This is a genomic window from Micromonospora yongxingensis (assembly GCF_052601155.1).
The window spans coordinates 1-57,671 of record NZ_JBQXEO010000015.1 but is presented as its reverse complement, the minus strand read 5'-3'; the positions used below and the strand labels follow the sequence as shown (position 1 = coordinate 57,671).

Annotated in this window: 44 protein-coding genes and 8 pseudogenes (1 of these 52 running past the window's edge); 26 read left to right on the top strand and 26 right to left on the bottom strand. The window is 68.5% G+C overall.

Translation table 11 applies throughout. The features are described 5' to 3' along the window. A protein-coding gene (locus ACTWLT_RS19190) for a sensor histidine kinase (RefSeq protein WP_445319576.1) crosses the window boundary here: on the bottom strand, window positions 1-1,180 show its 5' portion. Its footprint begins 488 nt before the window's first position; the window shows 1,180 of its 1,668 coding nt (coding positions 1-1,180); its start codon is at window positions 1,178-1,180; the stop codon falls past the left edge of the window. Window positions 1,181-1,279: 99 nt separating this feature from the next. Here ACTWLT_RS19190 and ACTWLT_RS19185 point away from each other — a divergent pair, with 99 nt between their 5' ends. From ACTWLT_RS19185 to rraA, 5 genes are all read left to right on the top strand, one after another. Then, entirely contained in the window at window positions 1,280-2,287 is a 1,008-nt protein-coding gene (locus ACTWLT_RS19185) for a Bug family tripartite tricarboxylate transporter substrate binding protein (RefSeq protein WP_445319575.1), read from the top strand. Window positions 2,288-2,292: 5 nt separating this feature from the next. Further along, window positions 2,293-3,018: a tripartite tricarboxylate transporter TctB family protein gene (locus ACTWLT_RS19180; protein ID WP_445319574.1), complete on the top strand. Its 726-nt coding sequence runs from the start codon at window positions 2,293-2,295 to the stop codon at window positions 3,016-3,018. Further along, window positions 3,018-4,520, top strand: a complete 1,503-nt coding sequence (locus tag ACTWLT_RS19175) for a tripartite tricarboxylate transporter permease (protein WP_445319573.1) — start codon at window positions 3,018-3,020, stop codon at window positions 4,518-4,520. Before ACTWLT_RS19180 ends, ACTWLT_RS19175 begins: the two co-directional genes overlap by 1 nt. After that, window positions 4,517-4,909, top strand: coding sequence for a universal stress protein (locus ACTWLT_RS19170; protein WP_445319572.1), 393 nt, complete (start codon window positions 4,517-4,519; stop codon window positions 4,907-4,909). The genes ACTWLT_RS19175 and ACTWLT_RS19170 overlap by 4 nt, the downstream gene beginning before the upstream one ends. 166 nt (window positions 4,910-5,075) lie before the next feature. Next, entirely contained in the window at window positions 5,076-5,558 is a 483-nt protein-coding gene (gene rraA, locus ACTWLT_RS19165) for a ribonuclease E activity regulator RraA (RefSeq protein ID WP_445319571.1), read from the top strand. A gap of 265 nt (window positions 5,559-5,823) precedes the next feature. On the opposite strand, the pseudogene ACTWLT_RS19160 reads toward rraA, so the two are convergent. Then, window positions 5,824-6,879 (bottom strand): annotated as a pseudogene (locus ACTWLT_RS19160) (transposase); the annotation flags it as partial. Between the two features lie 50 nt (window positions 6,880-6,929). On the opposite strand from ACTWLT_RS19160, the pseudogene ACTWLT_RS19155 reads away from it, so the two are divergent. Beyond that, window positions 6,930-7,779: pseudogene (locus ACTWLT_RS19155) on the top strand (IS5 family transposase). 603 nt (window positions 7,780-8,382) lie between these two features. Here ACTWLT_RS19155 and ACTWLT_RS19150 read toward each other — a convergent pair. Then, on the bottom strand, window positions 8,383-8,847 hold the full coding sequence (locus tag ACTWLT_RS19150; protein WP_445319570.1) for a RusA family crossover junction endodeoxyribonuclease: 465 nt from the start codon (window positions 8,845-8,847) through the stop codon (window positions 8,383-8,385). Window positions 8,848-9,084: 237 nt separating this feature from the next. Then, the gene (locus ACTWLT_RS19145) at window positions 9,085-10,833 is read right to left on the bottom strand and encodes a hypothetical protein (RefSeq protein WP_445319569.1); all 1,749 of its coding nucleotides are present in this window, start codon (window positions 10,831-10,833) and stop codon (window positions 9,085-9,087) included. Between the two features lie 24 nt (window positions 10,834-10,857). On the opposite strand from ACTWLT_RS19145, the gene ACTWLT_RS19140 reads away from it, so the two are divergent. After that, window positions 10,858-10,998, top strand: a complete 141-nt coding sequence (locus tag ACTWLT_RS19140; RefSeq protein ID WP_445319568.1) for a hypothetical protein — start codon at window positions 10,858-10,860, stop codon at window positions 10,996-10,998. A gap of 547 nt (window positions 10,999-11,545) precedes the next feature. After that, window positions 11,546-11,749 carry a helix-hairpin-helix domain-containing protein gene (locus ACTWLT_RS19135; protein ID WP_445319567.1) on the top strand — a complete coding sequence of 68 codons (204 nt, stop codon included), beginning with the start codon at window positions 11,546-11,548 and terminating at the stop codon, window positions 11,747-11,749. Here ACTWLT_RS19135 and ACTWLT_RS19130 read toward each other — a convergent pair. After that, window positions 11,746-13,050, bottom strand: a complete 1,305-nt coding sequence (locus tag ACTWLT_RS19130; RefSeq protein ID WP_445319640.1) for an IS701 family transposase — start codon at window positions 13,048-13,050, stop codon at window positions 11,746-11,748. The two genes, ACTWLT_RS19135 and ACTWLT_RS19130, sit on opposite strands and share 4 nt — an antisense overlap. A 298-nt stretch (window positions 13,051-13,348) precedes the next feature. On the opposite strand from ACTWLT_RS19130, the gene ACTWLT_RS19125 reads away from it, so the two are divergent. The 5 genes and pseudogenes from ACTWLT_RS19125 to ACTWLT_RS19105 all read left to right on the top strand — a co-directional run. Beyond that, on the top strand, window positions 13,349-13,915 hold the full coding sequence (locus tag ACTWLT_RS19125; protein WP_445319566.1) for a hypothetical protein: 567 nt from the start codon (window positions 13,349-13,351) through the stop codon (window positions 13,913-13,915). Between the two features lie 602 nt (window positions 13,916-14,517). Next, window positions 14,518-14,997, top strand: coding sequence for a YcxB family protein (locus tag ACTWLT_RS19120; RefSeq protein ID WP_445319565.1), 480 nt, complete (start codon window positions 14,518-14,520; stop codon window positions 14,995-14,997). A gap of 231 nt (window positions 14,998-15,228) precedes the next feature. Continuing rightward, window positions 15,229-15,759, top strand: a complete 531-nt coding sequence (locus ACTWLT_RS19115) for a DUF2199 domain-containing protein (RefSeq protein WP_445319564.1) — start codon at window positions 15,229-15,231, stop codon at window positions 15,757-15,759. A 186-nt stretch (window positions 15,760-15,945) separates the two neighbouring features. Continuing rightward, a pseudogene (locus ACTWLT_RS19110) lies at window positions 15,946-16,788 on the top strand (IS110 family RNA-guided transposase); the annotation flags it as partial. 65 nt (window positions 16,789-16,853) lie between these two features. After that, a pseudogene (locus ACTWLT_RS19105) lies at window positions 16,854-17,195 on the top strand (IS110 family RNA-guided transposase); the annotation flags it as partial. A 222-nt stretch (window positions 17,196-17,417) separates the two neighbouring features. Here the strand turns inward: ACTWLT_RS19105 and ACTWLT_RS19100 are convergent. The 6 genes and pseudogenes from ACTWLT_RS19100 to ACTWLT_RS19075 all read right to left on the bottom strand — a co-directional run bounded on the left by ACTWLT_RS19100 (window position 17,418) and on the right by ACTWLT_RS19075 (window position 25,100). Then, a complete protein-coding gene (locus ACTWLT_RS19100) occupies window positions 17,418-17,846 on the bottom strand; it encodes a hypothetical protein (RefSeq protein WP_445319563.1) in 429 nt (142 codons plus the stop codon). A 194-nt stretch (window positions 17,847-18,040) separates the two neighbouring features. Beyond that, window positions 18,041-18,421 carry a hypothetical protein gene (locus tag ACTWLT_RS19095; RefSeq protein ID WP_445319562.1) on the bottom strand — a complete coding sequence of 127 codons (381 nt, stop codon included), beginning with the start codon at window positions 18,419-18,421 and terminating at the stop codon, window positions 18,041-18,043. A gap of 64 nt (window positions 18,422-18,485) precedes the next feature. Then, window positions 18,486-19,733: pseudogene (locus ACTWLT_RS19090) on the bottom strand (IS3 family transposase). A 318-nt stretch (window positions 19,734-20,051) separates the two neighbouring features. Continuing rightward, window positions 20,052-22,808 (bottom strand): alkaline phosphatase family protein, encoded by a 2,757-nt coding sequence (locus ACTWLT_RS19085; RefSeq protein ID WP_445319561.1) that lies wholly within the window; start codon window positions 22,806-22,808, stop codon window positions 20,052-20,054. Window positions 22,809-22,812: 4 nt separating this feature from the next. Continuing rightward, window positions 22,813-24,168: an ABC-2 transporter permease family protein gene (locus tag ACTWLT_RS19080; protein ID WP_445319560.1), complete on the bottom strand. Its 1,356-nt coding sequence runs from the start codon at window positions 24,166-24,168 to the stop codon at window positions 22,813-22,815. Continuing rightward, complete coding sequence (locus ACTWLT_RS19075) at window positions 24,165-25,100, bottom strand: ABC transporter ATP-binding protein (protein WP_445319559.1); 936 nt, start codon at window positions 25,098-25,100, stop codon at window positions 24,165-24,167. Before ACTWLT_RS19075 ends, ACTWLT_RS19080 begins: the two co-directional genes overlap by 4 nt. A 664-nt stretch (window positions 25,101-25,764) precedes the next feature. Here ACTWLT_RS19075 and ACTWLT_RS19070 point away from each other — a divergent pair. From ACTWLT_RS19070 to ACTWLT_RS19055, 4 genes and pseudogenes are all read left to right on the top strand, one after another. After that, a complete protein-coding gene (locus tag ACTWLT_RS19070; protein WP_445319558.1) occupies window positions 25,765-27,312 on the top strand; it encodes an alkaline phosphatase D family protein in 1,548 nt (515 codons plus the stop codon). Between the two features lie 87 nt (window positions 27,313-27,399). After that, window positions 27,400-27,523, top strand: a pseudogene (locus tag ACTWLT_RS19065) (IS110 family transposase); the annotation flags it as partial. 226 nt (window positions 27,524-27,749) lie between these two features. Continuing rightward, a complete protein-coding gene (locus tag ACTWLT_RS19060; RefSeq protein WP_445319557.1) occupies window positions 27,750-28,805 on the top strand; it encodes a CapA family protein in 1,056 nt (351 codons plus the stop codon). A 300-nt stretch (window positions 28,806-29,105) separates the two neighbouring features. Next, window positions 29,106-29,279, top strand: a pseudogene (locus ACTWLT_RS19055) (multicopper oxidase domain-containing protein); the annotation flags it as partial. Between the two features lie 60 nt (window positions 29,280-29,339). Here the strand turns inward: ACTWLT_RS19055 and ACTWLT_RS19050 are convergent. The 5 genes from ACTWLT_RS19050 to ACTWLT_RS19030 are packed head-to-tail and all read right to left on the bottom strand — an operon-like array spanning window position 29,340 to window position 33,212. Next, complete coding sequence (locus ACTWLT_RS19050; RefSeq protein ID WP_445319556.1) at window positions 29,340-30,248, bottom strand: ATP-binding cassette domain-containing protein; 909 nt, start codon at window positions 30,246-30,248, stop codon at window positions 29,340-29,342. Between the two features lie 33 nt (window positions 30,249-30,281). Continuing rightward, the gene (locus ACTWLT_RS19045) at window positions 30,282-31,097 is read right to left on the bottom strand and encodes an ABC transporter permease (protein WP_445319555.1); all 816 of its coding nucleotides are present in this window, start codon (window positions 31,095-31,097) and stop codon (window positions 30,282-30,284) included. Continuing rightward, window positions 31,094-31,789, bottom strand: coding sequence for a hypothetical protein (locus ACTWLT_RS19040; RefSeq protein WP_445319554.1), 696 nt, complete (start codon window positions 31,787-31,789; stop codon window positions 31,094-31,096). The genes ACTWLT_RS19045 and ACTWLT_RS19040 overlap by 4 nt, the downstream gene beginning before the upstream one ends. Further along, complete coding sequence (locus ACTWLT_RS19035; RefSeq protein WP_445319553.1) at window positions 31,786-32,664, bottom strand: zf-HC2 domain-containing protein; 879 nt, start codon at window positions 32,662-32,664, stop codon at window positions 31,786-31,788. Before ACTWLT_RS19035 ends, ACTWLT_RS19040 begins: the two co-directional genes overlap by 4 nt. Beyond that, window positions 32,661-33,212: an RNA polymerase sigma factor gene (locus tag ACTWLT_RS19030; protein WP_445319552.1), complete on the bottom strand. Its 552-nt coding sequence runs from the start codon at window positions 33,210-33,212 to the stop codon at window positions 32,661-32,663. Before ACTWLT_RS19030 ends, ACTWLT_RS19035 begins: the two co-directional genes overlap by 4 nt. A gap of 670 nt (window positions 33,213-33,882) precedes the next feature. Here ACTWLT_RS19030 and ACTWLT_RS19025 point away from each other — a divergent pair. Continuing rightward, a complete protein-coding gene (locus ACTWLT_RS19025; protein WP_445319551.1) occupies window positions 33,883-34,182 on the top strand; it encodes an alpha-L-rhamnosidase C-terminal domain-containing protein in 300 nt (99 codons plus the stop codon). Between the two features lie 73 nt (window positions 34,183-34,255). Here ACTWLT_RS19025 and ACTWLT_RS19020 read toward each other — a convergent pair whose 3' ends face one another. After that, on the bottom strand, window positions 34,256-35,227 hold the full coding sequence (locus tag ACTWLT_RS19020) for a GlxA family transcriptional regulator (protein ID WP_445319550.1): 972 nt from the start codon (window positions 35,225-35,227) through the stop codon (window positions 34,256-34,258). A 146-nt stretch (window positions 35,228-35,373) separates the two neighbouring features. Between ACTWLT_RS19020 and ACTWLT_RS19015 the strand changes: the two genes are divergently transcribed. After that, complete coding sequence (locus tag ACTWLT_RS19015; protein WP_445319549.1) at window positions 35,374-36,012, top strand: HD domain-containing protein; 639 nt, start codon at window positions 35,374-35,376, stop codon at window positions 36,010-36,012. A gap of 220 nt (window positions 36,013-36,232) precedes the next feature. Here ACTWLT_RS19015 and ACTWLT_RS19010 read toward each other — a convergent pair whose 3' ends face one another. Next, on the bottom strand, window positions 36,233-36,496 hold the full coding sequence (locus ACTWLT_RS19010) for an extracellular solute-binding protein (RefSeq protein WP_445319548.1): 264 nt from the start codon (window positions 36,494-36,496) through the stop codon (window positions 36,233-36,235). 630 nt (window positions 36,497-37,126) lie between these two features. On the opposite strand from ACTWLT_RS19010, the gene ACTWLT_RS31560 reads away from it, so the two are divergent. The 4 genes and pseudogenes from ACTWLT_RS31560 to ACTWLT_RS18995 all read left to right on the top strand — a co-directional run. Next, window positions 37,127-37,489: a DUF8847 domain-containing protein gene (locus tag ACTWLT_RS31560; protein WP_510182488.1), complete on the top strand. Its 363-nt coding sequence runs from the start codon at window positions 37,127-37,129 to the stop codon at window positions 37,487-37,489. A 24-nt stretch (window positions 37,490-37,513) separates the two neighbouring features. Continuing rightward, window positions 37,514-39,286 (top strand): hypothetical protein, encoded by a 1,773-nt coding sequence (locus ACTWLT_RS19005; RefSeq protein WP_445319547.1) that lies wholly within the window; start codon window positions 37,514-37,516, stop codon window positions 39,284-39,286. Between the two features lie 498 nt (window positions 39,287-39,784). After that, the gene (locus tag ACTWLT_RS19000) at window positions 39,785-41,755 is read left to right on the top strand and encodes a potassium transporter Kup (protein WP_445319546.1); all 1,971 of its coding nucleotides are present in this window, start codon (window positions 39,785-39,787) and stop codon (window positions 41,753-41,755) included. A gap of 91 nt (window positions 41,756-41,846) precedes the next feature. Next, a pseudogene (locus tag ACTWLT_RS18995) lies at window positions 41,847-42,516 on the top strand (lipid II flippase MurJ); the annotation flags it as partial. 951 nt (window positions 42,517-43,467) lie between these two features. Here the strand turns inward: ACTWLT_RS18995 and ACTWLT_RS18990 are convergent. From ACTWLT_RS18990 to ACTWLT_RS18975, 4 genes are all read right to left on the bottom strand, one after another. After that, on the bottom strand, window positions 43,468-43,920 hold the full coding sequence (locus ACTWLT_RS18990; RefSeq protein WP_445319545.1) for a hypothetical protein: 453 nt from the start codon (window positions 43,918-43,920) through the stop codon (window positions 43,468-43,470). 202 nt (window positions 43,921-44,122) lie between these two features. After that, complete coding sequence (locus tag ACTWLT_RS18985; RefSeq protein ID WP_445319544.1) at window positions 44,123-44,443, bottom strand: immunity protein CdiI family protein; 321 nt, start codon at window positions 44,441-44,443, stop codon at window positions 44,123-44,125. A gap of 150 nt (window positions 44,444-44,593) precedes the next feature. Next, the gene (locus tag ACTWLT_RS18980) at window positions 44,594-45,109 is read right to left on the bottom strand and encodes an SRPBCC family protein (RefSeq protein WP_445319543.1); all 516 of its coding nucleotides are present in this window, start codon (window positions 45,107-45,109) and stop codon (window positions 44,594-44,596) included. A gap of 172 nt (window positions 45,110-45,281) precedes the next feature. Further along, on the bottom strand, window positions 45,282-45,635 hold the full coding sequence (locus ACTWLT_RS18975) for a hypothetical protein (protein ID WP_445319542.1): 354 nt from the start codon (window positions 45,633-45,635) through the stop codon (window positions 45,282-45,284). Between the two features lie 486 nt (window positions 45,636-46,121). Between ACTWLT_RS18975 and ACTWLT_RS18970 the strand changes: the two genes are divergently transcribed. Then, entirely contained in the window at window positions 46,122-47,090 is a 969-nt protein-coding gene (locus ACTWLT_RS18970) for a DUF6183 family protein (RefSeq protein WP_445319541.1), read from the top strand. Between the two features lie 303 nt (window positions 47,091-47,393). Continuing rightward, a complete protein-coding gene (locus tag ACTWLT_RS18965) occupies window positions 47,394-47,981 on the top strand; it encodes a DinB family protein (RefSeq protein ID WP_445319540.1) in 588 nt (195 codons plus the stop codon). Window positions 47,982-48,287: 306 nt separating this feature from the next. Here the strand turns inward: ACTWLT_RS18965 and ACTWLT_RS18960 are convergent, their stop codons facing one another. From ACTWLT_RS18960 to ACTWLT_RS18945, 4 genes are all read right to left on the bottom strand, one after another. Next, window positions 48,288-50,423: an MMPL family transporter gene (locus ACTWLT_RS18960; protein WP_445319539.1), complete on the bottom strand. Its 2,136-nt coding sequence runs from the start codon at window positions 50,421-50,423 to the stop codon at window positions 48,288-48,290. Window positions 50,424-50,998: 575 nt separating this feature from the next. Continuing rightward, window positions 50,999-51,778: a MerR family transcriptional regulator gene (locus ACTWLT_RS18955; protein WP_445319538.1), complete on the bottom strand. Its 780-nt coding sequence runs from the start codon at window positions 51,776-51,778 to the stop codon at window positions 50,999-51,001. A 44-nt stretch (window positions 51,779-51,822) separates the two neighbouring features. Further along, complete coding sequence (locus tag ACTWLT_RS18950) at window positions 51,823-52,584, bottom strand: ABC transporter permease (RefSeq protein WP_445319537.1); 762 nt, start codon at window positions 52,582-52,584, stop codon at window positions 51,823-51,825. Continuing rightward, window positions 52,581-53,378 (bottom strand): ABC transporter ATP-binding protein, encoded by a 798-nt coding sequence (locus ACTWLT_RS18945; protein ID WP_445319536.1) that lies wholly within the window; start codon window positions 53,376-53,378, stop codon window positions 52,581-52,583. The genes ACTWLT_RS18950 and ACTWLT_RS18945 overlap by 4 nt, the downstream gene beginning before the upstream one ends. A 640-nt stretch (window positions 53,379-54,018) precedes the next feature. Here ACTWLT_RS18945 and ACTWLT_RS18940 point away from each other — a divergent pair. Continuing rightward, complete coding sequence (locus tag ACTWLT_RS18940; protein WP_445319535.1) at window positions 54,019-56,433, top strand: low temperature requirement protein A; 2,415 nt, start codon at window positions 54,019-54,021, stop codon at window positions 56,431-56,433. The last annotated feature ends 1,238 nt before the right edge of the window (window positions 56,434-57,671 follow it).

Sequence of the window (57,671 nt, the reverse complement as noted above, 5' to 3'; positions counted from 1 at the left end):
CGATCGCGGTGTCGTGGATCCGCCTGGTCACCGTCAGGTCGAGCGACGCCCGGTGCCGGCTCAGCGCGTCCACGTACCGGACCACCTCGTCGTGTTCGCCGATCTGGATCAGCCCGGAGATGGTGTGCAGCTGATTGGCGAACTCGTGAGTCTGCGCGCGGAGCAGCTCCGCGGTGCTGCGAAATGACCCGATCTCCCGTTCCAGCCGGGCCAGCTCGGTGCGGTCCCGCAGCGTGGTCACCGAACCGAGCCGGCGACCGTCCTTGTTGACCGTCATCCGGTTCATGACCAGCACTCGGCCGGCACGGACGACAACCTTGTCACGGGCCTCCGGACCCTCGCCGGCGCCGGCCAGCACGTCCCGCAGCCGGCCGGAGATGCGCAGGTCGGCGAGGCTGAGCCCGAGGCAGTGCTCGGGCAGGTCGAGCAGCCGGCGCCCGACGGCGTTCACCAGGGTGACCCGCAGTTGCGGGTCCAGCGCGATGACGCCTTCGGCGATGCCGTGCAGCAGCGCCTCCCGGTGCTCGGCCAGCCCGGCAATCTCCCGCGGCTCCAGGCCCAGGGTCTGCCGCTTGATCCGCCGGGCCAGCAGCCAGGACCCAACCACCCCAAGAGCGCTGGCGATGCCGAGATAGGTGAGGAGGTACGAGGAGGCGCCGACCATACGCTGCGACCACGTCGGCGAGGCCTCACCGATCATCACGGCACCGAGATAGCGGCCGAGGTTTTCCTTGCGGTCGCCGAGAACCGGAACCTGGGCCACCAGTTCCCGCGATCCGCCGACCTCCAGCTCGCCGAACCAGCTACGGCCGTCGGTCACTCGGGGATCGCCCAGCACTACGGCGGCGCCCACCAGGGTGGGGTTAGTGGAGCTGACCACCCGGCCGCGGGCGTCGGCGACGCTGACCGTGGTCACGCCGGCCTGGGTCAGCACGTTCTGCACCAGCGGCGCGATCGTCTCTCCCGGGGCCGGCTGGGTGAGGCGGTCGCGCAGCAGCCGGTTGCCGGCGAGCTGCTCGCCGAGGGCTGCGACGCGGCGGCCCTCCACCCGGTTGAAGGTCGCCGCCGACTGAGCCAGGGACACGGCGGCCACGGCCAGCAGCACCACGACGATGATCGCGAGCTGGAGGACCAGCAGCTGCCCGGCCAGGGTGCGGCGGCGGGAAGTGATCGCGACCACAAAGACCTCAATTTCCACTGGTGACAGAAGGCAGACACGGAGTTCACCCGGAAGCCATCATCTTGCCGCCGGACTCCTTCGAAACGGAAGAGAAACATGATGGCAACTCGGAGAAACGTGCTGGTCATGGGCGTCGCCGCCGCGACGGCGCTGGCGCTGGGCGCCTGCGGCGCCACCGCCGGACAGAACGAGGGCGGGGCCGGCGACGACGGCAAGCCGGTCGCCGGCCTGCGGATCATGGTGCCGAACACCCCCGGCGGCGGGTACGACACCACAGCCCGCACCGCCGCCAAGGTGATGGAGGACGCGAAGATCGCCACCGGCGTGCAGGTGTTCAACCTGCCCGGCGCGGGCGGCACCGTTGGCCTCCAGCGGATGGTGAACGAGAAGGGCAACGGCAAGCTCGCCATGCAGATGGGGTTAGGCGTGGTCGGTGCCTCCTACACCTCCAAGTCGTCTGCGACGCTCACCCAGACGACCCCGCTGGCCAAGATGATCGAGGAAGCCGGTGCCATCGTGGTGCCGAAGGATTCGCCGTACAAGACGATCGGCGATCTGGTCGCCGCCTGGAAGAAGGACCCGAAGAAGATCGCCGTCGGCGGCGGCTCCTCGCCAGGCGGCCCGGACCACCTGCTGCCCATGCAGCTCGCCAAGACGGTCGGCATCGACCCGCGCCAGGTCAACTTCGTCTCCTACGACGGCGGCGGCGAACTGCTGCCGGCGGTACTCGGCGGCAAGGTGGCCTTCGGCGCCAGCGGCTTCGGCGAGTTCCTCGACCAGGTCGAGGCGGGACAGCTCCGGGTCCTCGCGGTGACCAGCGAGCAGCCCATCGAGGCGCTCAAGGATGTGCCGACCCTCAAGGCATCCGGGATCGACCTGGTCTTCACGAACTGGCGCGGCATCGTCGCCCCGCCCGGCATCAGTGACGGCGACAAGAAGGTCTGGATCGACGCGCTGACGAAGATGCACGAATCCGAGGAGTGGAAGGCCGAGCTCGCCAAGCGGGGCTGGAGCGACGCCTTCGTGACCGGTGACGCCTTCGCTACCTTCCTCGCCGAGCAGGACACGTCCGTGGCCGACCTGCTCAAGCAGCTTGGGCTGGCGTGACCGGCATGACGACCCGACCGGACCGGGGCGGCGACCCGCCGCACCGCCCGGCGGCGCCGGAGGCGAGCGCTCCCGTCGTACCACCGATCCCGGCACAGCCGACCGCGGGGGCCCATCCGGTGCCCCCCACGACGGAAGCCGAGACGACCGCGGAGCGTACGCCGGACCTATCCACGGTGGCGCGACCAACAGCGGCCGACGACCGGCCGTCGGTTGCGGACGCCCTCGCCGGCGTGACCCGGACCGCGAAGCCGGACCGGGCGCAATACGGCGTCTGTGCGTTCCTCGCCGTGGTCGGCGCACTGGTCATCGTCGACGCGATGCGGATCGGGCACGCGATCAACAGCGCCGACCCGATCGGGCCGAAGCCAGTGCCGATCCTGCTCGGTGCGCTGTTGCTGGTGGTCGCCGCGATCTACGCAGTGGACGTGGCCCGCGGCGGCGCGGGTGAGCCGGAGGCCGGCGAGGACGTCGACCTGAGCAGCCCGATCGACTGGCGGACGGTTCTCCTGCTGATCGGGGCTTTTCTGGTCAACGCGGTGCTGATCGACCGACTCGGCTGGGTGATCAGCGGCACCCTGCTGTTCTGGGGTTCGGCGTTCGCGCTGGGCAACCGGCATCACATCCGCAACCTGCTGATCGCCGTCGCCCTGTCGCTGATCACCTTCTACACGTTCGCCATCGGGCTGGGCGTCAACCTGCCCGCCGGCGTCCTGCAAGGAATCCTCTGATGGACAATTTCGGCCACCTGCTCGACGGGTTCGCCAATGTGCTGACCCCGATGAACCTGCTGATCGCGCTGCTCGGCGTGACCATCGGCACCGCCGTCGGTGTGCTGCCCGGCATCGGCCCGGCGATGACGGTGGCGCTGCTGCTGCCGGTCACCTACGGGATGGAGCCGACGCAGGCGTTCATCATGTTCGCCGGCATCTTCTACGGCGGCATGTACGGCGGCTCGACCACCTCGATCCTGCTGAACACCCCCGGTGAGTCGTCCTCCGTGGTGACCGCGATCGAGGGCAACAAGATGGCGAAGGCGGGTCGGGCCGCGCAGGCGCTGGCCACCGCCGCGATCGGCTCCTTCGTAGCCGGCACCATCGCCACCCTCCTGCTGGTCGTGGTCACCCCGCCCGTGGTGGCATTCGCGATCAGTCTCGGCGCGCCGGACTATTTCGCGCTGATGCTGCTCTCATTCGTGGCGGTGACCGCGGTGCTCGGCGCCTCCCGGGTGCGCGGCTTCGCCTCGCTGCTGATCGGCCTGGCCATCGGCGTGATCGGGATCGACCAAACCGGCCAGCAGCGGCTCACCTTCGGCATCCCGCAACTCGCCGACGGCATCGACGTGGTGGTGGTCGCGGTGGGCATCTTCGCCGTCGGCGAGGCACTCTGGATCGCCGCGCACCTGCGGCGCAAGGCCGCAGAGGTGATCCCAGTGGGCCAACCCTGGATGGGCCGGCAGGACTGGAAGCGGTCCTGGAAGCCCTGGCTGCGCGGCACCGCGTACGGGTTCCCGTTCGGGGCGCTGCCGGCGGGCGGGGCGGAGATCCCGACCTTCCTGTCGTACGCGACCGAAAAGAAGCTGTCGAAGCACCCGGAGGAGTTCGGCAAGGGCGCGATCGAGGGTGTCGCCGGGCCGGAGGCGGCCAACAACGCCTCCGCTGCCGGGACGCTGGTACCCATGCTGGCGATCGGCCTGCCGACCAACGCCACCGCCGCGGTCATGCTGGCTGCCTTCCAGCAGTACGGCATCCAGCCCGGCCCGCTGCTCTTCGAGCGGGAGTCCGCAATGGTCTGGACGCTGATCGCCAGCCTCTTCGTCGGCAACCTGCTGCTGCTCGTGCTCAACCTGCCCCTCGCGCCCGCCTGGGCCCGGCTGCTGCGGATCCCGCGCCCGTACCTCTACGCCGGGATCATCTTCTTCGCCTCGATGGGCGCGTACGCCGTCAACGCCCAGCCGTTCGACCTTTTCCTGTTGCTCACCCTCGGCCTGATCGGGTTCGGGATGCGGCGCTTCGGGCTGCCGATCCTGCCGCTGATCGTCGGGGTGATCCTTGGCCCTCGGGCGGAACTTCAGGGCCGGCGGGCGCTGCAGCTCGCCGGTGGCGACCTCTCCGGTTTGCTCGGTGGCTGGGTGTCCTGGCTGATCTACGCCACCGTGCTGGTCGTGCTGCTCTGGCCGCTGCTCAGCCGGTTCCTCGTACGACCGCTTCGGGAAAGGTTGGTGACCGGATGACCGTGCTGGTGGGGTACGTGCCGTCGGCGTTGGGCGAGGCGGTCCTGTGCGCGGCGGTTGAGCAGGCCCGGTTCCGCGATGAGCCGGTGTTCGTTGTCAACACCTCGCGCGGAGACGCGCACGTCGACCCGCGGTTCGCTCAGGACCACGACCTCGAACGTGTCCGCCGGGAGCTGACCGGGCTGGGTGTGCGGCACACCGTCCGGCAGTTGGTGCGGGGCCGTGGCGCGGCCGAGGAGATCGTCGAGTTGGCCGAGTCCGAGGACGTGTCGCTGGTGGTGATCGGGATCCGGCACCGGACGCCGGTGGGCAAGCTCATCATGGGCTCCACCGCGCAGGAGATCCTGCTCGGCGCCCGCTGCCCGGTGCTCGCCGTCAAGATCAACTGAGTGTGACGTTTCCTGCCGTCCCCAGGGGCGCACCTTCCTGAACCAGCCGGAGCGGAAGGGAGTCCCCGTGCCAGCCTGCGAACCGCACCCAGCGGCCGTCGCCGCCACCGGCCTACACCCGTCACCGCCTCTGGATCCGACACCCTAAGTGAGAGAAGGACGAACCATGCAGACGCCCACTGCGGACCTTTACGACCGGTACATGGACGAACTCGGCTCGTGCGACACGCAGCTGCGCCAGTTCGGCAGGGTCCACACCTTCGGCGGACCGGCGGTCACCGTGCGGTGCTTTGAGGACAACGCCCTGCTGAAGTTGGTCGTCTCCGCACCGGGCGAGGGGCAGGTGCTGGTGGTGGATGGTGGCGGGTCTGTGGACACGGCTTTGATGGGCGACGTGATCGCCGGTATGGCGGCGGAGAACGGCTGGGCGGGTGTGGTGATCAACGGCGCCGTCCGCGATGTCGCCGCCCTGCGCGCCCTTCCGATGGGCATCAAGGCGCTCGGCGCCAATCCGCGCAAGAGCGCCAAGACCGGGGCCGGCGAGCGGAACGTGCCGGTGGCATTCGGAAACTGCACCTTCGAACCCGGCGCCCAGGTTCACAGTGACGACGACGGTATCGTCGTCCTGCCCCTGGGTCGGCGGGCGTAGGCCTGGACGGAACAGGTTCCCATCGGCAACTGGACGGCAAGCTTGTCGGCCGTCAGCGGGAAGGGGTTGCCGTCGTCGTCGTAGAGGATCAGCGCGGCAACGCCTTTCGTGTGATCGATCCCGCCGTGACCGGTGTACTGGAGGACGTGCGGCCGGACGCGCAGCAGGCTCTCCCGTAAGTCGCGTTCGGTGGCGTCCTCGATGGTCGTCGCCGACGCCCAGCCCTTGAACCGGAGGGTTACGAGACGTCCCTTTAGCTTGATCTTTAACCTGTGCGGCGCGGGCGGGGACTGCTGGATGTCTTCGGTTTCTTCCTTGCGCTCGCGCTGATGTGCACGTCGTGTCGTTGGCCGGGTTGCTTGTTGGGTCGGCCTGGTGGTCGCCCTGGGCCTGGGCGGGAGGGTTTTGGCGCGCTGGCCAGGCAGGCGGTCTTCGCGCGGAGGTGCCGGAACCCTCGGCGGACGCGGGCGGGTGAGAGGCGTTCGGGCGGTGTCGGTTTTTCCCAGGGACGGCGTAGGTCACCGGTGAGGTCGCGTGCTAGGCGCAGCTGCGCGTAGACGGCCAGGATGAGCCAGGTCCACCGGTCAGCGGCTTGTGGAGTGCGGATCTTCGGGCAGGTCCAGCCGAGGGTTTGTTTGAGCAGCCGGAAGGTGTGTTCGATGTCGAAGCGGCGCAGGAACGCCTGCCAGAGCCGGTCGACGTCGGCGCAAGTGGCGTCAACGTCGGACCACCACAGCCATACGGGCTTCGGGATCGCGCCGCTGGGCAGGTGATTCACCTCCAGCCGGATCACGGTGCCTTCGATGAGTGGCAGGTCGCCGGTCTGGTCGATCCAGGCGTTGCGGTGCGTCAGCCGAGGGTGCAGCCGGTTCCAGCTGCGGGCCGTGGCAGCGCCGTAGAGGCGGGTGTCGGTCACCGTGGTCACGTCGGGTGCGCCCCAGCTGGCGGGGTCACCGAAGATGAACTCGCCGCCGTGGCGGGGTGGCCGACCGTTCGTGCCCGGCCGTCGGGGCGGGGCCGCACGGCGCAGCACTCGATCGGAGCGCATCCGGCCCAGCACCTGCACCGGCAGGCCGCGCAGCAGGTATGCCAGTCGGGGCGTGTCGTAGCCGGCGTCGGCGACGATGAGGTTGTCGGGGTCCTCGGGGCGCCACTGCCCAGCGGTGATGAGCCGCTGCACGAGGTGGCGCAGCTGCCCGGCGGTGACGGCGGCGGCATCACCGCTTGGCGCGAGGCGCTGAACAACCAGCGGCGCAGTCCAGCAACTGCGACCGGGCTCCAACGCCGTGACGAAAGAGTACGGCCAGCTAGGGATCATCACATCTCGCTAGGCGGTGTCTTCAAAGATCATGGTGTCGGATGATGTAGTGCGTGGGTCGTCGCTACGAGTTGTCTGACGTCGAGTGGGATGCGTTGTCGAGGTATTTGCCATCGGTGGTGACCGGTGGTCGGCCTCGGGTCGATGACCGGCGGGTGCTCAACGGGATCGTGTGGAAGATCCGGGCCGGGCGGCGTGGCGTGATGTGCCCGCCCGTTACGGGTCGTGGCAGTCGATCTATACCCGTTTCCTCAGGTGGGCCCTTGATGGCACGTTCGAGCGGATGCTCGCCGGGGTCCAGGCCGACGCGGACGCTGCCGGGGACATCGACTGGCTGGTGTCGGTGGACTCGACGATCGTGCGAGCTCACCAGCACGCCGCGGGCGCTAAAGGGGGCGCCGAGAATCGGACGAACCACAAGATCACGCCCTCGGTCGAAGTCGAGGTGGACTGACCACCAAGATTCACCTCGTCTGCGACGGCCTCGGGCGGACTCTGGCGTTCGTGCTCACCGGCGGCAACGTCAACGACTGCACCCGCTTCACCCACGTCATGACCGCGATCCGGGTCGAACGGTCGGGACCCGGACGGCCTCGCGTGCGACCGGAGCACGTCATCGCCGACAAGGGCTACAGCTCCAAGGCCATCCGGGAGCACCTGCGCCGACGCGGCATCGGGCACACCATCGCTGAGCGCGCCGACCAGCAGGCCAACCGCCGCAGACGCGGCAGCCGAGGCGGCCGGCCACCGGCGTTCGACAAGCAGCTCTACAAACGGCGCAACGTCGTCGAACGCTGCTTCAACCGGCTCAAGCAGTGCCGCAGCGTCGCCACCCGCTACGACAGAACCGCGACCTCGTACCAGGCCACCGTCACCATCGCCGCGCTACTCCAATGGTTGTGAACCTTTGAAGACACGGCCTAGGGCGATGCCCCTGTGCGCCCGGCGGAGATCGTTCCGCCAGCGTCCTGGTGGGAACGTCTCTTCGCACGACGAAGAACAAGGGTGCTCATCAAGGCAAGCGTGCCGGAGGCGATGGTCCCGAAGAGAAGATAGTTGTCCCAGTCTCGCCAGATTTGCGATACCCCAGACAAGCCAACTACTCCAAGCAGCCACGACGAACGCTCGCCACGCTAGGAGCCGCCAACCCATGTGGCAGAGTCAAGCAGATCTCCATCAGAGTGTCGACGTCATGTGTACAAGGGCATTCCCGAGTAGTAGCCGAGCCAATGGGCACAAGCTGGCAACCGATGGCAGCAGACGATGCGCCTCGCCGACGTACGGAACGAAGCGTTCTAGCCCTCCGACACGTCGCCCCTCGTCGGCGGAACGGCTGTCGACAGCAACGTTGACAGCAACGCCACCGGACGTTGGCACACGGACGAGCGCTGGCACGGACGGGACTCCGAGCGTGCAGCCCTTGTCGGACGCACGCGGATGCGAGGCCACAGAGCTTGTAAACGAGACGTCGGCGGTTCGCTTGAGGGGCTGGGGTGCCGAGCTCGATCATTGTCCAGCCACCGGTCCGGGGGCCGCGCCGACCGCTAACGGACGTATGCGTACTGTGTAAGACGGCTGCTCGGCCCATTCCTCCGTGTACCGGATCTGCCTGACCTGGCGGTCGTCGAGGTAGAGGGCCACCTGCCTGAGCGCGCCCAGGTGGGCCAAGTCGAGGTTGACGGTGGCCTTGACTTGCAGCACGTCGCCAACGCCGCCGAGGTAGTTCGTCGCATCCGAGGGTGCTTGTTTAGGCCCGTGTACCACCAGGTCAAGCGCGATCCGGCCGGCCAACGGGGACCACGCCAGTCGTGCCGCTGCTTGCCCGGCGGCGTTCAACAGCGCGCGGACCCGCGCGGCGTGGCTGTGACCCGCCGACAGCAGCGAAGTGGCCTCGTTCTTGGTTGGCGGCCATCCCGGCACATCAAACGCGATCTCCGCGGTTCCCTCTGTGCCATTGGGGAGGTCAGTCATGTCGTCGATTGAATCAGGGTGCGTCGGATTTCTTGGCCGCGTGGACAGCCCGAATTTGGGCGGCGATCGATGGACTGGATAGATCATCTGGCACAAGCCGGGCACAACTGACGCCGACAAGGGCCGTCAACCGTTGTAAGGCAGCGGAAGAACCCGCCGAGGTCAGGGGCCCGATCTGCCCGATTGGAGCTGATCAGAAGCACGCCGGAGGGGTTCAGGGTTCAAGTCCGTCCCTGCCTACGGCACTGACAGTACGTAGCCACCCGACGACAACATGGCGACCTTCTGACGGACATCGAGCACGAGTGCCAGTACTGGCGTCCTCGCGTCGTTGGCGGCTAGCTCCGCTTCGCACTTGGCGATCAGCGTTGGCCATAGCAGCCTGGCTAGTTCCGGCTTGTCCTCGCGGACGTGCATGCGGCCCATCGGCACCTTGATGTCGTCGTGCTTCGCGCGCGCAGCCTGAAGTTCGGCCCGCAGGTCCTGCTCCCATGTGGGCGAGGTGACGTCAGGGTTGGCCTGCATCCTCGCGAGTTGGGTGACTGCGGGCACCAGTTCGTCATCAGTGAAATTCGCCAGCTCATACTTGTCGTCGCCCCACACCCGTACCTCGACTAGGTAGTCAAGGTCGGCTTGACCAATCTCGCCGCCCTGGAACGCCACCTCCGCTCGGATGGCGTTCTGCAGCTTGCGCCGTTCGTCAGCGCACTTGGCAGGGCTCTCAAACTTGTTTTCGGCATCCATGGCGATGATCAGCGCCGTCGGCGTGCGGTCGAGAAGCTGGACGTTCTCGCCCGGCCTGACGTTCTTGATCTTCCTGCCAAGGCGGGGTGTTATCTCGTAGCGCGCAATAAGATGCGCGTTGACCTTCGAGCCCTCGCACTGCTGGACTCTGGCCTGCTCTGGCTTGGTTAGGCCGAACTCGGCGAGCAGCCTGGGCACGTGGTCGAGTTCGGTCGGACCTTCCACCAGCAGCAAGACGCGCGGGTGCGGCGATAAGCCCAGTTTCCCAAGAGCCCTTTCCAGGCTGTCGCCATCGCCATCTCTAGGCGTAAGCCGATCATGCAACGCAACACGCCAGGTTAGGTCGGCAACGTTCGGCAGAGGCTCCAGGTGGCCTTGGGCGGCCAGGACTTCGTGAGCGCGGAGGAGGATTTCAGCACCAATGCGCGCCCACATGCAGTCCAGCGGCAGGCCCTTGAGCTTCGACCAGCCGCGGATGCCGGCGTGCCGGGTCAATCGAAGCCAGCCGACAAGTGGGTCATTGCTATGGGCGTCGTCCAGCAGCCACTCGGCTTCCTCACGGAGGATGGCGGGATCAAAGCCGGCGATGGCGAGCAGTTGCACGACGTCGGCCTCGCGCCGGAACCGCAGCAGCCTTTCCTGGGTGATGCCCGGTGGCATACTCACCTGACCTAGCACGCCGGGTAGAAAGAGTGGCGACAAGGCCGCCAGCGCACACACAGTGCGCCGCGTGCGACAGATGCGCTGAGGATCGGCGCTCGTCCGCCAACCAGCTTGGATGATCTCGTATTCGCGCAAGATGTGCCGCAAGTCGAGCAGCTGCCACGGCGAGTAGGTGTAGCCGTCCCACCACGAGTGCCGGTCATCGTCGCCGACACTCGATGGGCGCTCGAACGGCCATGCCTCCGAGCAGCCCTCCCGGGCGCTGTCGCGCAGCCGCCCATCGCGAGCGGCCTCCGCCGTCCAACCGCGGGGGTTCATGCCGGAGGCCGTTTCGGTCTCGACGCGCAACTCGGCCACGGTGTGATCGTCCACGCGGTAAAACGGTGCCAGCAGGCCGGTTTCGTGCAGTTTCCACAGGCCTTCCATCGACAGGTTGATGCCACGCTCCCTGGCCTGCTTGAGAAAGTCGTTTGTCCCAAGCAAGCCGTCCTGGGTGAAGATGAAAGGGATGGTCAGCAGCGCGAGCGGGCCGGCTGCCGGTGATGGCTTAGCGGGAGCCGATGTTGCGTTCGACGTCACAAAGATGAAGTCTAATGTTCGCTCATGGTGATCGCTGGGGACGGCTTCCCGCCCAACGCGATCGACCAGAACTGGCTGTGGGTGGAGTTCGGTGGCGAATTACTCGATGCCGACATGGCCGGCGTCTACGAGCTAAAGCCGGTAGCCGGCACCGACCCGCCGTAGATTTACGTCGGGGCGCCGGGGGGCGACCTTTAGACCAGAATGATCGGGCACCGGCCTGCTTCGTCTCACTTGTCGTCTCTTTTATTGGCGTACGGGAGCGACTGTAGACGAACGGACGGGCGAGTTGGCCTAGGTGGCGAACCGGCCCGACTGATCGCGTATGGGGCCGAGCAGACTTGGAAAGCGTGCCTGGGCGTTGCTCACGCTGGCCCCGGCTTTGCTGGTCTCAGTTGTGGTCTCTTTCATCACCTACAAGGCCGTCCGTCGGAGGCCGGACCAGGTTTCCCGCCCTGCTCATGGACCCAGTCGGTTGAAGCTGAACGTCGTATCGCAGACCTCGAAAGCATGCGACTGCCGGGCAGGTTAGCCAGCGCCCTCGAACGCAACGCGTGAGGCAGCAAGCCCGGACGAGCAGCCAAGCCGCGGGCATGGGCGGACGACCACGGACTAGTACTCCAACGTCACCTGGCTTCGGCGTTCGGCGTGGCAGCGGCAGATCGCGGGCGGCCACGTGATGGCGGTGCGGTCATGGCCCGGAGACGACATTATGAAGAGCGTGAGTTCTTCCCTCGACACTCTGCCGAAGATCGGTGCGCCAGCCACGCGGGCCTTGAACAACGCTGGTTACGCGGCTCTGCGTGAGCTTGCCGGGGTGCCGCGCGTTGAGCTGGTCAAGCTGCACGGCATGGGGCCGAAAGCGCTACAAACCATTCAGAACGCGCTCGAGCAGCACAACCTGAGTCTGGGTTAGCACTTGAGGTCACTTGATCCTCGGCTGGCGCGGCGGTCGAGTCTGCGCTGGTAGTGGGATCGTCGGGCTCGGGCTTGGGATGTTCGTCGCCAGATCGACCAATGCAGGGTGTGCGCTGGTGGTAGCGGCAGGGTGAGGACGAAGGCGTTGAGGAGTCGGCGGATCTCGGCAACGGTCAACGCGATGATCTGCGGGTCGGTGTCGGGCTGCCGAGCGGCGAGGACGGTCAGGACGGCCAGGGCGAGCATGGCCAGGGTGATGAACCGATGCCAGCCGGTCCAGCCACGGACTTGGTAGTGGTCCAGTCCGACCTGGCCTTTGCTGGTCTGGAACAACTCCTCGATACTCCAGCGGGAGCCGGCGACGGTGATGAGGGTGTGCAGCGGCGCCGGGCGGGGTGACCAGCACAGGTAGAAGGCCAGCGCGCCGGTGCTGCGGTTGCGGCGGATGAGCAGCCACCGATGCTCACCGGGCCCGGTGGCGGTGGTGATCCAAGCCCACAAGTAGTCGCGGTGACCTTTCGCGCCCGGCCCGCAACTGTGCAGCTGCCACTCGGCCGTGGGGATCCGCAAGGCGAGGTCGTCGACCCGGACCAGGGTGCGGCCGTCGTTGACCGCCACGCGTCGGTCACAGCCGACGGCCAGGACGTAGCCGATCCCACGCTGTTCGAGGTCAGCACGCAGGCCGGGGTCGGCGCCGTAGACCTCATCGCCGGTCACCCACCCGAACGGGACACCGGCGTTCAACGCGGCGGCGATCATCTGCCGGGCCAGGGCAGGTTTCGTGGCGAACCCGACATCGTCAGGGACGCCGGCGGCGGCGAGACGCTCGGGCTGCTCGCACCAGGTCGTCTCCGGCAGGTAGAGCCGGCGGTCGATCAACGCCCGCCCCGCGGTTGACACGTAGGCCAGGAACACCCCGACCTGACTGTTCTCGACACGACCGGCGGTGCCGGTGTACTGCCGCTGCACCCCGACCGAGCACACGCCCTTCTTCAGGAAACCCGTCTCGTCAGTGACCAGCACACCGTCGGGGTGGCCGAGCCGCTCGATCAGCCAATCACGCACATCATCGCGGACGGCATCGGCGTCCCACACCGCCGTACGCAGCAGCCGCTGCATCGCCTGCGGATCGGCGTGACCAGCCCGTTCCGCGAGGGACCAGCAGGTCTTGCGTTCCATGCCCGACAGCAGCCCTTCCACAAACTGCGCCGCCGTCGCACGCGGCTCGGCCCGCACGAACCGGTCAGCGACACGCGTCACCGCCTCGTCCAGGATGACCCGCCAACAGGCGGGGCCCACGCTGTGGCACACGGCCACCGCACGATCTTCGGTTGTCCTCACAAACCATCGATGATCAACGCGGTGGCCGTCCTCATGCCGCGCCACGCCCAACGACGAAGCCAAGTGACGTTGGAGTACTAACAGCGACTTCCCGGAGGCAGACATGCCAGCCGATCAAACAGCCTCAACGACTGCACGCCACTCCCGTCAACGCGCGCTCCTCCGCACGTGCGCGCCCCGCCGCCCACCAGCGGCAGCGTTCGGCGCGGGTCGCGGCAGAAGCGGATGCTGCGGAGGTGTCGGCGACAATGGCGGCGTGGATGCGTACGACGCCTCGTGGAAGGCGCTGAGCCCGCAAGTCCGGGACCGGATCGACGAGCTGCTGTGCTCTCGTCGGCTGATCGCGGCTATCGCCCTCCTACGCCAGGACGGCGGGCTGCAGCCGCCCCCCGGGCTGCACCAGGCGCAGGATCTGCTCACGCAGCGCAGCGCCGAACTGGACCGGCGGGGTTTTGTCGAGCCGGAGCCACCACCGCCGACGGTCGCACAGCTGATCGAGAAGGTGGCCGCTATCACCGCACCGGTCGTCGCTGTCGAAGCTCTGTGGGACGGCGACACGCAGGGCTGGTGCGTCGATCTGGTGGCAATCGTGCAGCGGCCGAGCCGGCATCACGGGCGCTTCGACGAGGTGCTGTTGACGGTGCTGCGGCACGGCGGTGACATCCGCCTCTTCAACGGCCAAGTGCCGTCGTGGACGGAGGCGCGGCAGGCAACCGAGCAGGGCCGGGCTATCGCCCGGCACGTCGGCGTGCCGTTCCACTTCACCAGCCCGGCAACGCCGGACGTCGATCTTCCACGCTGGTGGGACACCCAGCCCAGCTAGCCAGCAGGCACAGTCACGATCAGCTCCGCGACGTCGAAATACAGTGCTGGGTACGCCAAGTCGGCACCATCCGTGGAATGTATCTCCAAGCCGCCATAGACCAGCCGGGGCGAGGCGACACTGTCGGCGTCAGTGGGGCCACCAGCGCGGATGCTTCCATGCCGCTCGAAAGATCTTCTGGCACCCAGACATCATGAACACGAGCCAGGACGAATGCAAGCAATGTACCTTGCTCACAAGATCACCTAAGACTGGCCGGGCATCCGCTCATCGGCACGACCGGACGGCAACCGAGCCAGCTCGGAGCGACGCTGCGTAGCGCACGGATCGCGGCAGAATCCATGAGATCCGGATACTGAGTCGCCGCAGTAGGGACAGGAAGTCCGTCTGCGCGGGCAGAGGGCCTCATGGGCGCGGTTGCGGGTCTCGGTCTTCGGCGAAGGCTGTCTGCTCCGCGGGTGCAACCCAGATGCCGGATAGCTGTTTGACGTGGTGGACATGGTCTTCACTCGGCAGGTTCCCGACGCTTCGGACGGCCATCGCTGTCACGCTGGGCGACGCGCGACTTGCGGCGATGCCGTGCCATACTGCGGCACGTGCACGTGACCGGGGAAGTGCAGGTGACGTACGGCCTGCTGCGGCGGATGAGCCAAGACGCCCAGGGCCGTTGGCAACGCGTCATGCGGATGCTTCTGCTCGCCCTCGCGGCACTGGTTGTTCTGCTGGCCACGCTGCTCGCGACACTGACCGGGTTCAACGGTCGGCTGCTCTACCTCGTGCTGGTGTTGTGTGCCGCGTTCGCCGTGACGGAACTCCTTCCGGTACTGAGTTGGTTGCTGCAGCGCCGCCTCTTCGTCGAGCCGTTCCGGTACGGGGTGAGCACGTCGGGCGTCGACATCCAGACCGCGAGCAGCCGGACCCAGATCGACTGGTCCGGCGTCACCCGGATTCGGCGGCGACGCCATACCTGGCTGCTGAAGTACGGCATGAGCCAGATCCCGGTGCCGCGGGCGGCGTTCTCGCCCGAGGATCAACGGATCGTGGACGACTTCATCGTCGGGCGCCCCGAGTTCGCCGGGTGACCGTTCCCCGACGCGACCGGCCCGAGCAGCGAGACCGCCGAATCGTGCATCACGTCGACAGCGTCCCCGCGCGCAGCAGCCGACCGCTCGGCTACGGCCAGTAACCCGTACGGCAGTTGCGCAACGCACGGATCGCGGCATGTGAGGGCGTTGTGGCGCTCGGGCGGTCTGGCGCCGCGAGGCACCGGAACGTCACTTGAGCTGGCGGCCGGACCGCTGGAAGATCGTCACATGTCTGAATCGCAGGCCACCTGTTTCTGCTGCGGTGACTCACTCGAACCTGGGCATCCGGCAGCCAACTTCCAGCTGCCCGACGCCATCGCCCAACTCGACGACGACGAGCTCCGGCGTCTGGTTGACACCCACACGTACGTCGTACTGACGGTTCAAGGCCATGGGAGCTACCTGCGGGTGATCCTGCCGGTCCCCTTAGACGACGGGCGTACCGTCACCTTCGGGGTGTGGGTCGCCGTTTCGGAGGAGAGCTTCTACCGCGCCCGGGACTCATGGGCCAGCGAGGCCTACTCCTCATTGCGGCGCTTACCCCTGAAAGGGACGACCCTCGTGTGGGGGATGCGGTCTCAAGCTGTCGACTGCTGTCAGTTGGTGGCGGCCCACGTCGGCGAGCAGGTGCCGGGCGTCGTTGGTTCCGGTTCGGAGTCGACCCGCGTCGACGCTCGCGCTGCCTTCTCGCTGCCTCGCCGCCCGACGCCTCGCTTACAAGAGGAAGATGCCCCTGGCGGGGCACCCGCGGGTCTGTGAAACTCGATGCGTCGCCCGCCGACGTCGACAGAGCTTGGCACCTGCGAGCCCGTTTACAAGAGTGACGCTGGAACCCGCCCCGGTAGGTACCCCGGGTTGCCGCTATGAGCGCGTGTCTGAGTTTCTTAATCTTTCGCGGGTCCCGCGGGCGACGCCTTGTCGGCTCGGCTCCACCATGGAGGCGTCGTGGAAATCGTCTATCCGCGGGTCGCGGCGATCGACGTGCATAAGAAGCAGATCACGGTGGCGGTCCGCGTCCCAGGCGAGCAGGCCGGGCAGCGCCGCCAACAGGTACGCAAGTACCCGACGTTCTACAGCGCGTTGCGGGAAATGACCGGCTGGCTGATCGCCGAGCAGGTCACGCACGTGGCGATGGAAGCCACCGGCGTGTACTGGCGGCCGGTCTTCCACGCCCTCGCCGAAGCTGACGGGCTTGAGCTCCTGTTGTGCAACGCCCACCACGTCAAGAACGTGCCGGGCCGCAAAACCGACGCCTCCGACGCGGTGTGGCTGGCCGAGCTGTGCGAGGTCGGGCTACTGCGCGGCAGTTTCATCCCCCCGGCCGACATCGCCGCGATCCGGGAACTGACCCGCTACCGCAAGAAGCTGATCGAGGAACGCACCCGCGAGACCCAACGCTTGCACAAGGTCCTCGAAGACGGCGGCATCAAGCTCGATTCCGTCGCCTCCGACGCCACAGGTGTCTCCGGCCGGGCGATGATCGAGGCGCTCATCGCCGGCGAACGCGACCCCGCGGTGTTGGCAGATCTGGCCAGAGGTGTGCTGCGCAAGAAGATCTCCGATCTGACCCTCGCTCTCGCAGGCCGGTTCGCCGACCACCACGGCCTGCTCTGCCGGCTGCACCTGACCCACATCGACCACCTCAACGACATGATCAGCAAGCTCGACGCCCGCATCGACGAGGCCATCACCCCGTTCGCGGCGCAACGGGACCGGCTCAAAACCATCCCCGGCGTGGGTGACCGCGCCGCCCAAACGATCATCTCCGAGATCGGGGTGGACATGACCCGCTTCCCCACCCCGCCCACCTCGCCTCCTGGGCCGGCCTCTGCCCCGGCAACCACGAATCAGCCGGCAAACGCAGGAAAGGCACCACCCGTCACGGCAACCCACACCTCGCCACCGTCCCGGTCGAAGCCGCCTGGGCCACCTCCCGCACCAGCACCCGGCTCGGCGCCCGCTACCGCCGCCTCCACCGACGCTTCGGCAAGACCGGCAGCAAGAAAGCCGCCGTCGCCATCGCCCACACCATCCTCGTCATCGTCTGGCACCTACTCGCCAACGATCAGACCTACACCGACCTCGGCGCCGACTACTACACCCGCCGAGACGACCCCGAAACCCGCAAGAACCGACTCCTGCGCCAACTACACGACCTCGGCTACCAAGCCGACCTCACCCCACTCGCGGCCTGAGCCCAGCCCGACCTCTTGGAGTTTCGTCTGAGTTCTGAGCGCTTCGTCTGGCAGCGTCCGTCCGCATCCGCGACCTCGGGCCACTGTCCGCGCCGCGCAGTCCGCGGCTGCCCTCGTCCCGCTTCGTCGCTGTCACCGTTGCTGTCACAGCCACCCCTCAGGGTGGGGAGTCCGCCCGCGATCCTCGGGACCAACTCTGACCGCAAGACCCGACGGCCTTACTCAGCGTCTCGGCGAATCGCGTTCCAGGCGCTCCACGTCGCGCCCCCAAACAGCGATCAGCCCTTCGCTGATCGCGTCGTCGGTGACGCCCCTACGTATCCAACCGAGATCACGGTCGTTGTAGCGAAGCGCAAACACCAGTCCAAGCTCGCCTGAGATCTCCTCCAGCCACGCCACCAGCCACCGGAACTCGCCAAAGAACCGTCGTTCCACCGCAGGCGTCGCCCATGGTCCCGGCGCTAGAAACGCGTGTGTAAGCCCGATCTGGCGCGCGCCATCCCGGTCGACCTCGTCGAACGCTTCCGCCCTCTCGCCAACCCAGCTCAGCTTGCCGCAATCGCGCTCGTAGGCCCGCAGGAAACGGCTCACGTCCCTGTCGTCCAGGCGTCCCTCGCTGTAAGCGATCAGCTCATCTATTGGAACGGGCATGGTCCGATCCTAAGGACAGTCAGGAGCTGCCATCCGGACGACCGCACGTCCGACGGCGAGCCAGCGCCACGACTCCTTGACCCCCAGGCAACCAACACAACCGCCTGACCTGCTCCCCCGCGACAGGTGAGCTGCGAGAACGGTCCTCCGGCGTCCACGGTTGTCCGCCGACGTCGATCCCGGTCGTCACTCAGTTAGTCACCCGGTCCCACCGGGACCTCGTAGTCCCCACCCAAGCCGGTGACCTCGTCACCCTGAGGGTCGTAGATAACCAGGCCGTACTGCTCCGCCAGATCCAGGACGACGTCTAGCGCCTCACTGCCCCGCGGTGAGTAGCTGATGTTCATGCTCACGTGGTCGATGCCGACATCGAGAGGTGCCGACATCCAGGGCGACTCCGAGTCGTATGGCGGATGATCCGGGAAGCGCCCACGCAGTTCCTCATAGAAGGCGACGATCGGCTGGTCAAGCTCACCGTCTCGGTGCTCCATGCCGGTGCAGCGATCGGCCATCTGCCGCACATCGCCTGCCGTCGCGGAAGGCTCAACCGCCAGGACCACAAGATCAAAACTCACCGCTACATGCTCCCGGACCAGAAGCGGCTCCGTCGACTGAGCCACCCCGGGTTCTGTGGAGACCTCAGCTGTTGGCTCCAACCACCTCGCGGGGCTGGGGTTGAGCGTAGAGCATCGATTCGTATTCGGCCGGTGGGACGTGGCCGGTTGCGGAGTGCAGCCGCTGTTTGTTGTACCAGTCGACCCACTCGGCGGTGGCCCGTTCGACCTGGGCGAGACTGCGCCACGGGCCCCGAGGTTTGATCAGCTCGGTCTTGTAGAGGCCGATGGTGGACTCCATCAACGCGTTGTCCAGGGCATCGCCTACGCTGCCGATCGAGGCGTCGATACCGGCGTCGAGCAGGTGGGTGGTGAACCGGAACGACGTGTCTTGCTGACTGCCCGCATCGCTGTGATGCACCAGGCCTGCACCGACCGGCTGGCCGGCGCGGTGACGGCGCCACAGTCCCATGTCCTGGGCGGCCAGGACCAGCGGGGTTCGTTTGTTCGTCGCCGCGGACCAGCCCACGATCGCCCTGGAGTAGACGTCGACGACGAACGCGACGTAGACGACGCCGGACCAGGCGGCGACGTGGGTGAAGTCCGCGACCCAGCACCGGTTCGGTCGGGCGGCGGTGAAGTCCCGGTTGAGAGGTCAGCAGCACGCTGATGCCCAGGATCGGCGGTGGCGGTGCGGATCTTCTTGCCCCGCACGACACCGCCAGACCACAATCGCGCATCAACCGCTCGACCGTGCACCGGGCCGTCGGATGCCCGTGGCGGCGCAGCTCGTGCCAGATCTTGCGGGCTCCGTAGAAGCCGTAGTTCGCCGAGCGGATCTACCGCATGAGTGGTGTCAGCTGCGCGTCGCGCACCTGCCGCTTCGAGGGCGGACGCTTCTTGGCCGCCCAGGAGCCGCTCGGGGTGATCTGCAGCCCGTGCTGACGCAGCACGCGGCAGATCGGCTCGACTCCACCGAAGCGGTCCCGATGCTCGTCGACGAATTTCACGAGCGTGTCGTAGGCCGGTCGAGCTCGGCCGCGAAGAAAGCCGACGCGGCCTTCAAGATCTCATTCGCCCGCCGCAGCTCGGCGTTCTCCCGCCGCAGCCGCTTCAGCTCCGCCGACTCCTCCGACGTGACCCCCGGCCGCTGGCCGTCGTCGACCGGCGCCTACCGGACCCACTTACGCAACGTCTCGGCCGTGCCGATTCCCAGCCGTGCCGCCACCGCCGTGATGGCCGCCCAGTCCGACTCGTAGTTCGGCCGCACCTCCGCGACCATCCGCACCGCCCGCTCCCGCAACTCCTGCGGATACGGCTTCGTTCCTGCCATCTCTCGATCTTTCCCAAGCGGGGACGTCTCTACAAGATCCGGGGCGGTTCAGATGACACTCCCCAGTTCGCCTGGGTCCTGTCAGCCCTCTACCCGCATCAACCCTCCGATGGTCCGCGAACGAAGCGCCCCAGCCTTCCAGGCAGCTTGCACATCCCCAGGGCAGAGGCAGGCACCTTGGCGGCTTGCAGCCCAAAGAACTCGGCGTGCGACCGGCTGGCTTCTTTGCCGCCCTTCTATTCGGCACACAAGGCGCGGACGAGGCCCCTGGCCGGCGGTGATGCCGGTCAGGGGCCCCGTCGACGCGGTCAGCGTGCGTCAGCCGTCGGACTCCGGCGACGGGATGTAGGCGCCCGGCACGTCGTCCGGCGCGAAGAACTTGTCCTCGCCGGGGTATGGCTTCTTCCAGTCGTGCGCCTGGTACCACGTGAAGTGGTTCATCTGCGCGGGGTTCGCGAAGTCGGGCTTGGCGTCGGGGCCAGTCAGCCGCTGGTGCGACTTCCACTCGTCCCACTGCGCAGCGACCAGCTGCTTGTCCGCCGGCACCGTCGCCGACGGTGCGGCCGCGGCGAGAGGGTTCTGCGGCGCGGGGGTGTCCACGCCGCAGGCAGGCGGTGTGGCCAGACCTGCGGTCAGCGAGGTCCGGTTGGGCACCGCGGTGAACGGCGTGAGGTCCGGCTTCATGGTGAACGCCTGACGCATCGGGCTGGCGGCGCTGTCCTTCTGGTTCATCGGGTGGACCCCAAGGATCTGCTCGATGGTCCGGATCATTGTGATCTGCGTGTAGTAGTGGCTGTCGACGACGCCGCGCTGGGCCCAGGGGCTGATGATCTGGATCGGGGCGCGGTGGCCGTCGACGTGGTCGAGACCGGCCTGGGAGTCGTCCTCGACAACGAAGATCGCCGAGTCCTTCCAGTACGGGCTGTGCGAGATCGTGTCAACGATCTTGCCGACCGCGAGATCATTGTCCGCAACCTGAGCCGCCGCATTCGGCGGGCCACCGGTGTGGTCGCTGGACAGCCAGAACATGTTCAGGTTCGCCGGCCCGTTCTTTTCGAAATCACGCTTCCAAATCTCGTACCGGTAGATGTCCGGAACGCTCGTGTCGTACTTCGGGAAGCCCGGCACCGACACGCTGTTGAGCGACGGGATCGGAGAGGACGAGACCATGCGGTAGGCGGTGTCCTGCCCCGTCGCGGCCATGTTCTTGGTGTCGCAGTACAGGTTCTGCCAACTCGAGCCGGGCGGCTTGCTCAGGAACTGGTGGAATTCGCCGAAGTCCCGCACGGTCTTGCCGGCCGCCTGCGCCCCGGTCCAGATGAAGCCGGTGCGCTGGTGGCCGAGAGCGTCGTCCTCGGTATCGTAGCTGCGGATGTACTCACCGGCCGTGGACTCGGTGTACTCCGGGTTGTCGGCTTGCATCAGCCAGTTGTGGCCCTCGGCCGAGTTCGTGCCGATGTCGTAGGTGTTGTCGTACAGCCCGAACTGCTTTGCCAACGCATGCTGGTTCGGCGTCACGTTCTCGCCGAACTGCGCCAGCGACGGGTCGCCGTTGCCGCGCGGGTCGTCACCGAGGACCTGGTCGTAGGTCCGGTTCTCCTTGACGATCATGAAGACGTGCTTGATCGTCGAGGGGTCGCCGAGCCGCTGCGGGACGGGCACGGGCTTGGCCTTGCTGCCCTTGGCCAGCTTGACCGAGCCGCCGGTCCAGCCGTTCTGGCTGAAGACCTTGCCGGTCTCGGACTTGATGACCTTGTCACTCGGCAGCCTGAACCGCTGCAGGCTCGAGGTCGTGTCGTGGGTGCCGTGCCCGGCGCTGTTGGTGGGGCGGCGGGCATCGATACCACGGGTGTTGGAGACGAGCACCTGGTTCCCGGTGGCGGTGATCTCCGCGGGGAAGTAGTCGGTCGGGAGCAGGCCGACGTAGCTGACCGGCTCCAGTGGGGTCGTGTACCGGTAGACGGCGACCGCGTTGGCGCGGCCGAGCGTCACCAGCAGGTGACCATCGTCGGTGAGCGTCACCGCGTTGGGCTGGTAGCCCACCGTCGCCTCCGGCCACGGCTGGGTGGCGATGGTCTGGACGACCTTGTTGCTCGCGGTGTCGATGACCGACACGTCGTCGCTGTTGGTGTTGGTGACGAACAGCGCCCCGTTCTTGGCGTACAGGGCGGTCGGGTGCAGGCCGACGTCGATGCTGCCGACGGCGGCAGCCGGGTTCGCCACGTCGATGACGCTGACCGTGCCGGTGGTGGTGGAAGCTGTCGCAGGGTCGGCCGGCACCTGGGTGTTGTAGGAGTTGATCGTGCTCTCGCCGGGCAACGCCGGACGCCCGCCCTCGTTGCTGACGTAGAGCTTGCTGCCGACCATGATCATGTCACGCGGCGCATTGCCCACGGCCCAGCTCTGCTGGATGGCCCCGGTCGCCGCGTTGATGGCGACCACCCGGTTCTGGCCGTTGGCGGCGGAGTACACGGTGGAGCCGTCGGGCGAGAACACCGCCTCAGCCGCCAGCGCGCGCTTGGGCCCGTCCTGCGGGATCCGCATGAACGTCGGGCTGGCAAGTGTGCCGTCGGGGTTCACGGTGAATTTGGTGTAGCCGTCGGCCTGGCCCAGCCACAGCTGTGAACCGTCGGGCGAGTAGGTGGGGCCTTCCTGGCCCACGTCGTTGCCGCTGATGCGCAGGTTCGCCGCCGCGTTGTTGCCGACGAACTGCTGCACCTTCCAGGTCTTCAGGTCCAGGATGCCCAGCGCCATCCCACCGTCGGTGACCGAGGCCGCCAGGTGGGTGCCGTCCGGGCTGACCGAAGACGACATGATCTTGCCGGCGTTGATGACGAGACGCTCGCCGATCGGGCTGATGTACTGGTCGTCGGAAACGACCAGGCCCTTGTCGGTCACCTGGCCGACCTGGTCGGTGCCGAACTGGTGCGTCTGGGCGAAAGCGATGCCCGTGCCGGCGGCGACGACGACAGCGGTGGTGCCTGCCGTCGCCAGGGGTAGCCGGCGGGCGATACGTCGACGGAGAGGGCCGGATTGGTCCTTCTCCACACGCCGACGGCGGCGTGTTACCTGCATGGAGTCATCCCTTCGTGGTGTGGAGCAGTTCGACGTTGCCGTCGAACTGCCAGAGCGGGTTCGGTGCGTCCCCGGTTGAGGTCCGCACCAGGAAGTAGCCGTTCACTTCCTTCGGTCCGTCGCCATCGGCTACGAACCGCCCGTCTGGGGTGACGTCGAGCTGGTAGATGGCCGACCCTGCGGCCTCGACGTCAGGGAGATGCCAGGAGACGACGCAACGCCAGTCGTTGCCCGGCCCTTCGGCGGCGAGCTTCCCGCCGCCCTTGTTGCACGTCGCCGTTGCCTGCAGCTGCCCTTCGGTGACATCGGGACGGTTGAGCTGCTTGGTCTGCATGCGGTAAAGGTGGGCGAATGCCGTGGCCACCGAGCGCTGCACCTTGTCCTGCTCGATCCCGGTGCCCGTGGCCGGCGTCGCTACGGCGACGACCCCGACCGTCACGGCGAGCAACCCGACCAGCGGCAAGGCTCCGACGGTGACCGCGCGGCGCGCCGAGCCGTCGTCGGTGAGGTTGGTGAAGTCCCGTCGCAGGAACAGCATGTACGCCAGCGCTGTCGCGGTCACGGCCCATACCAGGCTGACCACGATGCCGATCAGGAGCGGGCCGAGCTGCGCAGAGCTGGTGAACAGACCGCTCCAGGCGATGAGGGCATAACCGGGCAGCGCGAGTCGCACGGCAACGGGCAGCGGCAGCATCTGGGCGAGCTGCATCGTGAGCGCGACGAGCGCGGGCAGCAGCAGCCCCATGGGAGATCGCCCCAGCGCGACGGACCCGAGCAGTCCGATAGCGGCGAGTGCCAGGGTCGGGGCGAGCACGCAGACCCAGGCGAGCAGAATCTTCCCGGCGGCGTCACCCGGCGTCAGCAGGTGGCCGTCGAGGCCGACCAGCGGCTGGTTGCCGACCGCGATGACCCCACCGACCGCGCTGGAACAGGCCAGCCCGGCCACGAGCAGCAGGATGACAGTGAGGCTGGACAGTGCCTTTGCGGCGAAGATCCGTCGAGGCGACCGGACCGCCACGAGCAGGTGGCGCCAGGTGCCGAGCCGGTCCTCGGAGGCGAACACGTCGCCAGCGACAACCGAGGTCAGCAACGGCAGTGCCCAGGTGCCCGCGAAACCGAGCGTCACCAGCGGTCCCGCCCACCCCGTAGCGTGCATCCAGCGGCCGAAGAGGGTGTCGACGGGCAGCGAGCTCTGCTGGCTCACCGCGGCGACGAACAGCGCCGGCGCGATCCAGCAGGCGAGGACCAGCAGCCGGATCCGCCATTGGGAGACCAGCTTGACCAGCTCAAAGCGATAGCTGCGCGCCACCGAGACGCGGCGCGCCCGGACAACGCTGTCGGCGGCGATGGTCGCGGTCACTGAATGGCCTCCTGCTGTTCGGTGAGGGCGAGGAACGCGGCCTCGAGCGGCGACACCACGGGTGCGAGCTCACGCACCGCAATGCCAGCGTTCACGAGCCGCACGACCAGCTCGTCGAGGGCGGGTGCCAGCGCGCGCACGACGAGCACCTCGGCGTCCCGTGCGCCGGCGTGGTCGACGTGGATCCCGGCTGTGTCGGCAGCCAGCTGCCGGGCGGCTTGGGGGTCGGAGGTGCGCAGCCGGTAGTCGAGTTCGCGGTTCTCGGCGGCCAGCTTGCTGAGCGGGCCGGAGAAGACGACCCGTCCGGTGGCGAGGATGGTGACCTCGGAGCACAGCGCCTCCAGGTCGTCCATGCGGTGGCTGGAGAGAACGACGGTGGTTCCTTCCGCCGCGAGCCGGGTGAGGACACGGTGTACGTGCTTCTTGCCGGCCGGGTCGAGGCCGTTGGAAGGTTCGTCGAGCACCAGCAGCCGGGGCTTGCTGAGCAGGGCCGCGGCGAGCCCGAGCCGCTGACGCATGCCGAGGGAGAAACCGCTCGCCCGGTCGTCGGTGACGTCGGTGAGCCCGACCTGGTCGAGTACGTCGTCGATCCCCGTTGTCCGCGCGTCCTGGCCGCGGAGAGCGGCCAGGGCGGCGAGGTTCTGCCGGGCGGTGAGCGAGGGGTAGAGGCCGGGACCGTCCACGAAGCCCGCGACGCCGTCGGGGGCGGCGAGCGCCCGAGCAATCGGCGTACCGAGGATCTCGAGGCGGCCGCTGTCGGCGACGGCCAGGCCCAACAGGAGACCAAGCAATGTGGTCTTGCCGGCGCCGTTCGGACCGACCAAACCGTGGATCTGCCCCTGGGTCACATCCAGCTCGATGCCGTCGAGTGCGACGACATCGCTGAAACACTTGGTGATTCCTCGAGCCCGGATTGCTAGTGGTGCGTCCATGAGCCCCTTCTTTCGTCGCCTCAGGCAACTTAGAGACGACAAGCGGCGCAGGCACGGACAACTGGCTGAACGTTCATGGAACGGAAGACGACCGGCTTCCAAGGGCGGAGGCAGCTCCGTGGGACCTCGAGTCAGCGCCGGTCCAACTAGGAGTCGGTCGGGCGGCTTGCCGGACGAGCCTGCCAGCACCGCGGAGCGACCGTCGGATCGGCACGCGCCATAGGCCAAGACGTGCCATCCACCGCAAGGACAAAGTGCGTGACAAGTTCTTCGTGGCCTACGGCAAGTGCGGCATTGCCTACCCGTACCGCGTCTACAACGGCTCCCAGAACTGAACGCAGGACGCCCTCAACGAGAACGACGAAATCTTCGTCAAGATGGCGCCGGAGAGCGGCGCCGCGCACCCGCTCTACGACGCCTACTACACCCACTTCAACGACGCAAACAACTTTGGGGTGACCTGCTCTAGGAGCAGCTTCCCGTGCCGATCCTGACCACGGGGCAGCCGGCCACGACCATCGGGATCGCCGGTCGGGCATGCAGCGACCGGACAGTCTCGATGTCTGCGGACGCGTCCGCTTGCGGTCTTCGTGCGGCCACCCGCCGGCAATCTCGGTCCCAAGAATCGGTGGTGATCTTCTACTTCTCTGAAAGGGACTGTCGCATGCCCTCTCATAACCGGCGTGTATTCCTCGGGCTGACGGGCGCGGTCGGCGCGGGTGCCGCCGCCGCCATCGCCGGCTTCTCCTCGGCACCGGCGTGGGCCGACCCCAGTTTCGCCGACAACCCGTTCACGCTCGGTGTCGCCTCCGGCGACCCGTCTCCCGACGGGGTGGTTCTGTGGACCCGGCTGGCGCCGGACCCGCTCGCCGTGGACGGTTCGGGCGGGATGCAGCCGCGGGTCGTTCCGGTGGCCTGGCAGATCGCCGAGGACGAGGGCTTCCAGAGGGTGGTCCGCGCCGGTGCGGAGCGGGCCACACCGGAGCTCGGACACTCGGTGCACGCGGAGGTGACCGGTCTTCGCCCCGATCGCGAGTACTACTACCGGTTCCGGGTGGGCACGCAACTCAGCCCGGTCGGACGGACCCGCACGGCACCCGCGTACGACGCGGATCGGCGGCGGCTCGCCTTCGGCTTCGTGTCCTGCCAGAACCTGCCGGCCGGGCACTTCACCGCCTACCGGCACCTAGCCGAGGAGGACCTGGATTTGGTCCTGCATCTCGGCGACTACATCTACGAAGGTCCGGGCGCCAGCGCGGTCGGCCGCCCGCACCTGCCCGCCACCGAGATCTTCTCGCTCAGCGACTACCGGATCCGCCACGCCCAGTACAAGACCGACCCTGACCTGCAGCTGGCACACGCCCGGTTCCCGTGGGCAGTGACCTGGGACGACCACGAGGTGGAGAACAACTACGCGGACGGCACCTCCGAAGATCCGAAGCAGTCGCAGGAGGACTTCCACAAGCGCCGGGCCGCCGCGTACCAGGTGTACTACGAGCACATGCCGCTGCGCCGGATGAGCATCCCGCAGGGGCCGGACATGCGGCTGTACCGGCGGCTCCGTTACGGCAACCTCGCCGAGTTCAACATCCTCGACGGCCGGCAGTACCGCTCGGACCAGGTCCCGTCCGGCATGGACAACCCGTCCCGAACCATGCTCGGCAGCGCCCAGGAGCAGTGGCTGCTCGACGGCCTGGCCGCCTCGACCGCACGGTGGAACGTGCTGGGCAACCAGACCGTCATCGCCGAAGCCGACCGGGACCCCGGCCCTGGCAAGCGGCTGTCGGACGACAACTGGAACGGTTACGCGGCGGCCCGGCAACGCCTGTTCGACGGGGTGGTCGAGCGCGGCGTCGAGAACATGGTCGTCGTCACCGGCGACGCGCACTGCAGTATGGTCGCCGACCTGAAGCAGAGCTTCGACGACCAATCGTCCCGTACCGTCGGGGTCGAGTTCCTGGGTACCTCGATCACGTCGGGCGGCAACGGTTCGGACATGGACGTGCGGGGCACCGAGTGGCTGGCCAGCAACCCGCACATGCAGTTCTACAACGGCCGGCGCGGCTACGTCCGCTGCCACCTCGACCAGCAGCAGTGGCGCACCGACTACCGGGTCCTGCCGTACGTCACTGAGCCGGGCGCCCCGGTGTCCACCCGGGCCAGCGTCGTGGTGGAGAGCGGGCGTCCGGGCGCCCAGGTGGACGTCGCCTGACCGGCGCCGCTGCCGGGCGGCGCTGTCGTGGTGCGGCCGTCGCGCTGTTCGCCGGACCACACGGAGCGCCGCTCGGCGGGCGGACTCGTGCTCGGCCCGAAGGTGCAGCACAAGGCCGTGCTGGAGCTGCTGTCGCGCTGCGGCGGCCCGGCCGGGCTACGCAAGGCCGGGCCGCCGCAAGCTCGTCGTCGCTACGTCGCATGCCCCTCAGCCGGTTCATTCGTATGCCGGGGTGCTGCCCCGGCAGGGCCCGGGTCAACCGTCGCCCATGACTGGATCTGCCGCTGGCCGGCACCCGAGAGCTCGGGTGCCGGCCACGACTGTCGTCCAGGCTATGTCTACCTTGCCCTCTCGGCTCCGACATCACGCAGGTCAGGCCGAGGGCAATCCTGGCCAAGCAGGCCTAGGGTCGGGCGGGTTTCCGTATGCTGCGGTGAGTGAAATGGGCACGTTCCTTCGTCGCGCTGGCGGCGACCCTGACTGTTACGGCGTGCGATGCCGCCCGGACCCCGCCGGCCGGTGCGCCCACCCGCTCCGCCCGTGCAGGCTCCCCGTCGCACCCCGCCGAAATCACCTTGGCCTTCGCGGGCGATGTGCACTTCGCCGGCCGTACGGCCGACCTGTTGGGCGACCCGGCGACCGCGTTCGGGTCGATCTCGTCGACCCTGTCGGCCGCAGACCTGGCGATGGTCAACCTGGAAACGGCGGTCACCACACGCGGCGCTCCGGAGCCGAAGGAGTTCCATTTCCAGGCGCCAGCAAGCGCGTATGACGCGGTAAAGGCCGCCGGCATCGACGTGGTGTCGATCGCGAACAACCACGCGTTGGACTACGGGCGAACGGGGCTGGCCGACACCGTGGACGCAGCCAGGACCGTCGGGTTGCCGGCCGTCGGGGCGGGCGCCGACGCGGCGGCGGCGTACAGGCCGTGGATCACCGAGATACGCGGTACCAGAATCGCAGTCCTCGGCTTCAGCCAGGTCTCCGAGCTGTGGTCGGAGTGGAAAGCCACCGACACCCGGGCCGGCATCGCGATGACCCGGGATCTGCCGCGCGCCGTCGCGGCGGTGCGCGCCGCCCGGCGCCAGGCCAGCGTGGTCGTCGTCTACGTCCACTGGGGCACGGAGGGCGAGGCGTGTCCACCCGCCGAGGCTCGCGCGTTCGCTGACGAGATGGCTGAGGCGGGTGCCACGATCGTGGTCGGCACCCACGCCCACCTACTGCTCGGCGACGGGTGGCTCGGCAAGACCTTCGTCCAGTACGGACTCGGCAACTTCGTGTGGTGGCGTGACGACGCGTACAGCAACGACACGGGCGTGCTGCGGGTGACCCTCGACGGTTCGGCGATCTCGAAGACGGAACTGGTACCCGCGACGATCTCGCGACACACCGGTCGACCCGAACTCGCTGACGGCGAGGACACGGCTCGGATCCGCCAGAAGTACGCGGACTTACACGCCTGCACCGGACTCGCCGCGAGCCCCGCCCAGTAGTCCGGCACACACAGTCCGGCAATGTGGTGCACGCAGGAGTGAATCTCAGACGACGTTGAGACGCGCAGCTAGAACCGCGCCGACCCACAGCTCCGTGAGCACCGCCGAGTGCAGCAGCTGCTGCCGCCCTCGGTCTCATGCCACTCCCTGAGGCGCCAGCAATAGGTGGGCCGTCCGGTATGCCCGGCGGGCGACGACCGAACGAATGCACCAGCTCAAGCTGTGCGGGTCGATGAGCCCTACCGGTGGACCATCACGGAGCCACCTACCACGACGCCGCGTCCTTGCGGGCGCGTCTGGGTGACCTTCGCCGTGGCCGGTGGCGGCGTCCGCAAGGACACCGTGATCGTCGTTCCCGGCCAGACGGTCACCGTCGACTTCGACGCTGATAATCCGGGCAGCTGGATGGCCCACTGCCACGACGCCTACCACGCCGAGGCCGGCATGATGGCCACCCTCGGCTACCGGGACTGAGGCTGCGCTTCCAGCGCGACACTCCCCACTACCTCGTGGTCTACAAGCAGGAAGCCCGGGTCACGGCCGACGTCCTTGCGGCGAAGCTGGCTGCCGCGAAGCGTTACCGCGACCGGTAGCCACCGCGAGATAGCCGTCCTCCAGGCCGGGCTCCAGGGGACGCGCCCCGGGGCTCGGCACGGACGGCGCCACGATGCGGTAGCGCATGCCGTCGTCGTGCGGCAGCGCGGACACCACCGTCCCCTCGGTCGGCGCCGGTCCGTCCGTGACGACCGACCAGACCTGCCCCTGGGCGCGGCGGGTCAACTCCTCGACCGTGCCACGGAAGATAAGCCGCCCCTTGGCGAGCACCGCCACCTCCCGGCAGGTCTGCCCGATGTCGTCGACGATGTGCGTGCTCAGCAGGACCGTGCGCCGGCCGGCGAACTGGGACAGCAGCGTGCGGAAACGGATCCGCTCCTCCGGGTCGAGACCCGCGGTCGGCTCGTCCACGATCAGCAGCTGCGGGTCGGCGAGCAGGGCCTGGGCGATGCCGACCCGCTGCCGCATACCGCCGGAGAAGCCGCGCAGCCGCCGGTCCGCGTGCTCGGTCAGCGCCACCACCTCCAGCAGCTCGCCGACCCGCCGGCGCCGGACGGTCCGGTCGTCCATGCCCTTGAGCAGCGCCACGTAGTCGAGGAACTGCCGGGCGGTCAGGTCGGGGTAGACGCCGAGGTCCTGCGGCAGGTAGCCGAGGTCACGCTGCACGGCGGTCCGCCCGGCGCTGGTGCCGAGGTCGTGCTCGCCCACGGTGACCCGGCCGGATGTCGGACGGACGATGCCGGCCAGGATGCGCATCAGCGTGGTCTTGCCGGCGCCGTTCGCGCCGAGCAGGCCGAACATCCCGGTGGGCACGGCCAGGTCGAGGCCGTCGATGGCGGCCACCCCACCGCGGTACGTCTTCGTCAGGCCGGAGATCTCGATTCGCATGGGAGTTCCTTCTCGTTGTCGGACGCGGGCTCGTTATCGGACGCGGCGCGCGCGCAGGGCGTGGCCGCCCGCGAGCACGGCGGCGGCGATGATCAACAGCAGGGCGATGGACAGCCAGGCCAGCGCCGGCGTCGGGTCGGGCCGCAGGGCGTTGAGCGTCGCGCCGGGTATCGGGCCGGCCCAGGTGTCCTGGCCGTCGATGCCGTGGAAGTCGAACAGCGCGGCGAGCGGATAACCGCCCAGGGGGTGGACCAGGGTCCGCGCGAGCGTCGGCATCATGTCCGGCGAGACCACGTTGCCCCACAGCCAGTAGCCGACGAACAGGACACGGAACAGCGGAGCCGGCATGACCAGCGGCGCGGCCAGCGCGAAGGCGGCCACGAACAGCAGGCCGGGGATGAACACCGCCCCGAAGGCGGCCAGCGCCCAGCCCAGCGCCCGGGGCTCCCCGGTGTCCACCGCGTACGCCGCGGCGAAGCCGAAGTACGCCACCGCGACCGGGATGGCCGTCGCGGCGCCGGCGCCCACGTACTTGCCGAGCAGGCGCGCCCTCGGCGAGGCGGGCGTGGCGTCCAGGATCGACGCCACCCGCAGCCGGTCGTCGCGGATCAGCCGGTCGGCGAGCAGGCAGCCGAACCCGATCGACAGCAGCGCGTGGAGCTGGACCGCCAGGCCGACCACGGCGGTCCGCGGATCGACCGACCGTTCGCCCGGATCGAACAGGTCCCGCAGCAGGCTACCCCCGATCAGCACGAACAGCACCAGGGTCAGCGCCGGCACGATCCACACCGTCCGCTTGCGGACCTGCATCCGGAACTCGTACCGCAGGCTGGCAACAAAGGTGGTCATTCGTCCTCCTCGCCGATGAGGCGTTCCGAGCGGCCCAGCAGGACCAGGGCGAATACGATGAGCGCGGCGCCCACGCCGAGCAACGTCAGGCGGTTCGCGGTCCAGTCGCCGGGCGCCGCGCCCCGGGTCGTCGCGAACAGGTAGAGCAGCCGGCCCGGCAGGTGCGCCTGCGCCGAGCCGGCAAAGAACTGCTGGATCGCCCACACGGAGGTGACCAGCGCGCCGGCCGCGCCCGGGCTGCGGAAGACGGCGCCCGCGGCGAAGGCCAGGCCACTCAGGCCCAATGTCGGCGCCAGCCAGGTGAGCTGGCCGGCGAACGCGCCGTGGTTCTCCGGCCAGCGGGCCCACCAGCCGGTCGCGATCAGCACGACCGCCGCCGGCACGGCGACCGCCGCGGTCCAGCCGAGCGTCACGATCATCCGGCGCAGCAGCGTGACGCGGTACGGCGTCGGCGAGGCGAGCTGGAGCTCGCGGGCCGGATCCCGGCCGACGAGGGAGGAACAGGCGACCGCGGCGGCGAGCGGTATCGCCATCTCCAGGGCGCCGAGCAGGATGCGGGCGGTGGTCGGGTCGCTCGGTTGCGGATTCGCGAGGGCGGCCGTGATGCCGAGGGCGAGGGCGATGGGCGGGCCGAGGAAGGCCGCCCAGCCCGCCCTGCGCATCTCGTACCGCCAGAGGGTCAGTGGTCTCACATCGGGTGGGTAGCGCGTCCGCCGCCGTGAGGTTCACCGCGGCCGGAAATCGCCACCGCGACGATCGCGAGGGCGGCGCTGGCCAAGAGCACCGGCGCGTTCGTCGACCAGACCCCGATGATGGACCAGGCCAGCCAGTCGTCGGGGATTAGCACGCCGCCCGCCAGCACCCGCACCGCCCACAACCCGACGGCCGCGCCCAGCGCCGTGTCCGGCCCGAGGAAGACGGCGATCAACAGGCTGACCGAGGACAGCAGCGCCATCGGCCCGAGCCAGGCGCCGACGAGCTCGTTCAGGCCGTCCGCGCCCGCCGCGCCGGTGGCGGTCAGCACCGCGGAGGCGCCCAGTGCGAGCACCAGGTCGTAGCCGAACACCAGCGCGATGCGGATGAGCAGCAGCAGCCGGCCGGAGGTGGGTGTGGCGGCGAGCAGCTCGGCGGCCGGGTCGCGGCGGGAACGGTAGGTGCCAGCGACCCCCGCGGCGGCGACGATCGGCGCGATCAGGGAGAGCATCAGGTCCGCGCCGGCCGTGGTCCGCAGGAGCACGAGTCCCGCGCCGAGGGCCATCACCAGCGCCGAGGCGATCGGCGCGGCCGGCCGGATCAGCCGCGCCTCGGCCGCGACCAGCGCGACGAGGTGCCGCACCCGCCGCGGGGGCCGGCGGACGATGGGTTCGATGGTGCTGCGGCTCAGCACCGTCCGCACCAGCGACGCCGGGTCCGGCGGCGTCGCGCCTGGCGCGGCGGCCACCGCGATAGCCTGCCAGGAGGCCAGGTCGGCGCGGCAGCGTGGGCAGTCGGCGAGATGCGCGCGGACCCGGTCGCGGTCCGGTCCGGAGAGCGAGCCGGCGGCGTACGCGGGCAACAGATCCTTCATTCGGGCACCTCCTGAGCGGTGAGCGCCGCGGCGACGGCGGCCCGAGCGTGATACAGCCGGCTCTTGACCGTGCCGACCGGGATCGCCAGCACCTCGGCGACGTCGGCGAGCGGCAGGCCGGCCACGAACACCAGCGCGATCACGTCCCGGTGATGCGCGGGGAGCAGGTTGATGGCGGCGGCCACCGGGGTCCCGCCGGCCGCCGCGATCGCGAGGTCCTCCGGGCCGGCGCCCTGATCGGGCCGGTCGGGCAGGTCGGCGCCGGCGGGCTCGGGCGCGGACCGGCCGCGTAACCGGTTGTGCGCCTGGCGGCGGGCGACGCCGAACAGCCACGTCGTCACCTTCGACCGCCCCTCGAAGGCGCCGGCCGACCGCCAGACCGCGAGCATCGTGTCCTGCAGGATCTCCTCGGCGGTCATCCGGTCGCCGGCCAGCCGATGCAGATAGCCGAAGAGCGCGCCGGAGTACCGCTCGTAGAGCCGGGACAGCGCGGCGGCGTCACCGGCCGCGATCGACCGCAGCAACGCTTCGTCACTGCCCGGATCCATCCGCTCACCCCCTACTCCAGGTAGGTAGCAGCCGACGGGGCGGAAGGTTCAAACGAGTATGCGTGCCGGCGAGCCGACCTCGAGCACCGGGCCGGTCGGCTCCGGTGCGCGGCCGGCCGTCAAGGTCACCACACTGTGCGAGTTATGGTTGGCCGCGTGCGGCCGGCCGACGTCAACGGCCAGGTCACACGGCGCCACTCGTCGCCGCACCGGACCTCGGCGATCCGGCGCAGTTCCGGCGTCACCTCGAAGACCGTGATGGTGACCCGGTGGATTTTGTTTCGATGGACCAGTGACCGCGGATCCAGGCGGCCAGGTGGTGCGGTTTGGCCTGGTGGACCTGTAGGTCGGTGATGGCGGAGACGGTGCCGCCACGGTTGCCGCCCTCCACTACCCGGCTCGGCGGAATGCGTAGCTCGGCGGTCCGGCCGCCGCAAAGAGCACCTCGGGTGATCCGCGTGCCGCAAGAGTTCGCCGCCGTGGGCGTGGCCGGCCAGCGTCGCCCGGCCTCCGGACCGGGTTGGCCTGCCCGCCGCCGTGGGCCGAGAATCGCTGCCGCGCCGTGGTTTGCCACCGGAGCACGTGGTCCCGGCGCCGGTCGATTCATGCGCCACCTTCCAACGGAGCTGCGGACCATCACCTGTTATCCGCAGGTCGAAGGAGAAGGTTCATGGCCGGCCCGCGGGCCGGGTGCAGTGCCGTAGCCAGCCGGCCGAGGCCGAGCTGTCCACGGTGTACGGGTCCAGCCGCCGTCGCCTGGCGCGCTGACGCCGGGACGTTCGCCCTCGACGTGCCGGTGCCGGTGAACACCATCGCCGAGGTGTGGGTGCCGGACGCCGATCCGGCGGACGTCCCCGAGGGCGGGGTGGCCGCCTCCGGCGCCGACGGCGTACGCGGCGACCACCGTGCCGACGACGGCTTGGCGGTCTTCACGGTCGGCTCCGGCACGTACCGGTTCCGCCGGGTTTGACCGGCCGCCGAGCGCCTGGGCGTCGGTGGGTCGACCCGATCGGCCCGACCCAGCGGGACCCGGCTCTGCGGGATCACCAGGCGGTGGTTGTGGTCCGGAACCGGCGCTGGTAGACCGACGGCGGGATGCCGTACGACGCGGTGAAGGCCCGCCGCAGCGTTTCATCGCTGCCGAACCCACTGCGCCGGGCCACCTCGGTGACCGTGCCGCCGCGCTCCAGCAGCGCGCGGGCCGCCTCGACCCGGGCAAGTTCCAGGTAGCGCGCCGGGGTGAGCCCGAACTCCTGTTGGAAGAGCCGGCGCAGGTGGCGGGGAGTCATCGTCGCGTCGTGCGCCATTGCCTCGATCGGGTACGCCCGGGCCGGGTCGGTGGCGACCCGGTCGGCGACCCGGCGTAGCCGCTGATCGAGGGTCGGCGGCAGGTCCTGCCGGACGGAGAACTGGGACTGCCCACCCGGCCGCTGCATGAACACCACGAGTTCCCGGGCGACCTCGCGGGCCAGGTCGGCACCGTGGTCCTCCTCGACCAGTGCGAGGGCGAGGTCGATCCCGGCGGTAACCCCGGCGCTGGTGGCGAACCGGCCGGAACGGACGTGGATGGCGTCCGGTCGGACCTCGATCTCCGGGAATTCGGCCTGAAGGCGGCCGGCGTGCCGCCAGTGGGTGGTGGCCGGGTGGCCAGCGAGCCAACCGGTCCGGGCCAGCACGAACGCGCCGGTGCAGACCGCGGCGAGCCGGGTCGGCGGCCCGATCAGTGGACCCAATCGAGCACGTAGGTCCTCGGCATCGGGCAGTGCGGTCAGGTCTTCGGCTCCGGTCAGCACGAGCGTGTCCAGCGGCGTGGACTCGGCCACGGTGGTGTCGGCGGACAAGCGGACCCCGGACGCGGTACGCACCGAATCCGACCGCCAGCCGAGCAGGGCCACCGCATAGTCGGCACCGCGCCGGGTAGCCCCGGTGAAGACGTCCACCGGTCCGGAAACGTCGAGTAGCTGCACCCCGTCGAAGACGAGCACGCCGACGCGGTGTGACCGCCCTCGGCTCATCCGACCCGCTCCCTCCAGCCGATCCGATGTCCGCATCTGTGGGATGGCTGTCCTTCTGGACATGGTCCGGCCGAGTCTAGCCCGGCAGCATCGGTGGCGAACCTCTGCACCAGTAGAAACCTCCGTAGGAACAGGGTGAGCACACCATGGCCGAAACCGTCGCCGGGATCACCATCCCGGACACCCCGCTCGTGGCTGCCGCGACCGACCTCGTCCGGGCAGCCACCAACGACCTGTTGTTCCGGCACAGCCGCCGGGTGTTCCTGTTCGGCGCGCTCCAGGGTGAGCGGCGTGGTCTGAGCCCCGATCTCGAACTGCTGTACGTCGGTGCCATGTTCCACGATCTCGGCCTGACCGAGCGGTACGGCAGCACCGACCTGCGGTTCGAGGTCGATGGAGCACATGCCGCCGAGCGGTTCCTGCTCGACCATGGCCGACCTGTTTCGCAGGCCCGCAAGGTCTGGCTGGCCATCGCGTTGCACACCACGCCGGGGGTGCCGGAGTTCCTCGACCCGGAGATCGCACTGGTCACCGCGGGAGTGGAGACCGACGTGCTGGGCATCGGTTACCGCGACCTCGATCCGGAACGGATCGCGGAGGTCATTGCCGCCCATCCGCGCCCCGACTTCAAGCGGCAGATCCTGGCCGCCTTCAATCAGGGCAACAGGCACCGCCCGCAGACGACGTTCGGCAACGTCAACGCGGACGTGCTCGCCCACTTCGACCCGAACTTCGTCCGGGACGATTTCGTGGAGATCATCCTGCGCAGTGACTGGCCGGAGTGACGGTCCGCTCGCAGGGAACGTCTGCTCGGGGTGGCCGACCTGTCCGGTGTCGGACGTTCGGCGACCGCCGGGGCGTTCCGGCCCGAGCCGGCCCGATTCACGGCTCGGGCCGGCTTCCCATAGGTCCAGCGGGCGGGCCGGTCAGCTGTACTTGGCGACCGTTTCCTTGACGCTCTCGGCGTTCTTGCGCAGCTCCTCGGCCACCGCCGGAGAAGACCCGCTAGGCCGGCTGGTTGTCGGCGTAGATCTTCTGCAACCCGGCGTTAGATGGCCTTGTTCGCGTTCGGCACCAGCAGCCGGACCTGGTCCTGCGCCTGGGTCTTCGCAGCTGCTCGACGGCATTCTTGTAACCGGGCCGCCCGGTGAAGAGCTTCTGCAACTCCGGGGTCTGCTGCGCCGCCTTGGTGGACGGCAGGTAACCGGTGTCGAGTGACCACTGCGCGACGTTCTCCGGCTTGGCGGCGAACCGGACGAACTCGAACACCTTCGTCCTTACGCTCCTTCGGCGGGCCAGCCAGCATCGCCAACCCGACGCCGCCGGTCGGGCAGCCGAACGCCTTCTGCTCCGGCAGGAACGCCGGCGCGAAGGCGAACTTCGCCTCCTTGGTCAGCGCCGTCATCACCCCGGTGGAGTCCGGGAGCGTGGCGATCAGCCCGTTGGTGAAGTCGAAGCCCCGAGTACGGCGCACCGCTCGGCTTCCGGATCTACCGAGTTGAGTGCGTCGCCTACAGTGCACCGGGCACTGCCGGCTCGACCAGGACAGACGGGTCGTCCTCCGGCTCGTTGCCGTTTCTTCGGCTGGGTCCGGCTCGGAGTGCGCCTGGTCAGTTTGACGCTGGCCGGAGTTCGGCGATGACGTGCCTGTCGGATGTGTGGTCTTGTCGCTGTTCCGATGTGTCCTGCTGAAGTGAGCCTGAGGTACATCTCAACGTTCCGCATCGAGCCGCTGGAGGATGGAGGGCAGCCATGACTAGCGGGTACGCCGCATGCATCGCGTGGCAACCTCGGGGCCACTGCGCTACCTCGCATGCTTCATTGGCCTCGCCGTCGTGGCGGCCGGTTCATGGCGGCAGCCGGGCTGCCGATTGCCGCAGGGCTGAGGGTGGATGACTGATGCCCGCGGTAGAGGCGTGGCTGCTCGGCGGACCCGCCGACGGCCGCATCACGCCCATAGAGGTTGACGAGGACGGGTGTCTTCCGCAGGCCGTTCTCCTGCTGCAGGCCGGCGCATACCTTCGGTGCCCGCGACCACCCGAGTCCGCCTGTGCAACACCGCTATCTCCGCTGCGGCGGCGAGGACGATTCGCCGACATTCCGGTACGACGGTCCCCTCCCCCGCGGCAAGTGACTCACCAAGGGCGGGCATCAGGCCGGATGTATGTGGTTCTCGACGCCAGCGGCCGGACAAGCTCTGGGCGAAGTAACCGCTGGAACGACGGTCTGACGTGGAATCTGGCATTCCAGCGCAAACCGTAGTATTAGGTGCGTAACCTGCCGGACATGGTCTCTCGTACGTGGCGTAACCTATTGCTCACAGCGCTCGGGGTGGGCGTGCTCGGCGGTGCCGCTCAGCTCGGCATCGCGTTCAGCTTCGGCATCGTCCAGCTCACCGGCGCCTCCACCGACGCCGCCGTCAACCAGTGGCCTGCCCAGCTCGTCTGGGTGGGCTGGTTCGCGGCACACGCCGCTGTAGCCGGCACCGTCGTCACCGCACGCCTTGCCCGCCGGTACGGGGTGCTGGACAGCACCGGCAGATTGATGGCCGTCGCCGCCACCGCCGCGCTGGGCGCCACCGTCGTGGCGCCGCTCTGCGTCCGGCCGGCCCAGGCCGCCGAGCGCTTCTCTGTGGATCCGATGTTGGCCGTCGGCATCTGCGCGACGCTCGGCGCGCTGGTCGGCGCGGGTGCCGCGATCGCCGTACTGGTGAAGCCGCCGCTGGGCTGGAACATGGCGGCGATGGGCGGCGTGGTCTGGCTGCTGGCGCTCGTCTCGATCGTTCCGTCGCTCGCAACCGCCGGGCCGTTGCCCGCCGTACGGCTCGGCGTGCTGGAGCCGGCCGGGCTCGACGCCGGCGCGGCACACCGGCAGGCGATCCTGATTCTGCCGGCGGTGGCCCTGCTCATCGGCGCGGCGACCGGCGGGCTGGCCCGCTGGCGCGGGCATCCGCCGCTGGTCAACGGCGCGACTGGCACAGCCGGAACCTTGCTGGTCGCGTTCGCTTACCTGACCGCCGGTCCCGGCGACGCCGTCGACCGGTACCAGATCACGCCGTACTACGGCGCGCTGCTCGCCGTCGCCGCCGGTGTGCTCGGTTCGGCCGCCGCCGCGTTGTTCCGCTGGCCGTTCGTACCACGCGCCGCCGAAGCGCGGGTCGTCGAGCCGACCGACATCCTCCGTCCACGGTCCGCCGGCCCCGCCGTAGCGGAGGCTATGACGCTGGCCGCTGGTGGTATGACCGACGAGCCGGAGCCCGTCGACCTGGCCGGCACGGGGCCGGTCGTCGGCGCGACAACACCGGAGCTTTCGACCGCAGCCGAACCGCTGGGCCTTGGTGCGTCGACTAGCGGCCGGGACGCCAGCGCCGTGCCGGCCGACTCCGCGACGCGGACCGCCGCACCGGCCGCACCCGCTGCACGGGCTGACCTCGACCGCACCCCGGAGGCATCGGAACCGATCTCCGCGACGGCAGCCCACCTTCCCGCGGGACCCGCCGGGAACGGCTCCGGGACGGCGGAGGCTGACAACACCGAACCGGACGGAGTCCGACCCGACGGGGCACTCGTCGCTCCGGGGACCCGCCGGATGTACCAGCCGCCGAAGACCGACCGGACGCTGACGCAGGCGACTTGGCCGGTCGTGCCGGCGCGGCGGGTGCCGCCCTCGACCGAGCCCGCTCCGGGTGCCGAGGCAACCCACTCGGCCGGACCGCAAGAGAGGCCCGAACCGGCGCTCCCATCTCGACTCCGGCCGCCCCTGCCCAACCTGAACCAGGCCGCCAACTGGGACGCCCTCGCGACCGCCAAGCACGCCGGGCGCCCGCACACCACCGACGCCGCGCCTGCCGCCCCAGCACCCGTCGCCCAGGCAGGACGGGCCGGCGGTCGGCTGGGCCTGTTCCGGCGCAACAAGTCCCGGGCCGACGGGGACGGCGCGGACAGCCGGGCGGAAGGCGAGCAGTTGCCGAGGCAGGACGCGGAGTTCGTCGACTGGGTGACCCGACTGGGCAAGTCGGTGGCGGAAAACGAGCCGGAGCAGGCGAGCCGTCGCCGGTAACTCCGCCCCGCCGGCCGCCACCCCGCGAGGTCCGATGGAAGATTGTCGCCCGCGCGGGCGACAGCGAGAACGGCCGGGTGCTGCGCTGGGAGTTCGACAGGGTCGACTTTGCGTCAAGGTCAAGGCCCGCCAGAAGCGCCCCGCCCTGCGCCGCTGTCACCGCAGGGGTTAGCAGCTGAACGCGGCTGTCCGGCCTCCACTGCTGGCGCGGCGTCCGGACGCCTGCACCGTTGCGTCGCCCTGACCGCGTTGCCCGTGCACGCCGCGGCGTTCGCCCTGGCGCCGACCAGACATCGAGCGCAATCGCGCAACGCCGGCTGTAGCCGCTCCGGCTGGTGCCGCCCGTCCGGGTGTAGAACCTCCTGCTGTGTGGCCGCCAGCGGCGTAGCGGAGATCTTGGCGTGGTGCCATTCCTGCTGGTGTGGTAGGTCGGCGCCCGTCGCGGGCGATTGCGACATACCGCCTAGCCGGTTGCGTTTTGGTTGGTATGCCTGTGGGGTGGCGGAGCTAGCGGACGACGAACAACCCAGCCTGGACCAGGGGCCGGCGAAGCGTGGCGGGCCGGCGTCCCGGACAGCGCCCGCGGGTCGTCGGACGGCGGGGCTCGGGCTGACGCTGGGCGCCCTGGGGGTGGTGTACGGCGATATCGGGACCAGCCCGCTGTACGCGTTGAAGACGGTGTTCACCCTCGACCGTGGCCTGGTTCCGACCGCGCCGGACGTGTTCGGCGTGATCTCGCTGGTGTTCTGGTCGATCATCCTGATCGTGTCGGTCAAGTACGTCATCTTCATCCTGCGGGCCGACAACGAGGGCGAGGGCGGGGTGATGGCCCTGGCCGCGCTTGCCGGGAGAGTGCTGGTCAAGGGCAGCGAAAGGCGCGCCGCCACGGCGCTGGCGCTGGGGGCTCTGGGTGCTGCGCTGTTCTACGGCGACAGTGTGATCACTCCGGCGATCTCGGTGCTGTCCGCGGTGGAGGGCCTTGAGGTCATCTCACCGGCGTGGGCGGTGGTGGTGCTCCCGGTGTCCGCGGTGATCCTCACCCTGCTGTTCGCCATCCAGCGTTGGGGCACCGGACGGGTCGGGGCGGTGTTCGGGCCGATCATGCTGCTCTGGTTCGCCAGTCTGGGCGTCGCCGGCGCGGCCGAGGTAATCCATCATCCGGGCGTGCTGGCCGGGCTGTCCCCCACCTACGCGGTCCTGTTCTTCGTGGACCACCCCGTCGTCGCGTTCATCGCGATGGGCGCCGTGGTGCTGGCGATCACCGGTGCAGAGGCGCTCTACGCCGACATGGGACACTTCGGTCGCGCCCCGATCCGCCGGGCCTGGTTCGCGATCGTGTTTCCCGCCCTGACGCTGAACTACCTCGGCCAGGGCGCGTTGATCCTGCGCGCACCCGCCAGCCGGGAGAACCCGTTCTTCCTCCTGTTACCAGACTGGGCGCAGCTGCCGATGGTCGTCCTGGCCACCGTGGCCACTGTCATCGCGTCCCAGTCGGTGATCTCCGGAGCGTTCTCGGTGTCCCGGGAGGCCATGCGGCTGGGCTTCCTGCCGCGACTGCGCATCCGGCAGACCTCCGCCCACCAGTACGGGCAGATCTACGCGCCCGGGGTGAACTGGGCCCTGTTCGCGGCAGTCCTGCTGGTGGTGTTCGCGTTCGGCTCATCCACCAACCTCGCCGCCGCGTACGGGGTGGCAGTCACCGGCACATTCCTAATCACCACGACCCTGTTCCTCGTCGTCGCGCGGGTCCACTGGCACTGGCCCATCCGGCGACTGGTGCTGTTCGGGGTCATCTTCGGCAGCCTCGAGCTGACCTTCTTCACCGCGAACCTCGCCAAGGTCACCCACGGCGGTTGGCTGACGCTGCTCATCGCGAGCGTCCTGTTCACGCTCCTGCTGACCTGGCGGCGCGGAGCCAAACTGGTCACCGCCCGGCGGATCGAGCGCGAAGGCCCCCTGCGCGACTTCATCGACGACCTGCACGCCGCCAAAACGCCGCGGGTGCCCGGCACCGCCGTGTTCCCCCACCCGAACAAGGAAACCACTCCCCTGGCGCTGCGGGCGAACGTCGCGCACAACCACGTACGCCACGAGAAGATCGTCATCGTCACCGGTAACACCGCGAACGTCCCCCACATCCCGTGGGACCAGCGCCTGACCATCGACGACCTCGGCAACCCAGACGACGGCATCATCCACATCACCGCCGTCTTCGGCTTCCAGGACCCCACCGACTTCCCCGAGGTCCTGCGCCGCTGCGCCACCCACCCCCTCGCCGAAGGAATCGACTACGAACAGATCTCCTACTTCGTCTCGCGGATCACGCTGCGCTGCACCCGGAGCCCGGGAATGGCCACCTGGCGTAAACGGCTGTTCATCGCCCTCGCCCACAACGCCGCCAGCCACGCCGAGTTCCTGCACCTGCCAGAGGAACTCACCATCGTCCTCAGCGCCGAAGTCCCCGTCTAGACTCCGCCTCGGCACCGGCCGTAATGACACCTGAAAGCCGTGCTACGGCTTGGTGAGACCGGGTAGCGGCGCCGCACCCATGGGTGAGGCACGATACCCCGCCCAGATCACCGAAGACCTGTCCCGAGCCGTCCCGGCTCGCCGTGGTGGCCCTCGCCCCGATCGCGGCGGCCATGCCGGTGCTCGGCCCGCAGATCGCCACCTTGTTCGCCTACGGCCGTAGCTGGCCGCCAGCGATCGCCCTGCTGGGGAGGGTGGTGGCAGCCTCCGAGGTGGCCCTGGTGCCCTTCACCGGCTACATGATCCTGCAACGCGGCTCCTACGCCCTGCAGGACACCAAGAACCCCCGCGCTGATCACCACCGCAATGACCGTCGTGGGCGTGGCCGGCTGCCTCGTCGCGACCGGGCTGCTGCCGCGCGCTGACATCGCCGTCGGGATTCCCCTGGCCTACGCGGCCGCCTACACCGCGGGCTTCATCGCCGCCGCCATCCTTCGCCGCAGGCTGGCCGCATCGACGGCCACCGGCTGCTCCGCACCCACGCACGGGTAGCAGTCGCCGCCGGAATCGCCGGCAGCTGCGGCGCCGTCACCTCGTACGCCCTGACACCCCTGATCGGTTCCGGATGAGCGCGGCGTTTCATCACGCTCACCACGGCAGGCGTAGGCACCGCCGTCTACGTTGCGATCGCCCGCCTGGTGCGCCTCACCGAACTGCAGCATCTCGTAGCCACCACCCTCGCCGGCATCCGAACTAGCTGAGCGCCTGTCCTTGGACCCCACGGTCAGGGACTGAGGGTGCTGCTCAGCGAGCTTTCGCCCTAACGCTCCTTCGCACTGGCGGCGATCGAAGGTGGCGTTGTCAGTGTGCGACCACGACCCCTTGCGGTGTACGGCCAACCGCCGAGTCGCCGCAGACACCCCAAGTAGGGTCGTGCCGCGGACTTTCGCTTACGAGCGACTCACCACTCGGGAGATGTCATGAAGCCCTGGCACGTCACCGCCGTTATCGTGATCCTCCTGCTGATCGGCTTCCTCGGATGGCTCGTCACTTCATACCGCAAGGGTCGCGACGGGCGCTAACGCTTGTTCGCGGCAAGGGGTTCCGCGTGGTCTTTCAAGCCGGTCCAGGTGCCGCTGCAGCACGCTCGATCGCGCGGTAGACCGTCGAGCGGGCCACGCCGGACAGCTCGGCGCTGGTGTGCTCCCCGGCCTTGTGCAGGGCCACCAAGGCTGGATTGCTGCTTTCGTTCTGGCTGTCATGGCGCACCAGGTGGCGGGGCTCGCGCCGCGGAGGCACTGACGTCGCAGGGTTGGCACGACCCGGCTTGAGCCGAGAGTGATCACGGTCAGGATGATGCTGATGGTGACGCTGATCGGCCGTGCACGCCGGTCTCCATCGAGCAAGCCGACTGCAAGGCCAGCGTGACTCAGGACCACCCGAGCAACTGGATCGGCGGCCCGTCGATCCCTGTTCTTCCGTCGACGGTCGCGGCAGTCGTCCGCAAGGCTCTGGCTGAGGGATGGCGACCTAGCCGGCCAGCGGCGCCCTTCCACATGACTGCGCCCGACGTGTCGCCAAGGCGGCGGACTCCCTGTCCCCCGGGCAACGATCACAGCGCGCTTACCTGCTGCTTTGTCGGCTCCCGGCTGCTGGGATGATCCACGCTCGTCCCGTGCCCGTCCATGGCATCCGACCCGATCGTCGCCCAGTTAGTCGCCCACGCCCCGCAGCACTGCGTCCGCCTCGCGCACCATGTCCTGTTCAAGTTGGGCGCGCTCGGCCGCGTTGTCCTCCCACAGGTCTGCCAGGAAGGCGAACGTGGCAAGGGGCGCCGGGAACCCCAGAGACCCGGCATAGGCGGCGATGGCATGCGCGCCATCCACCGGCGCGATGGCCCCGGACACCAAACGTCGCGCATACGAGACCACCACCTCCCAGACGGCCTGCTCGTCGTCTGGCAGCTCAGGCAAGCCCAACTCGTCGACCACCTGGTCCAGCAGCTCGCGCGCCTCGCGGTACTCGCCTCGCGAGAGCCCAGCGAGTTCCCGCAACGATGGTCCATCCAGCCCCTCGGCAAGCGCTTGCGCCGCAATCATCGGCAGCTCCTCGCTAGCCAGGTCACCGGCCAGGACCCGCACCCCGACGTCTCGCATGTCGATCACACGCCGAGTTTCGTGGCTCCGCTGATCCCCGTCCACCGCGTTGCGCTATACCCCTCGCTTGTAAGAGCTGCGCGCACCGTCCGGGCGTGTCCGTCCGCATCCCTGAGCCCGGGCGATTGTCCGCGCCCGGCGGCTGTCGGCCGTCCTCGTCCCGGCCTGTTGCTGTCACCGTTGCTGTCGACAGCCGCGCCCTGGGCCTGACTCAGTCTGGTCCGGCCGTGTCAGCCCTGCTGCCGTCGTAGAACCAGACCACAGCCTGCGGTAGTTCTCCCGCAACACGCGCCGCCAACAGACGTCCCTCGGCAGCGAAGGCTGCGTCCTCCTCTGCCCCGACGGCTCTGCTGTCACTCGGATCGGCAATGTTGACCATGGATTCCGACCACTGCTGCCAGGCCGCCAGTCGCCCCACGAGGCCGGGAGAGAGTCCGAGCGTGGCAGGATCGCTCGGCTCGTGAACGCCGCCGTCCTCTTCACGAACCCACAAGGGCCAGCACCCGTAGTCGTACATCACCTTGATCAGCACTAGGCCAGGCTACGTAGAGGAGTTGAAGCGGAACTAAGAGCCGCTGCCTTGCCACCAGCAGGAGAGGCCTCGACGCCTGCTCACACGGCGTCTTGGGATTGCCATCGCCGATGGCTACTTCACGACGTTTCACGCTGTCTTGTGCCCCATCTATGCCCCGCCGTCAGCATGCATGCTTGTAGTCCCATCCTCATGGGCTGGGCGAGGAAGCATTGCCAGGGTGGCAGCAAGATAGGCGTTGCGGCGTGCGATGAGCCGTTGCAGGTACGGCCGCAGGATGAGGCTGGCCAGGAGGCCACCAACGGGTCCCATTGGCGCAGTGAAGTCGATGACATCGCGCATGAGCGTGGCCGAGGAGTCAACCCGGTTCGGCGTGAAGCTGTGCTCATGGCGCCATCGACCGAATGGACCGCGGATCTGCTCGTCCGTGAAGCCGTGCGGCTGCCGGTAGTCAGTGATCCGAACGGTCATCCGCCAGGGAAGGCCGAAGTGCCTGGCCTCCCACGTGACCGCATCGCCGGACGTCAACCGGCCGGTCGTTACGCCGCCGACCGCCCGTTCGGCACTACCTTCCATGGACTCGGCGTGCATCTCAACATCGAGGCAGGCGTAGAAGACGGTCTCCAGGGCTGCCTGCACGTCCGTAGTGAGCTCGATGCGCGGCACACCACCACCGTAGGCTTCTGGTCGCGCAGCGAGCGCAGCAGGATGAGCACTTGGCCCCAAGGCAACCAACGTTGCTCCGCCACCTGCTGCTTCGCCTGTTCCTAGCCGTATGACGGTCCCCCTGTCGTGTGTTCTCATCCCCCGGCGTCCGTCGTGATCGTCACTCAGATAGTCACTCAGTGCCGCCCGTAGCATCAGTGGGCTGGGCCGGCGGCCGCTCGTAGCCGCAGACGTCGTACAGCCAGTAATCGAAGTATCTGAATACCGCATCGTTGTCGTGGGGATCCAGTGCGAGCCATTCGCGTGCGGCGCGAGTCATCTCGGCGAAGGCGCGATCCTGCTCGTCTGGTTTGAGTTCAACCCAGTCGGTGAGCGCGCCCCACACGCAGTACATGCTGTCTGCGTACTCGCCGATGGTCATGACGTCGAGCGTTTCGCCCATGAACAGCAAGCCGAGGTCGTACGGTTCGTCCGCACGAAGGATCTGTTCGGCGAGGTCGCGGGCGCGTTCAGGTAGGCCGACCATGCCTCGTCGTCTGAACCGCTCACATGTCGGAGGATCACATGCGGGCAGGTCCGGCTGCAATCTTGGCGCTGCACGTATCGGGCACGCCCACAGACTGCGGGCTGTTGCCATCCCGATGCTCCTACGGAGGTCTAGGCGTGAGGGCGGCGAAGTCGGCGAGCAGGGCGTTGTAGACGTCGCGGATGATGTAGCGCGTGAGGCAGCGCGGATTTCCTGCTTGCTCAGCTCCTTTGAGATGCGTCGGTGCAGGTAGGGGCGGTGACGGGCTTCGCCCGTGCTAGCGACTTGAACTGTGGCACCAGCACGTCACCGGGCCCCTACCACCTCTGCGGACCCTCCGCTCCGACGTGCGCGCAACGATCGAGGAGCTGGTCCTCGATCTGTTGGCGAAGGCCCCCGAGGACTGGCCCGCACGGATCTTGGCCGAAGACTTCACGGAGCTAACCCTGATGCGCCGTCGCTCCTTGCGGTCGGCAGGATGACGAGGTGACCTCACCTGTTGTCTCATACAACAACCTCGACCTGTTGGCCGACGCTGGACGCTGGCACGACCTGCTGAGTTTCGCTGCCACAGTCGATGCGGGGCCTGTCGGCGAACGGCGGGAGGTAGCCCACGTCGTGGCATTGGAGGCACCAGCCGGGATCGCCGCCGCCGCGGCCGAACTGTTTCCCGACGATGACCGGGGGTACCCGGGGCCGCCGTGGGAGGTTTTAGCGCAGCTCCATACGTGGCGAGAGCTGTCTCCACACCTGATCAACCTGCGCATGCGGCACCTGGTAGCCCATACTCGCGTGCTGCACGGTGAGGATCTCCGTCCCGCCGACCTTGATTCCCAACTGCTCGGTGCTCCGCTGTGCCTGCAACCGTGGGAAGCGGCTGGCTGGTACAGCGCATTGGACATTTCCGAGTACGACCGGACCGGCAGCTCGGGCTGCACCATGTGGGCCTTTCCGAGCCGTCTGGCCGGCCCGATGCCGCTTCCAGCGGCCGCCGTTCGGCCGGCACAGCATGACGCGGTGCCGCTCCTGGACGGGTTGTCATCGGCCACGCAGGCGTATGCGTTCCACGGCACCGCATGGGAAGCAGCCTCGATGGTGGCCACCGACCAGGCCAGGATGCCCAGGGGCCAACGGCGGGAGGGCCGGCGGGGCCGCGAGGGATCACAGGTCCGCTTCGCCGATGTCTACTCCGCCCTGGTGCACCTGGCCACCGGTGATGGCGCGTACGCGCGTCGAACCGGACAGGCGTTGGGACGGACAGTTCTGTGGAGGGCACTTGGCGGTATGGCTGAAGTGGCTCCTGCCACGGATCCGCACAGCGTCACAGCGTTTGTCGAACGCCTGAACTGCGTCGCCTGGCAGGAGCCCGACGACGAGATTTGGTACCTGCACCTGGCGATGGAAGACCCCGAGCAGGGCATCGCTTGGGTCCTCACCGGCAACGACTTCGACTGACCAAACAAGAAGGGTCGGTCAACGCCATACACCCGTGCACGTCGAAGATCCGGGAGCCACCGGCCGGCAGAAGCGCGCATCGACGGCATCCGCCCTGGGCTTCGAGGTCTGGTTCAGGTCACGACGCGGATGCAGGTCAGCGTTCGGGATCGGTCCCGCACGACGTTCAGCGCCCGGATCAGCCACGGGCTGCGCTGGACCCGCTGCCGCAACTCGTCGTCCCATGCGATGCCCCTGGGTCGGCGATCTGCCGGCGTCCGCGAGGGTCGCAGCCAGCGCCACCGTTGTATGTAAGGTGCGGAAATGACAAGAAGCGAGCGGCTCGCGGAGCAACTGGACTGGTACTGGCACAGAAACCTGCGGCCGCGGCTGGACGGTCTTACCGATGAGGAGTACTTCTGGGAGCCGGTGCGCGGCTGCTGGAGCATCCGCCCACGCGGCACGTCGGCCGCACCGATGTCGGCAGGTTCGGGAGAGTGGACCGTGGACTCCGCGTCCCCTGACCCGGCGTCGGCGCCGGCGCCCGCGCCGGTGACCACGATTGCCTGGCGGCTGGCGCACATCATCGTCTCGTGCCTGGGCTATCGGGTCGGATGGCACTTCGGCGGCCAGGACGTCGAGTCCCAGACATTCGCCTACGCGGGGACCGCTGACGAGGCGCTAAAACAGCTCGATGAGATGTATGGGAGATGGAACGCGGGGGTCCGCGAACTCTCGGACGCTGACCTGGAGAATCCGCCCACGGCGGGTCCCGAGCGGCGTCCCATGGAGAGCATCGTCCTGCACGTCAACAGGGAGTTGATCCATCATGGCGCCGAGATTTCCCTGCTGCGCGACCTCTATCGCTGGCAGGACGGAGCCGTACCCGCGCCGAATACGACTCTTCGGTAATCGGCGATCGAGCTTCGGAAACTTACGTGGACTCCGTGACGCTCCGTGGGCTGCAGTCCGTCGTCGTCCAACTCGACGACTACGTCGACTTCGCCGGATTCACGAAAAATTCTCAGCCCTACCTTGCGGCCACCAGATTCGGGCATCGTTAAGGCGCCTTGGACTGCCCGCCGATTCTTGGTCCGCCCGGCCCTTGTCGGCGATCGGCGCGGTCGAGGCGGCGGCCTCGCGTACGGCTTGGGGAACGTTGGCGGGGAACGCGGTGGGCGGGACGCTCGGCCCGCGCCCACCGCGTGCCGCGATCGTTCAGCGCACCGGTGCGCCCTGCGACCTCGGTTCGTTGGCTGAGGTCGGCCCCGCCGCCGGGACTGACCGGTCGGCGTCGCCATGCCCCGGCCACCAGGCGGTGTGGCCAAGGAGCGCGGTGACCCCGGGGACGAGGAACAGGGACATGATGAACGCGGACAGGACGATTCCCACCGAGACCGCGAAGCCCATCTCGGTTAGGAACGACACCCCGGCGAAGAGCATCGACGTGAACGTGCCGGCGAGGATCAGACCGGCGGCGGCCACTGACGGTCCAGCGTGTTGGATCGCCAGCGAGGCGGCGGTGCGCGGGTCGTTGCCGGCTCGTGCCTCTTCGCGGAGCCGGGCGATCATGAGGATGTTGTAGTCGGTGCCGATCGCAACCACGAACAGGTACAGGATGATCGGCAGGGAGAATGACAGGCCCGATCGGCCACCGATGCCCTGGAAGGCCAGGACGGTCGCGCCGAGCGTCGCCATGAAGCCGAGGCCGACGGCGATCATGAGGTACACCGGGGCGACGAGGCTGCGCAGGAGCAGCCCCAGAATCACGGCGATGAGCACCCCGGCCACCGGGAAGATCACCCACAGGTCGCGGTTGTTCGCGTCGCGGATGTCGGCGAAGACCGAGCTGACGCCGCCAACCAGCGCGGTCGTCCCGGCCGGGGCCTGGTCGTGGGCCACCTGCCGGAGGTCGTCACCGGCCAGGTCGAGCGCTGCCGTCGAGTACGGGCTGGTGTTCAGCAGCAGGTTGATCTGGGCGATCGTGCCGTCCGAGCTGACGGTGACAGGACTGCCGTCAGGGGCGGGCATCAGGCTCCCGACCCCGGCGACCTGGGCCAATGATTGCGCGTAGCCGCTGAGTGTTGCCGGGTCGAGGCGTTGGCCGTTATCGGCGCGGACGTAGACGGTGGTCGGATTGAGGGCTCCAGCGGGGAACCCGGTCTTCAGGTCATCCAGGGCGCGCGCCGACTCGGTGTTGGCGGGCAGCTGCGCGACCTGGTCGTAGTCGACCTTCAGGCCGAACACACCCAGCGCCAACGCGACCATGACGCCGCCCGAGGCGAGGGCGACCACCGCCGGCCGACGTCCGGTGAACCGGCCCAGGCGTTGGAACACGCTGCCCCGAGGAGTGCGCTGCCAGGATTTCGACGGCCAGAACACCTTGGGGCCGATGAGCGAGACGATGGCCGGCACCAGCGTGACCGCGGCGATCGCCATGACGACCACCCCGATGGCGAGGCCCGGGCCGAGACTCCGGAAGCCGCCGAACACCGCGAGCAGAAGTGCGCCGAACGCGATCACGATCGCCGCGGCAGCCGACGCGATGACCTCACCAACCCGGCTGACTGCCGTGGCGAGCGCGTTCTTCGGGGCGTCACCGGCACGTAGCCGCTCGCGGTAGCGGAACAGCAGGAAGACGATGTAGTCGGTGCCGACGCCGTAGAGCACCACGGTGAGGATGGTCAGCAGCGACTGGTCCACCTGCATGCCGAACGCCTTGACGAACAGGGTGATGACCGCACTCGACACCGCTGAGACCACGCCGACGACCACGACCGGCAGGAGGGCCGCGACCGGGCTGCGGTAGATGATGAGCAGGAGGCCGACGACCAGGGCCAGGGTCACGATGCTGACAACCAGCAGTGCGGTGTCGAATGCGTCCTGGTTGTCGACGAGGAGGGCGACATCTCCGGTCACCGCGTACGACAGGCCAGATCCTTGCAGCGTGGATTTCGCCTGGTCGCGGATCGACACGACCGCGTCACCGAGCACCGGGTCGGCGGGCGGGCCGGTGAGCGAGACGTTGACGAGCTGCACCAGCTTGTTCGGTGAAACGGCCTGCGGCCCGGTGACCGCGGTGCCGACCCGGTCGATGCCGGCGCTCTGGAGTGTCTGGGCGAGTTGGCCGACCCGGTCGGTGTCGGCGGCGCCGAGGGGCTGGCCGTCGACGCGCTTGACGACGATGGTGGCGCTCGCCCCGTCGCCCTGGCCGAACGCGCGTTCTGCCACCTGCTGCGCCTGCACCGACTCGTAGCGGGACGGCAGGAAGCTGGCCTGATCGGTGCTGACCTGATCAGCGAGGGACGGCGCGAAGAACGAGCCGACGAGCAGCACGAGCCATACCGCGATCACTTTCCATGGATTGTGGACGATGGCGCGTCCGAATCTGGCGAACATGCAGGAGAACTCCTGTCATCGATGGTGTGTTGCCGCGACGTCCACCCGTCATGGAGTGCCAACTAGGCGGCGGAGAACAGTGGAGTGGGTTGCCACTTACGGAGGCAGTGCCGTTCAACGACTTTGGTGCCTGCGGCCGGGACGGGAGACCTCCGCCGCGTCTGATCGAAGCCCTCGATGTGCAGCTTCTTGCCGCACAGCCTCACCTCCCGTGGTGCCATTGTGGCACCGTTTGGCTCAACGTGCAATCAGCCTGGCTCAGGATGATGCCATCACGTCACGCGGTCAACGCCCTCGAAACCGGCCTGACCACAGCCACGAGCGAAGCGCGCTGAACGTCCGATACGAACCGCCTGCGGGTGTTCAGGGGGCGCTGACGGGTGGGCCGGCCCGATCAGCGCCAGCGATGTGGGGGCGACCAAAGGCGGCGTCTAGGCCTCACGACCCGGCCAGGATCAGCCCGTAGCAGACCCGAGCCTCCTGTCGGCGCGAGTAGTCGGAACCAAGGTGCGTGGAACGGCGCCCGCAGGTCAGTCCGGCGGCCCGGGGAGCCGCTCCAGCCGGGCCAAACCCGCCCAGCCACGCTCGCGCATCAGATCCAGCAGCCGCCCCACCCGCGGGTCGGCCTCAACGGCCAGCGCGTCCAGAAGATCGAACGGCAAATCGTCCTGCGCAACCTCGCCCAGGTCGATCTCCCCGGAGCGGTACGCCTGCTCGGCCAGGCCGGCCAGGATGTCGGCAGCCTCCTCCAGCAGCGCGTCGTCGCTCACGTCGCTCTCGAAGATCTCCGACAGGAGCCGATAGAGCCGAAGGAGCTGCGGGTCATCGAGCTGCGCGGTCTTGCCGGGCATCCATTCGTGGACGCGATCGGGCCAGCGAGCCGCCATCAGGATCCACCCATCCCGCTCACCCTCCACCAACCGTTCTGACGCCCCGATCTCCCGCAGCCGATCGAGATAGGCGATCACCACCGGTGGAAGCGTCAGACGGTCACCGGCAGCAAGCTGTGCGATCTGCTTGCGGCTGGTCTCCAGCCGTTCGATCTCCTCGCACAGATGATTGTCGATCCTCTGAATCGCTGCGGCGAAGGTCGCAACGTCGGCCTCGAGCATCTGACCGATCTCAGACAGCGGCACACCGGCGTTGGCGAGGGTGCGGATCTTGATGAGGGACACGACCGCCATGGCGCCATATCGCCGGTAACCCGACGCATCCCGCTGCGGCTCGGGCAGTAGCCCGATCTGGTGGTAATGCCGCACCGCCCGTACCGTGACGCCGGCATAGGCCGCCAGTTGACTGATCGTCAGCATGCTCTGATCCTGCCCCTACTCCCCCAGCCCTGGTCGAAGCCGAGTCAGGAGATTCTGCGCCGGTAGGTGAGGTTGGCGAACAGGTAGGCGAGAACGAGGATTCCGACGCACCAGGCGAGGGCGATCCAGATGTCGGTGCCGACCGACTGTTGGGTGAACAGATCCCGGATCGCGTTGACGATGGAGGTCACCGGCTGGTGCTCGGCGAAGGCCCGAACCGGGCCGGGCATGGACTCGGTGGGCACGAAGGCCGAGCTGACGAACGGTAGAAAGATGAGCGGGTACGAGAACGCGCTCGCGCCGTCCAGAGTCTTCGCGGTGAGGCCGGGGATCACGGCAATCCACGTGAGCGCCAGGGTGAACAGGACCAGGATGCCGGCGACGGCGAGCCAGCCCAGCACGCCCGCCCCCGAACGGAAGCCCATGATCAGGGCGACGAGCACGACCACCACGAGCGAAATCAGGTTGGCGACCAGCGAGGTCAGAACGTGCGCCCACAGCACGGAGGATCGGGCGATCGGCATGGACTGGAACCGTTCGAAGATGCCGCCCTTCATGTCCAGGAAAAGCCGGAAGGCGGTGTAGGAGATACCCGAGGCGATCGTGATGATCAGGATGCCGGGCAGCAGGTATTCAACGTACGAGTCGGACCCGGTCTCGATCGCGCCGCCGAAGACGTAGACGAACAGCAGCATAAAGGCGATCGGCATGATCGCGGTGGTGATGATGGTGTCCGGGCTACGGGCGACGTGGCGCAGCGAGCGTCCCAAGAGGACGGCGGTGTCGCCGAGGAAGTGCCTGTTCATTGTTGTTCCTTCTCCGTTTTGGCGCCGACGAGGGTGAGGAAGACGTCCTCGAGGGTGGGCTGCTTCTCGACGTACTCGACCTCGGCGGGTGGCAGGAGCTGCTTGAGCTCGTTGAGGGTGCCGTTCACGAGGATCCGCCCCTCGTGCAGGATTGCGATCCGGTCAGCGAGCTGCTCGGCCTCGTCGAGGTACTGCGTCGTGAGCAGCACGGTGGTGCCGCCCTCGGCGAGCTTCTTGACGGCCTGCCACACCTCGATGCGGGCCTCCGGGTCCAGCCCGGTCGTCGGTTCGTCGAGAAAGATGACCGGCGGATTCCCGATGAGGCTCATCGCGATGTCCAGACGACGGCGCATGCCACCGGAGTACGTCGCCACCCTCCGGCTGCCCGCCTCGGTCAGCGAGAAACGCCGCAGTAGCTCGTCCGCGATGGCGCCCGGCCCGCTGAGGTGCCTGAGCTTGGCAACCAGGACGAGGTTCTCCCGCCCGGTCAGGATCTCGTCGACCGCCGCGAACTGCCCGGTGAGACTGACCGACTCGCGTACCTTGGCGGCCTGCGCCGCGACGTCGAAGCCGTTGACTCGGGCGGTCCCTGAGTCGGCCTTGAGAAGCGTGGACAGGATCTTGACTATCGTGGTCTTGCCCGCCCCGTTGGAGCCGAGCAGAGCGAGGATGCTCCCCCGAGCCACGTCGAGGTCCACGCCACGTAGCACCTTCACCTGCTTGAACGACTTCTCCAGGCCCTGCACACGTATCGCGGCCTGCTCGACCTGATCACTTGTTGGCGGGATGCTCATGGCAGCCAGCATGAAGGGTTGACGCAGCGTCAGGGTCAAGCCCGCGGAGCAGGATCTACGGATTAGCGGTCGGGGCGGCCATCTACCGTGAGCCGTGAACGCCGCCGCTCATGATCGCTCCTGCCGGCAGGTGCCCGGCCGCCTGCCAGCGGCGGGCGGCCTCGGCGAAGTGGGTAGCGCTTGTTACGCACGTGCGGAGGGGACGACGGCACAAGGATCAGGCCGGAGCGAAGGATCCCTCGGTCAGCGCCGACGACCTCTCGAGGATGCATACCGCAGGAATCGAATAGCGACGCTTCACCAGCACACCTATCGCACCACGCGTCCTGGCGGACACCAGCAGGTCCGGCGGTTACATCTGCGTATGACGCTGGAGTGAACCCGTCCCAGAACCTTGGTGGTGACAGCACTGGTCCCCAGCTATCCGCGTGAGTTCGCCGACGTCCGGCATATGTGAAGGGCTCTGTGACGGACGGTGATCCCGGCGGGCTTCGTGCGGGCGGGCTGGCTGAATTCGGCCTTCGTCCGCCTACCGCTTGGCAGAGTGGGGGACGTGACCAGGAGCCGGTTGGCGTGGCATTCCGGTGAGCGTCCTGCGCGATTTCTCGGGGGCATTCAACTATCCCCCGGTGGGCCCGGGGTGACCCGGTTGGAGCTGTTCCTCGACCTGGTGTTCGTGTACGCGTTCCTGAACGTGACGAACCTTGTCACGGAGGACTTCCGGATCGAGGGCCTGCTCCAGGGCGTGCTGGTGGTTCTGTTGCTCTGGCGGTGCTGGAGCTTGTACACCGTGCTCGGCAACCTCGTCAGGTTGGACCAGGGAATCGTGCGGCCGCTCATCTTCGGGGTGGCCGCGACCATCCTGTTGACCGGGATCGCCGCGCCGGTGACCTTCACCGATCGGCCGGGTGGCTTGTTCGGGCCGTTGATCTTCGTCGTCGCCTTCCTGTTGGCCCAGCTCGGCGCGCTACTGATGTTGACGTACACCGTTTCGGATGGGACCCGAGGACCCCTTTTACGTGCATGGTTGCCGTTCTCCGGCGGCGCGGTCCTGCTGCTGTGCGGTGCGCTACTCCCTCGCCACCTGCCAGCGGGCGTCGACAGAGGGTCCGTCCAACTGGCCCTGTTCTTCGCCGCCACCGTGGTCGATTTCATCGGCGTGCGGGCGCTCGGCGCGGGCAACTGGCGGATCGTGTCCGTCCCTCACTGGGCCGAGCGGCACCGGCTGGTCGTGCTCATCGCGTTGGGCGAGACGATCATCTCGATCGGCACTGCCCGTGGCCTCATCGGTAACCCCCCGATCACCTGGTCGGTGATCGGGGGCTCCGCCCTGAGCCTCGTCGTCGTGGCGGTGCTCTGGTGGCGCTACTTCGACATCGCCGGATTCGCCGCCGAGCAGGCGCTGCAGCGGTGGCCGGCAGCCAGCAGGTCACGGCTCGGCCGCGACGCGTACAGCATCCTGCACGTGGTCATGATCATCGGTCTCGTTCTCATCGCGCTGGGGCTCAAACGCGCGTTGAGTTCGGTCGAGCCCGCCACCGCGTACCGGTGGGACCAGATGAGCGCACTCGTCCTCTACGGAGGTGTCCTGGTCTACCTGCTCGGGCTGGTGACCCTCGAGCACCGCACCATCCGGCTGCTGGGTCGTAGCCCGTTGCTGGGGATCGTCCTGGTGACTGCCTTGGCTCCGGTCGCGGTCCGCCTGCCGCCAGTGGGCGCGGTGGGGCTGCTCGCCGCGGTTCTCACCAGTATGGTCCTGGCCGACCTCACCGTCTTCCGACGGCGGCATCACTTGCTGCACAAGCAGGCGGCGGAGGCGGCGGTCCATGCCGCCACCACCGGGGTGACACCAAAGGAACTCTTCCTCGATCTGGTGGTCGTCTACACGTTTATCCAGGTCACCGTGTTGATGACCCGGCATCCCACCGGGGTCGGGGTCGCTGAGGCCCTGGCGGTGCTCAGCCTGCTGTGGGTCGCCTGGTCCCTCTACACCCAGGTGGGGAACGTCCTTCGAAGCGAGTCCATCCCCGTTCGGTTGAGTGTCCTGCTGGTCGTGGCGCTGACCCTGACGATCGGCATCGCTATCCCGCAGGCGTTCGACGTTGTACCCGACGGCCTGCCCGGTCCGATGATCGTCGTGCTCTGCTACATCGCGCTGCGCGTGCTGCACCTGATCGCGCTCCGGCTGGTCGTCCGTCCGGACCGGGCACCGCACGCCCAGATGCTGCGGGCGGGCGTTCCGACGGTGGCCGCGCTCGTCCTGTTGTTGTTCGCCGCGCTGGCTTCCTCGCGGCCGCATGCCCCGGAGGAGCTGAGTCCGCTCGTGGCGAGCCTCTGGCTGACGGCCATCGTGGTCGACCTCACCGGGGGCTACCTCGTTCGGCGGTTCTGGCAGGTGAGTTCGGCCAAACACTGGACCGACCGGTACGCCCTGATCATCCTCATCGCACTGGGCGAATCGATCATTTCGGCGGGGGTGGCCGTCTTTGGCCGCGCGATTTCCTGGTCGGTAATCGTCGCCAGCGCCACCAGCATGGTCCTGCTGGCCACGCTCTGGTGGGCGTACTTCGACACGGACGCCATCGTCGGAGAGCGCGTCATGCAAGACCGGACCGACAACCAGCGGGCCGCCCTGGCCCGCGACGCATACGCCTACCTGCACCTGCCCATGATCGTCGGGTTGATGCTACTCGCCTTCGGCATACAGAAGACCCTCGACGTGGTCAGTGACCCGTCGGGACCGGCGCGTACCCCGCTGGGGCACGCCATCCTCTTCGCCGGAGTGCTCATTTATCTCCTCGCCAACCAGGCATTCTGGTGGCGCACCCGGCGCCAGATCCGCTGGGTCCGGGCCACCGGGATCCTGCTGGTGGCGATCCTCGCACCGGTGACCAGCCCACTGCCGCCGCTGTGGGCGCTGACCATCCTGACAGCCGCCACCGCCGCCGTCATGATGATCGACTCCCACCACGCCGCCGACCTACGGCGGCGGCTACACGAGCCACCACCTTCAACCATCCTGACCAACAACCGGCCCACGAACGCCATAAGCTAACCCGCCGCGATCCCCACCGCCATCGTCCGAGCCGCGCTACCCACGAGGTCGTCGTGCCGAGGACGGGATGAACTCCGTTCCTGGCCGAGCGCCTTGCCAATCCTCTCTCGCCGGCGTGCCGCCATTGAGGCAGCAGAGAGTGCCCGCCCACGCACAGCCTGACCGGTGCCGCTCGGCCGCAGGATAATGCCCGACCCCCTGGGATTCACCCTGGCCAGCGACCTCGACCTTCCGGCCGAGCCAGCGCGCCCCATCTTCGCCCGGACCCTCACTTACCAAGCTCTCAGGCAACAAGATCGCCTGTGAGTGGGGTCGGCTCTCACAACGTTCGCGCCGGCCACCCGCCCGTCAGGGATGCTGATCTCTCACAGCGCAGGCCAAGGGCGTTCTTGGGCCGCGGTGCGGCCGGGGAGCGCTGTGAGAGCCCGCCGCTACCTTCGTTGGCAACACCCTCACCCACATAACGCTCCACCCGGTTCGGTCCCACCTCAGGGATCCCTCGCCGCATCTACCCGATGCGCCCCGCCCACCCGCTCCGGCCGGTCGGCACGCGCACCGCGCGGCGACCCCGCAGGTCGCACCAACCACCCCGCACCACCTGACCCCAGGTTCCTCGACCCGGCCCATGCACCCGGTGGGCCGGTCGCCTCTGCGCGCCCCGGGCGCGCACCGCACCAAGGAGGACGCTCATATGACCCCAACCGTCAACGGCACCCCGCTGACCCGCTACGGCAGCCGCCTGTCCACCCTTCCCGCCAAGCCAGCTCCCGGACGACGGGAAGCCGCCACCCATCCGGCCCCGCCGGCTGAACCTTGACCCCTCAGCTCGGAGCGGGTTGCAGAGCGGGTTCCATGTGGGCGGTCGGCGTGACGGTGCGCCTTGAGGACTCGATCCAGGCAACGAGGGTGGTCGAGGTGACGCTCCCTGGTCGTAGAGAGCCGGCTCGACGCAGCGAACGGCTCGCCGGGATTGCGCCCGCCCAGCCGCACCGCATGCCAACGAGGCCCCGGCAAGCAATTGCGGAGGCCGGGAACCGCGCGATGGAACGCGACCCGGCTTCCGCATTGCTCCAAGTCTCAGCTCAAAGCAGGCCGCCGGTTAGGCGCCCAGGAGTCCGCCATCCACGCTGGCATGCGCGTCGCTGTTGACACCGAGGTCCCCCGCGATGCTGCCGACGCCGTGTAGCGTGCCGCCAAGGTCACCCGTCACGCCGCCGACACCGAGCCCGCCGACCGTG

Excerpts from the sequence above, each read along its gene's own strand:
- ACTWLT_RS19185 (WP_445319575.1), top strand. The coding sequence starts at position 1,280 with ATGGCAACTCGGAGAAACGTGCTGGTCATGGGCGTCGCCGCCGCGACG.
- ACTWLT_RS19180 (WP_445319574.1), top strand. The coding sequence starts at position 2,293 with ATGACGACCCGACCGGACCGGGGCGGCGACCCGCCGCACCGCCCGGCG.
- ACTWLT_RS19175 (WP_445319573.1), top strand. The coding sequence starts at position 3,018 with ATGGACAATTTCGGCCACCTGCTCGACGGGTTCGCCAATGTGCTGACC.
- ACTWLT_RS19170 (WP_445319572.1), top strand. The coding sequence starts at position 4,517 with ATGACCGTGCTGGTGGGGTACGTGCCGTCGGCGTTGGGCGAGGCGGTC.
- rraA (WP_445319571.1), top strand. The coding sequence starts at position 5,076 with ATGCAGACGCCCACTGCGGACCTTTACGACCGGTACATGGACGAACTC.
- ACTWLT_RS19150 (WP_445319570.1), bottom strand. The coding sequence starts at position 8,847 with ATGACTGACCTCCCCAATGGCACAGAGGGAACCGCGGAGATCGCGTTT.
- ACTWLT_RS19140 (WP_445319568.1), top strand. The coding sequence starts at position 10,858 with ATGGTGATCGCTGGGGACGGCTTCCCGCCCAACGCGATCGACCAGAAC.
- ACTWLT_RS19135 (WP_445319567.1), top strand. The coding sequence starts at position 11,546 with ATGAAGAGCGTGAGTTCTTCCCTCGACACTCTGCCGAAGATCGGTGCG.
- ACTWLT_RS19115 (WP_445319564.1), top strand. The coding sequence starts at position 15,229 with ATGTCTGAATCGCAGGCCACCTGTTTCTGCTGCGGTGACTCACTCGAA.
- ACTWLT_RS19100 (WP_445319563.1), bottom strand. The coding sequence starts at position 17,846 with ATGCCCGTTCCAATAGATGAGCTGATCGCTTACAGCGAGGGACGCCTG.
- ACTWLT_RS19085 (WP_445319561.1), bottom strand. The coding sequence starts at position 22,808 with ATGCAGGTAACACGCCGCCGTCGGCGTGTGGAGAAGGACCAATCCGGC.
- ACTWLT_RS19075 (WP_445319559.1), bottom strand. The coding sequence starts at position 25,100 with ATGGACGCACCACTAGCAATCCGGGCTCGAGGAATCACCAAGTGTTTC.
- ACTWLT_RS19070 (WP_445319558.1), top strand. The coding sequence starts at position 25,765 with ATGCCCTCTCATAACCGGCGTGTATTCCTCGGGCTGACGGGCGCGGTC.
- ACTWLT_RS19050 (WP_445319556.1), bottom strand. The coding sequence starts at position 30,248 with ATGCGAATCGAGATCTCCGGCCTGACGAAGACGTACCGCGGTGGGGTG.
- ACTWLT_RS19045 (WP_445319555.1), bottom strand. The coding sequence starts at position 31,097 with ATGACCACCTTTGTTGCCAGCCTGCGGTACGAGTTCCGGATGCAGGTC.
- ACTWLT_RS19035 (WP_445319553.1), bottom strand. The coding sequence starts at position 32,664 with ATGAAGGATCTGTTGCCCGCGTACGCCGCCGGCTCGCTCTCCGGACCG.
- ACTWLT_RS19030 (WP_445319552.1), bottom strand. The coding sequence starts at position 33,212 with ATGGATCCGGGCAGTGACGAAGCGTTGCTGCGGTCGATCGCGGCCGGT.
- ACTWLT_RS19025 (WP_445319551.1), top strand. The coding sequence starts at position 33,883 with ATGGCCGGCCCGCGGGCCGGGTGCAGTGCCGTAGCCAGCCGGCCGAGG.
- ACTWLT_RS19020 (WP_445319550.1), bottom strand. The coding sequence starts at position 35,227 with ATGAGCCGAGGGCGGTCACACCGCGTCGGCGTGCTCGTCTTCGACGGG.
- ACTWLT_RS19015 (WP_445319549.1), top strand. The coding sequence starts at position 35,374 with ATGGCCGAAACCGTCGCCGGGATCACCATCCCGGACACCCCGCTCGTG.
- ACTWLT_RS31560 (WP_510182488.1), top strand. The coding sequence starts at position 37,127 with ATGCCCGCGGTAGAGGCGTGGCTGCTCGGCGGACCCGCCGACGGCCGC.
- ACTWLT_RS19005 (WP_445319547.1), top strand. The coding sequence starts at position 37,514 with ATGGTCTCTCGTACGTGGCGTAACCTATTGCTCACAGCGCTCGGGGTG.
- ACTWLT_RS18975 (WP_445319542.1), bottom strand. The coding sequence starts at position 45,635 with ATGGTCGGCCTACCTGAACGCGCCCGCGACCTCGCCGAACAGATCCTT.
- ACTWLT_RS18965 (WP_445319540.1), top strand. The coding sequence starts at position 47,394 with ATGACAAGAAGCGAGCGGCTCGCGGAGCAACTGGACTGGTACTGGCAC.
- ACTWLT_RS18955 (WP_445319538.1), bottom strand. The coding sequence starts at position 51,778 with ATGCTGACGATCAGTCAACTGGCGGCCTATGCCGGCGTCACGGTACGG.
- ACTWLT_RS18950 (WP_445319537.1), bottom strand. The coding sequence starts at position 52,584 with ATGAACAGGCACTTCCTCGGCGACACCGCCGTCCTCTTGGGACGCTCG.
- ACTWLT_RS18945 (WP_445319536.1), bottom strand. The coding sequence starts at position 53,378 with ATGAGCATCCCGCCAACAAGTGATCAGGTCGAGCAGGCCGCGATACGT.